Genomic DNA, 56,624 nt, shown 5'->3' on the forward strand with positions numbered 1-56,624 from the left:
TCGACGAGGACGCCGGACCAGCAGCCGTCGCGGTCGGGTCCCGTGGTGCCGGGGACGAGGGCGACGGGCTCGTCGGTCCAGGTGACGAGGTCGACGCTGGTGGCGTGGCCCCAGTGGATGCGGTGGTGGGCGGGGGCGAGCGGGTTGTACTGGTAGAAGAGGTGGTAGACGCCGTTCCAGTGGGTGAGCCCGTTGGGGTCGTTGAGCCAGCCGCCGGGCGAGGTGAAGTGGAAACGGGGCCGGTGGGGGTCGCGGAAGGCCCGCTCGGCGAGGCCGTCGGCCAAGGCGGGGGCGGAAGCGGGGGTGGCGACGGGGGCGATCAGGTCGTGTGTCATGCGGCGGGGTTCTCGGCTTCCGGGGAGGCGTCGTCGGCGGTCTTGAGCACCCGGTGGGCGATCTCCTGGGCGGGCGGGTACAGGTGGCAGCGCACCCAGTGCGGCTGTCCCCCGTCCTCGCCGACGACATGGCGTACGGGTGTGGTGGCGTCGCAGGTGCCGTCCTCGTACGGGCAGGACTCGGGCGCGAGGACGGCGGCCCGCAGCCGGGCGCGCGCGGCCTTGTCGTAGCCGGTGCGGCGCTCGGGGTCGGGCACGGCGGAGAGCAGCAGGCGGGTGTACGGGTGGGCGGGGGCGTCCATGACGGCGAGCGCGTCGCCGCCTTCGACGAGTTCGCCGGCGAACATCACGCACGTGGTGTCGGCGAGGTAGCGGGCCGAGCCGAGGTCGTGGGTGATGTAGAGCATGGACAGGCCGCGCTCGTCGCGGAGGCGCCGCATCAGGTTGAGGACGCCGACGCGGACGGACACGTCGAGCATGGAGGTCGGTTCGTCGGCGAGGAGCACGCTCGGTTCGACGGCGAGGGCGCGGGCGATGGCCACGCGCTGGCACTGGCCGCCGGAGAGTTCGTGCGGGTACGAGTCGAGCATGTCGGCGGTCAGTCCGACCTCCTCCATCAGCGCGGCGAGCCGTCCCCGGTCGGCGGGGTGGCCGTGGAGGACGAGGGCGCGGGTGAGGAAGTGCTCGATGCGGTGGACGGGGTTGAGGGAGCCGAAGGGGTCCTGGAAGACCATCTGGACCGTGCCCCGGTACGTACGGGAGGCGCGGCGCCGCTCGGTGCGCAGGACGTCCCGGCCGTCGAGGAGGATCTGCCCGGAGGTGGGCTGTTCGAGGCGGGCGAGGCAGCGGGCGATGGTGGACTTCCCGCTGCCGGACTCGCCGACGAGGGCGGTGATGCGGCCGGGGGCGAGGTCGAGGTCGACGCCGTTCACGGCGCGGACGCGGCGGCGGGAGAAGACGGTGCCGACGGGGAAGTCCTTGGTGAGGCCCCGGATCTGGAGCAGGGTCATCGGGGGGTGCCTCCTGTGCGTTCCGGGTCCCTCGTCAGCGCGGCCCAGCGGCCCGGGGTGATCTCCCGCAGGTCGGGGATGCGCGTGGAGCAGTCGGCGCGGTCGTCGGGGCAGCGGGCGTGGAACCCGCAGCTGTCCTCCGTGCGCGGGGAGTCGAAGAGCCCGGAGAGCTCCCGGCGCGGACCGGTGAGCGGCGGGAAGGCGTTCATCAGCGCCTCCGTGTACGGGTGGAGGGGCCGGGCGAACAGTTCGTCCGCCGGGGCCACCTCGACGAGCCGGCCCCCGTACATCACGCCCATGCGGTCCGACAGTTCGACCATCAGGGACATGTCGTGGGTGATGAAGAGGACGGAGAAGCCGAGCGCGCGCTGGAGTTCGCGGATCTGCGCCATGATCTCCTGCTGGACGACGACGTCGAGCGCGGTGGTCGGCTCGTCCATGATGAGCAGGCTCGGCCTGAGGGCGACGGCCATGGCGATGACGACGCGCTGGCGCATGCCGCCGGAGAGCTGGTGCGGGTAGGCCTTCAGGCGGTCGGGGCCGATGCCGACGAGGGCGAGGAGCTCGGCGGAGCGCTCGCGTGCCGCGCGTTTGCGGAGCTTCTCGTGCGTGGTGAAGATGTCGCCGATCTGCTCGCCGATGGTGAGCACGGGGTTGAGCGAGTTCATCGCGGACTGGAAGACCATCGCGATCTCCCGCCAGCGGAAGCCGCGCAGTTCGCGGGCGTCCATGGCGAGGACGTCCCGGCCCTGGAAGCCCACGCGCCCGGCGGTGATCTCGGCGGGCGGCTTGAGGAGCCGCATGACCGCGTTGGCGACGGTCGACTTCCCGCAGCCGGACTCACCCGCGAGGCCGAAGATCTCGCCCGCGCCGATGGAGAAGGAGACGTCGTCGGCGCCGACGACGCTCCGGCCGTCGCTCCGGTACTCGACCCGCAGGCCCTGGACGTCGAGGACGTTCACTTCTTCCCCTTCCGCCGGGACCGCAGGCGCGGGTTGGTGATCTCGTCGACCGCGTAGTTGACGAGGGAGAGCGCGAAGGCGACGAGCGCGATGCACAGGCCGGACGGGACGAAGGCCCACCAGGCGCCGGTCATGAGGGCGCCGTCGTTCCCGGCCCAGTAGAGGTTGGTGCCCCAGCTGACGACGGAGGCGTCGCCGAGGCCGAGGAACTCCAGGCCCGCCTGGGCGCCGATGCCGAAGATGACGCAGCCGAGGAGGGTGGTCATCACCACCGAGGCCATGTTGGGCAGGATCTCCCGGAACATGATCCGCAACGGGCGTTCGCCCGTGACGACGGCCGCGGCGACGAAGTCCTTGCCGCGGATCGAGGTGGCCTGGGCGCGCAGCACCCGTGCCGACCCGGCCCAGCCGGTGATGGTGAGGACGAGGACGACGGTCGCGGTGCCGGGCGGCAGGAAGGCGGCGAGGATGACGAGCAGCGGCAGCCCCGGCACGAGCAGGAAGACGTTCGTGACGAGGGTGAGCAGGTCGTCGACGAGCTTGCCCAGGTAGGCCGAGGAGAGTCCGACGAGCAGCGCCACCAGCGTGGCGGCGATGCCGACGGTGAAGCCGACGAGCATCGAGCTGCGGGTGCCCCAGAGCGTGAGGGCCAGGACGTCCTGGCCCTTGGCGGTGGTGCCGAGCCAGTGGCCGGCGGAGGGCGGGGTGGCGCCGAGGTCGGTGATGAGCGACGGGTCGCCGGGGGCGAGGAGCGGGGCGCCGAGGCCGAGGAGCGTGAAGACGGCGAGGATCAGGAGTCCGGTGCGGGCCTTGCGGTCGCCGAGGAGCCGGCGGGCGAGACCTCGGCGGGTTCTGCGCTCTGCGGCGGCGCGCCGCGCGGGCGGGGGCGGGCCGGGTTCCCTGGGGACGGCCCCCGTGGTGTCCGGGGTGTCGAGGACGGTCATGGCGGTGGTTCCCTCCTCAGCGGACGCGGACGCGCGGGTCGAGCCGGACGTGGACGAGGTCGACGACGAAGTTGGCGAGCAGGACGGCCGCGGTGATGGTGAGGAAGATGCCCTGCATCAGCGGGTAGTCGAGGGCCTGGACGGAGGCGAGGAGCTGGTAGCCGATGCCGGGGTAGGCGAAGACGACCTCGGTGAGGAGGGCGCCGCCGACCATGAAGCCGAGGGCCATGCCGAAGTTGGTGACCGACGGCAGCATCGCGTTCCGCGCGGCGTACCGGAACATGATCCGGGAGGGGCTGAGCCCCTTGGCCTCGGCCATCGTGACGTAGTCCTCGGCGGCGGTGGAGATCATCGTGTTGCGCATGCCGAGCATCCAGCCGCCGACGGAGACGACGACGATCGTCAGGGCCGGCAGGACGAGGTGGGTGGCGGCGTTGGCGAGGAACTCGGCGTTCCATCCGGGCACGAGCCCGACGTCGTACGCGTGCCGCAGCGGGAACCAGCCGAGGGTCACGCCGAAGAGGTAGAGCGCGCCCATCGCCAGCCAGAAGTACGGGAAGGAGCCGACGAAGATCAGCAGCGGCGGGAAGGCGGAGTCGAGGATGCCGCCTCTCCGCCAGGCGGCGAGGATGCCGAGGACGTTGCCGACGACGGCGGCGACGACCAGGGCGGTCACGCCGAGGAGCAGCGTCCAGCCGATCTGGGAGCCGATGACCTCGGAGACCGGGGTGGGGAAGCGGGACAGGGAGATGCCGAGGTCGCCGGTGGCGACGTGGTGGAGGTAGTCGACGTACTGCCGCCACAGCGGGCGGTCGTCGAGACCGAAGAGTTTCTGCAACTGGGCGATCTGGTCGGGCTGCATCGTCCCCTGGGCCTGGGCGAACATGCGGGAGACGGGGTCTCCCGGCATGAAGCGCGGCAGCAGGAAGTTGAGGGTGACGGAGGCCCAGAAGGCGATCAGGTAGAAGCCCAGGTTGCGCAGGACGAGACGCACGGGTCTGCTCCCGGTTCGGGGCACGGGGCCCCGGCGCGGTGGTGCCGGGGCCGCGGGGCGCTAGGACGTGACGGTCTTGAGGGAGGTGAGGACGAGGACGGTGGTCACGGACCTGTTGGACAGGGTCGCGTAGGGGTTGTCCTTCGTCGGCCAGCCGGTGAAGCGGCTGTCGGTGTACGCGCCCCACTCGGGCCCGGGGAAGAGCGGGACCACCGGGGCGTCGGCGGCGAACAGGGCCTGGAGCCCGTTGGCCTTGGCCCGCTGGGCGGTGGCGTCGGTGGTGGCGGCGAAGGCGTCGATGAGGGTGTCGGCCTTCGGGTCGCCGAAGCGGTGGTAGTTCTCGGTGGCCTTCTCGCCGACCGGCTTGACCTGGGCGGCGGACATGGCGCCGCGGTAGAACTCGTACGGCGTGGCGCCGTTGTTGCTCCACACGATGCCGCTGTCGAAGGTGCCCGTCTCGTACGAGGCGACGACGGCCGACCAGTCCGGGGACTTCACGGTGGCGGTGACGCCGACCTTGGCGAGGTTCTGCTTGATGATGTTGGCGACCGAGATCCAGTCGGAGGAGGCGGAGCCGACGGAGATGTCGAGGGTGAGCGGCTTGCCGTTCTTCTGGGTCCGCTTGCCGTCGGTGCCGAGCTTGTATCCGGCGCTGTCGAGGGCCTTGGCCGCGGCCTGGGTGTCGTACGTGGTCCAGTCGCAGGAGGCGACGACCTTCGGGTCGCGCCAGGTGTCGAAGGCGCCGGCGAGGCCGGTGCAGTCGGCGGGGGTGCTGTAGCCGTTCATGGCGACCTTGGTGATCTTCTCGCGGTCGACGGCGCGGCTGAGCGCCTTGCGCAGGGCGGGGTCGTCGAAGGGCGCCTTCGCCGTGTTGAGCTGCCAGTTGATCATCGCGCCGGTGGTGGGGAACCAGTAGTGGTTCTTCTCGGGGTTCTTCGCGACGAAGGACTTCTCGATGTCGGGGATGAACGACTGCGTCCAGTCGACCTCGCCGTTGGTGAAGGCGAGGTTGGCGCTGTCGTTGCCGGAGAAGGCGAGGAGGCGGATGCCGGCGATGCGCTGCTTGGCGGGCTGCCAGTACGAGGGGTTCTTGCGGAGCTCGTACGACTGGCTCTGGAATCCCTGGACCTGGGTGTACGGGCCGGTGCCGACGGGGGTGGCGTTGGTCTCCTTGGCCGGGTCGGCGATCTTCGACCAGATGTGCTTGGGCACGATGTAGTGCCCGCCTATCTCGTACAGGGACGGCGAGAAGGGCTTGGTGAAGTGGAAGGTGACCCGGTTCGGGGTGTCGGCGGTGACCTTCGCGAGGTAGTCGAAGCCGCCGAGCAGCTTCTTCTGGAGCTCGAAGGTGTAGACGACGTCCTCGGCGACGAACGGCTTGCCGTCGGACCACTTCACGCCCTCGCGGAGGGTGAAGGCGACGGACTTGCCGTCGGCGGCCTGGGTCCACGCGGTGGCGAGCCAGGGCGTGTCCTTGCCGTCGGCGGGGTTGTGGACCATGAGCGGCTCGTAGACCGCTTCCTTGGTCATGGGGGCGGCCTTGGGCGAGAAGGGGTTGAAGTTCCGGGTGAACGTGCCCATGTCCTCACGGGGGATGGTGAGGAGCTGGTCACCGGAGGTGCCGCCGGGTCCGGCCGCGCCGGCGCCGCCGGAACAGCCGGTCAGGAGCAGGGCGGCAGCGGCGGCGGTCGCCGCGAGCGCGGGGCGCAGCCGCCGCGGGGATCGGCCACGGGAAGGGGAGGGTGTCATAATGGTGGCTCTTTCCTCTCTTCAACACACCAGACGAAGACGGGACGAGAAGACTCGACGGAGCTGATTCGCGGTCAGACCGACGAGCGTTCGAGCAGCGGGCAGTCGATCGTCACCTGACGGGTGTCGAGCGGCTGCCCCGCTGCGAGGGCGGCCAGCATGTCCACGCCCTTGGCGCCCATCGCCTCGAACGGCAGGGCGAGCGTGGTCAGCTTGGGCCGCAGGTAGGCGGCGATGAGTTCCTGGTTGTCGTAGCCCACCACGGCCACGTCCTCCGGAATTCGCAGCCCACGTTCCTTGATGGCGTCGTAGGCGCCCATGGCCATCCGGTCGTTGCCGCAGAAGAGCGCGGTCGGCCGGTCGGCCCGGTCGAGCAGTTCGCAGGCGGCCGTGTAGCCGCCGTCGGCCGTCGCGTGCCCCGAGACCACGAGCGAGGGGTCCAGGGGGAGGCCGGCCTCGGTCAGGGCCCGCGCGTATCCCTCGTACCGGCCGAGAGCGGCGGGGATGTCCGGGTCGAGGTTGATGAACCCGATGCGCTCGTGGCCCGCCTCGACGAGCCGGCGGGCGGCGCGGTGGCCGCCGCCGACCTCGTCGGGGACGACGGAGGGCAGTTCGCCCTCGGCGTCGTAGCAGTTGACGAGGACCGTGGGGACCTCGCGGGCGGCCTGGGGAAGGGTGACCGCTCGGTGCCAGGTCGTGGCGTAGAGCAGTCCCTCGACCCGCTGTTCGAGGAGTTTGTCGAGGGCTGCGGCCTCCTGGGCCCGGTCCCCCTCGCTCGCGGCGATCAGCAGGAACTTCCGGTCGAGCCAGGCTCGGTCCTGGGCGCCCTTGATGACGTCGACGGCGAAGGGCGCGGTGACGATCTCGGTGATCAGGCCGTACCACTCGCTGCGCTGTGCGGCGAGGGCGCGGGCGCCCGCGTTCGGGCGGTAGCCGAGCTCGTCGATCGCGGCCAGGATCCGGCGTCTGGTCTCGTCGGGGATGGCGGCGCCCGGCCGGTCGTTCAGGACGAAGGAGACGGCCGTGCGCGAGACCCCGGCCCGTCGGGCCACGTCGCTCATGGTGACGCTGCGAGGACTCCCGGCTGCCATGGTTCCTGCTCCCCCTCGATTGCGGTGACGTCTGGGTTACGCGCTTTAGTAACGCGCGTTAGTACGACGTTGCACGCAAGTTACGGCCGAATTCCGGCCACTGTCAATACGTGGTCGTGCAGGAGGTCGGACCGGTCCCTACGCCGTGCGCCGGCGGTAGAGGACCTGGCGGGCCTCGTACTCGACGAACGACTCCGCGTGCTCCAGGCCGACGGCCTCCAGGAGGCGGCGCGAGCGGGTGTTCGCCTCCTGGGTGACGGCGACGACGCTCGGTACGTCCTCCAGGACGCGGGTCACGACGGCGGCGACCGCCTCCCGGGCGTAGCCGCTGCCCCAGTGTTCGGGCAGGAACTGGTACGAGACCTCGGTCTCGCCGTTCCGGGATTCGGGTTCGGCGGAGACGAGGCCGAGCAGGACGCCGTCGTCGGCGCGGATCACGGCGTGGAATCCGGGGGCCCCGACGATCCGGCGCCGCCTGAGAGCGATGACGGACTCGATGACCGGGCCGCCGAGGTGGCGGCGTACCTCGGGGTCGGTCCACAACCGGGTCACGGCGTCGAGGTCGGCGGTGCGGACGGGGCGCAGGAGGAGCCGCGCCGTGGTGAGGGGGGCGGGGACGGGAGGAGGGACGGCCACGCCCCCGATCATCTCAGGTGCGGGAGCGGGGGCGTGGGCGGGTCGCACGGGGTGCGCGGGGGTCAGTGGCGTCGTGGGCCGCCGCCGCGGACGACCCCGCCGAGGCTGCGCAGGGCGAGTCCCGCGGCGATCAGCGTGGTCGTGGCCACGATGAGGCAGAGGACGGTGAGGGGCGACATTCCGCCACCGGTCGAGGCGAGGGTGGCACCGGTGCCGCCGACCGCTGCGGTTCCGACGGGCTTGCCGTACATGGCGTGGTCCTTCCTGGGGTGAAGACGTGGGAGGGGGGCGGGCTCTCAGGTGGCGACCCAGCGCTCCTGGCGCCGCAGGACGAGGTCGACGAGCGACTTCACGAAGACCAGCTGCCGGAAGATGTCGTACAGGAGCTCCGGTACGAGCGGGGCGGCGAGCAGGACGGCCTTGCGGCCCGCCCTGCGGACGGTCAGCGTCCGTTCCGCGACGAAGATCAGGGTGATGACGGTCCAGAAGAGCGAGAAGCCCTGCCAGCCGAAGGAGACGAGGACGATCGTGGTGACGGTGATGAAGAGGCTCAGGGCGAGGAAGCCGATCCCGAGCATCAACTGCTGCCCGAAGTACGGGAGGGTGACGCGGGTCAGTCCGTAGTCGCGCAGGTTCTCCAGGGCTCCGCGCTGCCACCGCATGCGCTGGTGCCAGAGCTTCGGCAGGGTCGGCATGACCTCGGTGACGAGCCAGCAGCCGTCGGGCGAGACCGTGCCGTAGCCGAGGGTCTTGACGGCCTTGGTGATCTCGTCGTCCTCGGTGAGCGAGGCGAGGCTGTAGTAGCCGTCGCCGCCGCCGATCCGCCCGGCCCTGCGGGCCTCGCGGACCTCGCGGAGGACGCCGGTGCGGAACACCGTGCCGGTGCCGGTGAGGACGACGGCCTTGTTGCCCTTGCGGTGGATCTCCAGGGCGTAGCGCTCGTACTCCATGCGCTGGAGGAGGCCGAGCAGGCCGCCGCCCTCCTCGCCGAAGAAGATGCCGCCGACGGCGCCGACGGTCTCGTCCTCGTCGAGGGCGTCCACGGCGGAGCGGACGAAGCCCGGGTTGAGGACGGTGTCGGCGTCCTGGACGAGGAGGAGGGCGTCGTCGGGGAGCTCGTCGACGAGTTCGGGCAGGGCCTGGTTGAGCGCCCCGGCCTTCTTGTCCTGGTTGCCGACGGGGACGAAGACCTCCGCGCCGACGCGTTCCGCGATCTCCGCGGTGAAGTCGGTGCAGTTGTCGGCGACGACGACGATCCGGTCGGGGCGGAGGGTCTGGCGGTAGAGCCCGGCCAGGGTGGCGACGATGCTCCGTTGTTCGTTGTGCGCGGGGATGACCGCCACCAGTTCCATCGCCGTGTCCCTCCGCCGATCCCGATTGCCTCGGTTCCGACGGTCTCGCCGCGGGGTTGCGGGGCCGGTGCGGGGAAGGTGCTTTCCGGTTGCGCGACGGGGGAAGGTGCCGTTCGGCGTCCGGCGGTGTGGCGAACGGCAGGAGTCCGTGAGGACCTTCGCCCCGGAGGGCGGGGGACGGAGGTCAGTCCTCGACGGGACGGTAGCGGTAGCCGACGCCGCGGACGGTGGAGATGCCGGTACGGCCGCCGGTCGCCTCCGCGATCTTGCGGCGGAGGCGCAGCACGGTGTACTTCACCCGGCTCGGGTCGGCGTACTCGTTCTCGCCCCACACCCGGGTGAGCAGCTGCCCGTGGGTGAAGACCTGTCCGGGGCGCGAGAGCAGGGTGGCGAGGAGCTCGAACTCCAGGGGGGTGAGGTCGAGGGGCTTGCCGTCCGCGCGGGCCGTGCGCCCGGGGCGGTCGACGACGATCCGCTGCTGCCCGACGGTGCCGAACGGCCCGGCGGAGCCGTCGGACGAGGCCGGCAGGAGACGGCGGAAGCGGGCCGCGACCCGGGGCAGGCCCTGTTCGCGGGAGAGGGCGTACGTGAGGTAGTCGTCGGCCCCGTTGCGGTAGGCGCGGGCCGCGTCGACCTCGATGTAGACGGGTGCGGTGACGACGATGCGCAGCGCGCAGTCCTGGGCCCGGAGCTCCCGGAGCAGTTGCCAGGAGTCGCAGCGGGGCAGCTCCAGGCTGAGCATGACCCCCTGCGGCCGGCGTTCGCGGAGGGCGCGGCGGGTGGAGGGGCCGTCGACGGTCTGCCGTACCTCGTACCCGCGGACGCGGAGCATGCCGCCGACCTCCTCCACGACGCGGGTGTCCGTGAGGGCGAAGAGGATGAGAGGCCGGGCGTGACCGCCCGGTCCCGTAGCGGCAGGGAGTGACATATCTGGACAATATGTCCTGATCTCTCCCTGCGATGGTTACCGACAGGTTCTGTCACGTCAACGAGACACTCGATCACCTTCCGCAACCGGCCCCTGACGTCACGTGGCCGAGAGCGCGTCCCGGATCGACGCCCAGTCCGGAGCCGTCGGCTCGTACGTCTCCCGCGCCGTGCCGACGTCCTTGTAGCCGCTCGACGTCATCACGCACACCACCGGACCGTCGCTCTCGCGCGGGCCGTGGGCCCGGAGACCGGCGAGGCCTGCCGCCGAGGAGGTCTCGCACCAGAGGCCCTGGGACGCCAGCTCCTCGCGCGCCGCGCTCATCTGCGCGTCGGTGACCGTGCGGGCCGCTCCCCCGGTCGACCGGACGGCGACGACCCCCCGGTAGCTGTTCACCTCGCAGTCGATGGCGTAGGCGGTGGTCGGCCCGACGGGGACCCGGGCGGCGGGCCGGCCGCTGCGGAGGGCCTCGGTGAGCGCTCCGGCCGCGGCGGGCTCGGCCGCGTACATCCGGGGCACCGCGTCGGTCACGCCGAGCCGCGCGAGCTCCTGGAATCCCTTGGCGACCCCGAAGAGCAACTCGCCGTATCCCGTGGGCAGATGGACGGCGGCGGGCGCCCGGCCGAGCGCGAGGGCGATCTCGTACGCGAGGGTCTTGTAGCCCTCGGGGCCGAAGGGGTGCCCGGTGTGGGCGGTGTCGGTGACGCTGCTGACGGCCTGATAGCCGAGTTCCGCGACGATCCGGCGCATGAGCGGGCGGACGGTCTCCTGCGGCACGGTCAGCACGGTCGCCCCGTACGCGCGCAGGTGGGAGGCGACGGCCGGCGGGGCGAACGGGGAGGTGAAGACCGCGCAGGGCAGTCCGGCGCGGGCCGCGTAGGCGGCGGCCGCGGCTCCGTGGTTGCCGGAGGAGGAGACGACGATGCCCCGCGCGCCGGAGGCGACGGCGGCGCTGACGGCGACCCGGTTGAGCCGGTCCTTGTGGCTCCACGTGGGGTTGCGGGACTCGTCCTTGACCCAGACGCCGTCGGCGAGTTCGACGAGCGGCGTGTTCCCCTCGCCGAGACCGGGGGCCGCGAGCGGCGGGAGCAGCGGCGCCCACCGGTCGAGCCCGGGCGCGGCCGGGCGGGCGAAGAGGTCGGCGGGGACCTCGTCGTAGGCGTAGTCGATGTCGAGGGGGTAGGCGACGGTGTCGCTGGAGGTGACGGGACAGCCCTCGGTGAGCGGCGGCCAGAGAGGGTGGCGCACGGAGGGGTCGGCGAGCGAACGCTGGGCGGTGGCGAGCGAGCGCTGGGCTGCGGCGGGCGACTGCGGGGCTGCGGCGGGCGAGGTCACGCCCGAACCGTAACGCGACACGCCCTGTCCGATAATCGCCGCGCCCTAGGCATATGCCAGAAGCACCACCGGATCGAGTGTTGCCAAACCTCTTACGACCCGTCCCGGGCTGTGCGACAGTCGTACGCGGGGCCTCCTATCCCACCAGGCCGCGCCTCGCCCGTATCGGAGTACGCCATGCCGTCCCACCCCTTCGCGGACCATCCCGCCCAGCCGCCGGAGCCCGGCGCCGTGGACGCGCTGATCACGCAGACCCGCCGCCTGCGCGGCGAGGTGGACGCCGTGCGCCGGGACACCGCCGAGCACGAGGACGACCCTCAGCGGCGCTGGCAGCGCGCCCTCTGCGACCTCGCGGTGCACCAACTGGACTCCCTCGGAACCCACTTGGGACAGCTGCGAATCGGCACACCGGAGGCGGGCAGAGGCACCTCCGGCGCCACCCACGGCGCACCCGCCGCCGCCCGTACCGGCCCGCGGCCCGCCCGCGTCGGCAGCGCCGAGTGGAACCTCCTGACGGACGAGGCCAGTTGGTCCGACGAACTCTTCGACCTCTTCGGGCGCCCGCGCGAGAAGGGCCCCATGACGCTCGACGAGCTCCCGTCGATGGTCCACTCCGACGATCACCCCCTGCTCCAGGCGATGGTGACGGACTGCCTGATCGACGGGAAGCCGATCGACGGCGAGTTCCGGATCACCCGCGCGGACGGCCGGGCCCGCACGGTCCACATGACCGGCGAGCCCGTCCTCGACTCCGACGGCTGCACCGCCTCCATGTGGGCCGTCCTCCGGGACGTGAGCGAACTGCGCCGCGGCGAGCGGGCGGTCCGCGACACCCGGGACACACTGGAGCGCAGCCGGCAGCTCCGGCAGACCGAGCGCCGGGTCGCCGTCGAACTCCAGGAAGCGGTGCTGCCGCCCTGGCGGGGCTCGCTCCGCTTCGCCCACGACGGCCCCGCGCCGCTCGACGTGGCGGCCCGCTACCTGCCGGCCGTCAGCCCCGGCCTCATCGGCGGCGACTGGTACGACGCCCTCGCCCTGCCCGAGGGCGACGCCCTCCTCACCGTCGGCGACCTGACCGGCCACGGCGTCGCCGCGACCTCCTCCATGGCCATGCTCCTCGGCGCCCTGCGCGGCATGGCCGTGGCCGGAATCCGGCCCGGCGCCCTGATGGGCCACCTGAACCGGCTCCTGGAGACCTCCGTCCAGCCCGCCCTCGGCAGCGCGATGTGCTGCCGCTACGACCCGGTCGCCCAGACCCTGACCTGGGCACAGGCCGGACACCCCGCTCCCCTCCTCTTCCGTGACGGTACGGGGGCGGCCCTGCGGCGACCCGAGGGCGTGCTCCTCGGGGCGACGAGCGGCGGAGCGTACGGCGAGACCGAGACCCGGCTCCTCCCCGGCGACGTGCTCGTCCTGCACACCGACGGGCTGACGCGCGGCAGCGGCGCACTGGACGACACGGGAACCCGACGCCTGCTCGCCCTGGGACCCCGCCTCGCCGAGGCGAGGGACGCGCAGGAAGGCGTGCGCGCCGTGGTCGAGGAGTTCGGCGCGGAACCGCGCGAGGACGACGCCTGCGTGATGGTGGTCCGCGTCGGGCACTGACGCCCCCGCGACACGAGGACGCCCAGGGATACGTACGACTACCGGCCCAACGAGTACCGAGCCCTACGCCCGGGCGTGACTGTTCGAGGACCGCCGTGCGGCGGCCTCTCAGGCCTGTCCCGTCCTCGGGCGCGTGATGGGCGACTTGGTGAGGGCCTGCGCGATCAGACCGCGCAGCTCCCCCATCCTCACGTCCCCGGCGTACTGCCCGGTCAGGCCGTACATCACCTCCAGGCGGTGCCACGTCCGGTGCGACGAGGTCTCGCCCATCGCTTCGAGCGCCTTCCGCGCGTACCGCTCCGCCTGCTCCAGGTCCCCGCCGATGAAGCAGGCGGAGGCCATCGAGATGTAGTCGAAGAGCTTCGAGCGGTTGTGGCCGTCCTTGCGCAGGTCGAGGGCGATCCGCGCGTGCCGCTGCGCGGGGAGCGCGGCGGCGGCGTCATGGTCGGCGAGGGTGCGGTAGGCGAGCGCCTGCATGCCGTGCAGGTCTGCCTCGTCGAAGTGCTGCATCCAGCCGGGCGTCTCCTGGTCCTTGCGGTCGGAGACGAAGAGCTCCTCCGCCCGGCCCAGGGTCCGCCGCATCGCCTGGCCGCGCCCCATCGAGGCCTGCGCCCAGGCCTCGATGGTGGCGAGCATGGCCTGCGTGCGGGGCAGCATCCCGTCGCCCGCGCCGGACGTGGCGAGCCGCATCAGGTCGAGGGCCTCGTCGGGCTTGCCCAGGTGCACCATCTGGCGCGCGGCCCGGGAGAGGGCCTCGCCGGCGCGCGGGCGGTCGCCCTGCTCGCGGGCCGCGTGGGCGGCGATGACGAAGTACTTCTGCGCCGTGGGTTCGAGGCCGACGTCGTGGGACATCCAGCCCGCCAGGACCGCCAGGTTGGCGGCGACACCCCACAGCCGCTGCTGGAGGTGTTCGGCGTGTCGGTAGGCGAGCATGCCGCCCACCTCGTTGAGCTGTCCCACGACCGCCTTGCGCTGGAGACCGCCGCCTCGTTGGGCGTCCCAGGCGCGGAACACCTCCACCGAGTACTCCAGCGCCTCGATCTCCTCCGACCCGATGGGGGCGGCCTCGTAGCGGTCGAACCCGGCGGGGTCGGCGTGGAGGGGATCGGTGGCGCGCTGAGTGGTGGTCATGCGCGTGGGGTCGGTCTGCAGCCAGTCGGACATACTGCTGCTGAGTGCGGAGCCGGCGGCGAGCACGGCACCCGCGCCCACCAGGCCGCGTCGGTTGAGCATGAGGTCCATTCCCGTGAATTCGGTGAGGACCGCAGCCGTACGGTCGGGAGGCCACGGCAGACCGTCAGGGTTGTCTTCCTTCCTGACGTCCTGCCGCTTTCCGGCGCGCCCGTGTCGTACGAACCCGAGGTCCTCGATGGTCACGACACGGCCGAGTCGCTCGGTGAACAGCGCTGCCAACACCCGGGGGACGGGATCGCGCGGGGTCTCGCCCCGGTCGATCCACCGCCGCACCCGCGAGGTGTCCGTCGCCAGCTGGGGGTGGCCCATGGCCGCCGCCTGCCGGTTGACGAGTCTCGCGAGTTCGCCCTTGGACCAGCCGGCCAGGCCGAACAGGTCTGCCAGGCGGGTGTTGGTGTGTCCGGTCACGTCTAAGCCCCCAGGTTCTCGGCTGAGTTGACAGTAACCCCCTGTCATAGGGCTGGCGACTATTCGCCAGGGTTCGCCAGGGTGCGCCCGATGTTCCGCCACCCGCGCGCGGGTGTCAGGTAGGTATGCGCCACCCCGTCCCGCCGAACCGGCCCTCATTCCCCAGGGTGCGGACCGGGGGCGGGCGGGGCGACGCACGCGACATGTCGGACCACGAAGGGATCTGTCTCCTCCATGTACACAGCATCGTCCTCCGTGTCCGCCCCGCCCCGGCCGCAGAGCGGCTTCGTCCCGGCGGGTGCCGGGCCGTACCTCGCCCCCTCGCCGGGAGCCGTACGACCCCGGCGCTGGACGGGCGGCACCGGCACCCAGCCGGTCAGCGGAAGAATCGACCTGTCGGGTCCGCAGGGGGCGCAGCTGAAGCGGGCCATCGCCTCGGTCCACCGGATCTGCCCGGAGTTCCAGCCGGTCCAGGTGCTGCGGCGCAGTGGCCGCTCCGTCCTCATCGTCGGGACGACCGGACGGACGACGGCGGTGGCGAAGTGTTTACTGGACCACTCTCCCGCCTGGGTCGAGCGGTTCCGGCACGAAATAGCTTCCTACCGCTCCTTCGTCCGTCACCGTCCGCCGGTGCGGGCGCCGCGGCTCATCGCCGCGGACCCGGAGAACTGCACGCTGGTGATCGAGCGCATGCCCGGGCGGGCGGCGGCGCTCTCGCGCCACCCCGTCGAGGCCCCGCCGCGGGCCGACGTGCGGGCGGCGCTCGGGGCGGTGGCCCGGCTCAACGCCTGGCGCCCGCCGGCCGGGACGTTCGACGCGCCGCTCGACTACGGGCAGCGGATCGCGCGGTACCACGAGCTCGGTCTCTTCACCGACCGGGACAGGGACGACCTCCAGAAGCTCATGCACGGCCTGGCGCACGCGGGCGGGCGTCAGGGCATGGGGCAGTTCTGTCACGGTGACGCCCTGCTCTCCAACATCCTGCTCTCCCCCACGGGTCCGGTCCTCGTCGACTGGGAGCACGCCGGGTGGTACCTGCCCGGCTACGACCTGGCGACGCTGTGGGCGGTCCTCGGGGACGCGCCGATGGCACGCCGTCAGATCGCCCAGCTCGCCCAGCAGGCGGGCCCGGCCTCCCGGGACGCCTTCCTGGTGAACCTGATGATCGTGCTGACGCGGGAGATCCGTACGTACGAGACGGCCGTGCAGCGCACGATCAAGGAGGCCCCTCCGGCCGGTACGGTCCCGGTTCCCACCGGGACGCTCGCGCCCGGCGAGGAGCAGCGGCTGCTGCTCCGGCGGCTGCACGACGACTGCGCGATGGCCCGGCGGGCCGTGCGCGCGGCGGTCGGGACGCGCTGAGGGGCGTACCGGACGGGAAGACGGGGGTGGCGCGCCGCGCGCCCGGTGCCGACACACCGGGACGCGGCGCTCCGTCGTGTCGGGGCCCAGGGCGTGTTGCGAAAGCAGCGCCGGCGCCGGGCGCGCGGCCATTGGTCCACTCCATTGACGCGTCCCAGGCCCGGGGACCGTCATCGCGAAACTCGTCACGAGACCCGTTCAGACCCTTCTGACGTGCGAACTTCCGGACGGCCAGGCGTGATTGACGGATGCTCCGGGAGCCGATACCCCTGTACGGGTTCGGTCCCGCACGCCCCCGTGTCACCCCCCGCCCCTGGAGGCTGCCTTGCTCCGTTCCGCGTCCCTCAGACGTACGCCGCCGAGCCGTGTCCCGAGGGCGGTCGGCGCGGCGGCCTGCGCCGCCCTGCTGCTGCCGCTCCTGTCCTGGACGCCGTCGGCCGTCGCCGACGAGCCGGACGCCGCCACGCTCCAGGGGCAGTTCGCGCGCGCCGCCGAACGCCACGGTGTGCCCGAGAGCGTGCTGCTCGCCGTCTCCTACCTCCAGTCCCGCTGGGACGCGCACGGCGGCGCGCCGAGCGTGACCGGCGGGTACGGGCCGATGCACCTCACGGATGCCGTGACGGCGCTCGCGGGGGCGGCCCCGCACCACTCGGAGGGCGAGGAGGACGCGCGCGGCGACGACGCCCGTACCGGCAGGGCGGCCCCGGAGACCGCCGTGCCCGCGCCGGAGGCGCTGCCCGCCCGGCTGCGGACCCTGGAGCGGGCGTCCGCGCTGTCCGGGATCCCGGCGGAGGAGCTGCGGACCGGCACCGCCGCCAACATCGAGGGCGGGGCGGCGCTGCTCGCCGCCGCGCAGCGGGAGGCCGGTCTCCCGGCCAGCGCCGACCCGGCCGACTGGTACGGGGCCGTGGCCCGCTACTCGGGCGCCGAGGACACGGCGACGGCCACGACGTACGCGAACGACGTCTTCGACGTGATCAGGACCGGCGAGTCCCGGACGACCGACAGCGGCCAGCGGGTGGCGCTCCCTGCCTCCCCCGCCGTGGCGCCCGCCACCGGGCAGCTGGACGCGCTCGGTCTGCGTCCGCCCGCCGGCGGTCCCGTGGAGTGCCCGCGGTCGGTGGCGTGCGAGTGGATCCCGGCTCCGTACGAGGAGTTCGGCGACGGCGACTACGGCAACCACGACAAGGCGAACCGGCCGGAGTCGCAGTCGATCGACTACATCGTCATCCACGACACGGAGGCGACCTGGGACGTCACCCTGAAGCTGGTGCAGGACCCGACGTACGTGTCCTGGCAGTACTCGCTCCGCTCCTCGGACGGCCACATCGCGCAGCACCTGCCGCTGAAGGACGTCGGCTGGCACGCGGGCAACTGGTACGTGAACGCGAAGTCGGTGGGTCTGGAGCACGAGGGTTTCCTGACCTCGCCGGACGCCTGGTACACGGAGGCGATGTACCGGACGTCGGCGCGGCTCGTCCGCTACCTGGCGGCGCGGTACGACATCCCGCTCGACCGGCAGCACGTCCTGGGTCACGACAACGTGCCGGGGACGGTGACCTCGTCGATCCGGGGCATGCACACGGACCCGGGCCCGTACTGGGACTGGGCGCACTACTTCCGGCTGCTCGGCCGTCCGATCACGCCGAGCGCGGGTCCGCGGGCCGGTGTGGTGACGATCCGGCCGGACTTCGCCTCCCACCAGCCGGTGTACACGGGCTGCGTGAAGGCCGGCGAGGCCTGTGCGCCGCACGGGAGCGGGGCGGTGCGCCTGCACACCGCGCCGAGCGCCGACGCGCCCCTGGTGAAGGACGTCGGGCTGCGGCCGGGCGGGCAGGACTCGACGACCGGTGTCAACGACACGGGGGCGCGGGCCTCGACGGGGCAGAGCTTCGCGGTGGCGGAGCGCAGCGGCGACTGGACGGCGATCTGGTACCTCGGCCAGAAGGCGTGGTTCCACAACCCGGCGGACGGGCCGACGGCGGTGAACGCGCGCGGTCGGGTCCTGACGCCCCGGAAGGGGCTCGCGGAGGTGCCGGTGTACGGGCGGGCCTATCCGGAGGCCTCGGCCTACCCGGCGGGCGTGCCGGTGCAGGCGGTGTCCCCGTACCCGTACACGGTGAAGGCGGGCCAGCGGTACGTGGTGGGCGGCCGCACCCCGGGCGAGTACTACTTCGCCCCGGTGTTCGACAGCAGTGGCCATCGGGTCGTCCGGGGGCAGGAGGAGTACTACCAGATCCAGTTCGGCCATCGCGTGGCCTTCGTGAAGGCCGCTGACGTGGAGGTTTCCTTCTCCTGACGGAGGGGTGGCCGGAAGTCCCGGGGTGGTGCCGGAGGAACGGTCCGGCACCACCCCGTTGGCGTTCATACGACTATTCCGGAGATCGCGTGGGCGATCCGGGTGACGGGTAAGGCTGGGCCGGTCATCGCAGCAGACCACCGCGGCGGGCCAGCGCCCCAGCACGTCGGAAGGCCATCCAGGACATGCCTCAGCCCTTCGTTATGCCGGACTTCTACGTCCCGTATCCGGCACGGCTCAATCCCCACGTGGAGGCGGCACGCACGCACACGCGCGCGTGGGCCCGCGCGATGGGGATGCTGGAGGGCTCCGGCGTCTGGGAGGAGCACGACCTCGACTCCCACGACTACGCGCTCCTCTGCGCCTACACCCACCCCGACTGCGACGAGGAGGCCCTGAACCTCGTCACCGACTGGTACACGTGGGTCTTCTTCTTCGACGACCACTTCCTGGAGGTCTTCAAGCGCACCCAGGACCGCGCGGGCAGCAAGGCCTACCTCGACCGGCTGCCGCTGTTCATGCCGGCGGACCCCGCGGCCGGCATGCCGGAGCCGGTCAACCCCGTCGAGGCCGGACTCGCCGACCTCTGGCGCCGGACCGTCCCCTCGATGTCCGACGCCTGGCGCGCCCGGTTCTCCGAGGCGACCGAGCACCTCCTCTACGAGTCCCTCTGGGAGCTCGACAACATCAACGACGGCCGGGTCGCCAACCCCCTCGAATACATCGAGATGCGCCGCAAGGTGGGCGGCGCCCCCTGGTCCGCCGGACTCGTCGAGTACGCGGCGGGCGCCGAGGTCCCCGAACGGGTCGCGCACTCCCGGCCGCTCCGCGTCCTCAGGGACGCCTTCTCGGACGCCGTCCACCTGCGCAACGACCTCTTCTCGTACCAGCGCGAGGTGGAGGACGAGGGCGAGAACAGCAACGGCGTCCTCGTCCTGGAGAGGTTCCTCGGCTGCACCACGCAGGAGGCCGCGGAGGCCGTCAACGACCTGCTGACCTCACGGCTCCAGCAGTTCGAGAACACCGCCCTCACCGAGGTGCCGATGCTCGCCGTCGAGCACGGTCTGGACCCGGCCGAGATCGCGGCCGTCGCGGCGTACGCGAAGGGGCTCCAGGACTGGCAGTCGGGCGGCCACGAGTGGCACATGCGCTCCAGCCGGTACATGAACGAGGGCATGGCCGTCTCGGATGCACGGCTCGACGGCGTCATCGGCACCTCGGCGCTCGACATCAGGAACCTCTTCGGCCGACCGGCCGCCGCCCGGCAGCGCAGTCTCACCCACGTGCCGCACCAGCACGTCGGGCCCTCGCTGCTGCCCGAGTTCGAGCTGCCGTACCCGCTGACGCTCAGCCCGCACCACGCGGAGGCCCGCCGGATCTCGCTCGACTGGGCCGAGTCGTTCGGGCTGCTCGACGACCTCTGGGACCGGCCGCTCGCCGAGGGCTTCGACCTGGCGCTCTGCTCGGCCGGGCTCGACCCGGACGCCACCCTGGAGGAGCTCGTCCTCAGCGCCGAGTGGCTGACCTGGGGGACGTACGGGGACGACTACTACCCGGCGGTCTTCGGACGCGCCCGGAACCTGCCCGGCGCGAAGCAGCAGACCGACCGCTTCAAGGCGTGCATGCCGCTCGACGACCCGGCCTCCGGTGCCGCGCTCGCCGTGAACCCCATGGAGCGCTCGCTCGCCGACCTGTGGGCGCGGACCACGGCCCCGATGGCGCCGGAGGCCCGCGCCCAGCTGCGGGTGGCGCTCGACGCGATGCTCGACAGCTGGATGTGGGAGCTCCACAACCAGGCGCAGCACCGCGTACCGGACCCGGTGGACTACATCGAGATGCGGCGCAGCACCTTCGGCTCGGAGCTGACCACGCTGATGAGCCGGCTGCGGCAGACCTCGGCGCTGCCGCCGGAGATCTACCGGACGGGGACCGTGCGCGCCCTGGAGAACGCGGTCATGGACTACGGGGCGCTGATCAACGACCTCTTCTCGTACCAGAAGGAGGTCGAGGTCGAGGGCGAGGTGCACAACGGGGTGCTCGTGCTCCAGAAGTTCTTCGACTGCGACTACCCGACGGCGATGGCCATGGTCCACGACCTGATGAAGGGCCGGCTGCGCCAGTACGAGCACCTGAAGGAGCGTGAGCTCCCGCTCCTGTACGAGGAGTTCGGGCTCGACGTGACCGGAAGGGCCGCGTTCGCGGCCTACCTGCGGGAGCTGGAGGACTGGCTCGCGGGCATCCTGCACTGGCACCGGAACGTACGGCGGTACGGCGCCGAGGACGTCCGCGCGGGCAGCGGCACGCCGCTCGTCGGACGGGGTCCGGCGGGGCTCGGCGCTCCGACGGGGCTCGGCACGTCGGCGGCTCGGCTCACGGAGCTGCTCGGGTCGGCGGCCGGCTGACCCGAGCACGACGGAGGCCCCGGGAGCGGTGCTCCCGGGGCCTCTCGGCGTCTCAGTCGCGTCGGCCGCCGCGCAGTTCGTCGAGTTCGCGGCGTTCGCGCTTGGTGGGGCGGCCGGCGCCCCGGTCGCGTACGGCCGCGACGGCGACGTGCTCGCGGGGCGGCGGGGGCGGGCTGTTGTCCACGTACGCCTCGACGGCGACCGGCGGGCCGACGCGCTTGGTGTGGAGCACCTTGACCTCGACGATCCGCTCGCGACCGCCGTGGTGGACCCGGACCTCGTCACCGGGCTTCACGGGCTGGGCGGGCTTGGCCCGTTCGCCGTTGACCCTGACGTGACCGGCCCGGCAGGCCGCGGCGGCCTCCGAGCGGGTCTTGGTGAGCCGGACCGACCAGATCCAGCTGTCGACGCGCGCGGCCATCGGACCCCCGCCCCCCGTCAGCCCTGCTGGAACAGCTCGGCGGGCAGCGGCTTGAGCAGCGCGTACAGGTCGTCGGTGATCGGCCGGTCCCAACTGGCGATCGTCACGAGGACGTTGTCGCTGCGGTCGAACTGGACGCAGGAGATGCGGCTCTCGGAGAGCTTGAGGCGGCGGACGATGAGGAGGTTGTCCCCCTGCATGACCGGGACGTCCTCGGTGTCGAGGACCTCGACCGGCTCGTCGTTCTCCAGGGCGGCGAGGAGCTGGGCCACCTCGAAGGGGATCTGCCCGTCGGCGAGCTCGCGCGCCGGGGAGCCCTCGGGGAGGTTGCCGATGATCATCGCGGGGCCGCGGCCGCCGAACAGGTCGTAGCGGAGGAACACGCCCTGGCAGGAGCCGTCGGGCGCGGGCAGCAGACCGGCGCCGAGATTGCCGGGCCAGTCCCCCGGATCCATGGCCAGGACATCGAAGTCCGGGCCCGCGGGTGTGGCGGCGCTACGGCGGCGGAGGAAGGACATACGGCCCATGGTACGTGGCCGGGCGCGGGATGCGGCGCGCCGGGCGCCCTCCTCGCGTCAGGCCTGTCCGCCGGGGGCGCCGGGACCCTCGCCGACCGGTGCGCCGGTGTGCCGCAGGGCCTCGGCGAGGCCCGCGCGGTCGGTGCCCAGTTTGCGGTAGACCGCTGAGAGGAGACGGCTCACGGCGGCCGGGGCGAGGCCCAGCTCGTGCGCCACGTCCCGGTCGCGGACGGTGAGCTCGGCGGCCCGCCGCTCACGGGCGGTGAGCGTGTCCGTACCGGCGGGATGGAGGGGGCGGGGGCGGAGTCCGGCGGCGGCGAGCTCGGCGCGGGCCTCCTCGACCAGGCCGTCGGCTCCGCAGTCCTGGGCGGCCTCCAGACCTCGGTGAAGCTGCTCGGCGGCCTCCCCGGCGCGGTCGGTGCGGCGGAGGGCGGAGCCGAGGGCGACGAGGGCGCGGGCGAGCTCGTACGCGGCGGGTGACCGGTCGAGCCAGTCGACGGACTCCTCCAGGAGCTTCACGCGCTCGGCGGGCTCGGCGACCTCGGCGAGGACGCGGAGCGCCGCGCCGATCGTGGAGGGCGCGCCGTACTGGCGGGCGCGGGCGACGGCGTCCTCGGCGGTCCGGCGGGCGCGCTCGGGGGCGGTGGCCGCCTCGGCGACGGCCAGGTGGAGCTGCCAGGGGCACCAGGCGGGGTTGCGCATGCCGCGCGGGTCGAGGCGGCGGCCGACGGCCGCGAACTCGGCGGCGGCCTCGTCGTTCCGTCCCCGGGCGAGGAGCAGTTCGGCGTGGACGGTCTGCGAGTCGGGGAAGGTGACGGCGGCCGGGAAGGGCTCGCCGAAGTCGTGGGCGCGGGCGATGCGGTGGGCCTCCTCGACCCGGCCCCGGGCGAGCAGCACCTCGATGGTGACGCCGACCGCGTACCACTCGGCGGGGGTGCGGGGGCCGACCCGCTCGGCGAGGCGCAGTCCGGCGCGGACGAAGTCCTCGGCCTCGACGAGCCGGCCGCGGCGGTAGCGGATGTAGCCGAGGAGGGTGTACGCGAAGGAGAGGTGGGCGCCGCGCCAGCCCTGGCGCTCGAACTCGGCGGTTCCGGCGGCGAAGAGCTCCTCGGCGCGGCCGGGGCGGTCGGCGTAGAGGAAGGTGAGGGCGGTGAGGACCGGAACCTCGAAGCCCCGGCTCTCGTCGGCCCAGCTCAGGCCGCCGTCCAGGGCGCGTTCGGCGTGCCGTACGGCGACGGCGGAGGGTTCGGCCCTGAGGGTGGCGTCCCAGGCGCGCAGGCCGATGACGTACCGCTCGGTCAGGTCGCGGCCGGTGAGCCGGTCGGCGAGGGCGGCGAGGCGCCGCGAGCGGGCGGGCGAGTCTGGTTCGTCGGCGCGGAACGCGTCCCACATGAACTTCTCCGCGCGCATGCGGAGGCGGCCGCGGGCGTCCTCGGTCCGTTCGGCCTCCCGGCCCAGGAGCTCGGACGCCTCGACGAGCCGGTCGCTGTGGGCGAGGACCTGGGAGAGCCGGTAGACGATGCCGTGGCGCAGGGCCGGGTCGGCGACCGGCTCCTCCAGGGCGGCGCGGAGGTGGTTCACGGTGGTGGCGGGCTCGGTGAGGAGCGAGGCGCAGCCGAGCTCGAAGAGGACCCCGGCCCGCTCCTCCTCGACGGGCGGCTCGCGCAGCGCGCGGGCGAGGTAGCGGCGGGCCGCGTCGGGGGCTCCGGCGCGGAGGTTCTCGCGGGCGGCGGCGCGCAGCTGCCCGACGGCCCAGGCGTCGCCCTCGGGGTGGGTCTCCAGGAGGTGGCGCGCGGCGGCGGTGGGCCCGAGCCCGGCGTCGACGGCGCACCAGGCGGCCTGGCCGTGGAGGGCGACCCGCATCCCGGCGGGGATCGAGCGGTAGAGGGTGGTGGCGATCAGGGGGTGGACGAATTCGAGGGCGTCGGGCGGGGATTCGGCGCCGGGGCCGTGGTACGGCGCCTCGGCGAGGACGCGGGCCTCGCGCAGGCGGGCGGTGCAGTCGGCGACGGCGTCCTCGCCGAGCCCCGCGAGGGCGCCGGCGATCTGGGGGGAGATCGCGGTCCCGAGGACGGCGCAGGCCCAGGCGAGGCGGACGGTGGCCGGGCCGAGGCGTTCGAGGCGGCTGACGAGACCGCTGCCCTTCAGGGCGGCGGCGAGGTCGCGGAGTTCACCGGCCCGGTCCTCGACGGGATCGAGGCCCTGCTCGCGGACCTTGGCGACGAGTTCGACGGCCTCGAAGGGGTTCCCCGAGGTCACGGCCCAGACCTCGCGGCAGAACGCGTCGTCGGCGTGGGAGCCGACGCGGTCGTGGACGAGGCGGGCGATGGCCTCCGGGGTGAGCGGGGCGAGACCGAAGGCCTGCTGACCGGCGCGCCGCCCGGTGAACTCGGCCCCGGACTCCGGGAGTTCGTCGGGGCGATAGGCGACGACGAGGAGCATGGGGAGCTCCTCGGCGCGGGGCGCGAAGGCGGCGAGCCAGCCGAGGGACTCGGGGTCGGCCCAGTGGGCGTCGTCGAGGACGACGACGAGCGGCGCGCCGCGGACCGCGAGGTGGGTCAGGACCCAGTCGAGTCCGTCACGCAGCCCCTGCGGGTCGGGCGGGGCGCCCGCGCCCGCGGCGCGCAGTCCGAGGGCGGGGCCGACGATGTCGTACCAGGAACCGAGCCGCTCGCGGAGCTCGGCGTCGGAGGCGTGGGCCAGGCGGGGCTGGAGGAGCTGCCGGGCGACATGGAAGGCGACCCGGCGCTCCTGCTCGCCGCCGCGCGCGGAGAGCACGGCGCAGCCCCGGGCGGCGGCGCGGCGGCGGATCTCGGCGAGCAGGGTGGTCTTGCCGAGCCCGGCGGGCGCGGCGAAGGCCAGGACGCCGCCGCGGCGCGGGGCGGGCGGATGGGGGCGGGCCTCGGTGAGACCGGGGCCGCTGTCCCCGTCGCGCACGGCGACGAGACGGGCGCCGCCGGACGCGCGGGGAGCGGGTACGGGGTGATGCCGCTGGTCCGGCGCGTCGGAGGGGGCCTCGTCGGGGCCCAGGAGGAGGGCGAGCGCCTCCTCGGCCGCCGCCAGCGCGGTCTCGCGCTCGAAGAGGCCGAGGCCGCGCTGCCCGGGTCTGCGGTCCGTACGTGCCACGCTCCACCCCCACGCCGGGGGCGCGCGCCCGGCGCACAGGCTGGCAACTCCGGGCGGGAGGCCCCGCGAAGGCCTCAGCGTACGCCCGGAGGCCCGCGTGTGACCCTCAATCGGCGAAGCGGCCCCGCGTCCTCCGACGGAGACCTCCGTCGGAGGGAACCCCTTCCGGGGTCGCCACGTCACAGGTGGGTCGGACACAGCGATCGGCAGGAGACGACGGACATGACCTCGACCATCCGCGCCACCGGGAGAACGACGGCACGGCGCCGCGCCGCGGCGGGCGTTCTCGCGGCCGGACTCGCACTGGCTCTGTGGGCGTGCGGCGGCGTCGACGACGTCCGGCCGGTGGCCGACAACGCCGTCGGCGGCCCCAAGCCCTCGCCGCGCTGCGCGCCGCCGAAGACCGACAGGACGGTCGACTCGATTCCGAGCCTCATCCGCCCCTACGGCCTCCCCACCCTCGTCGAGTTCGCCCGCGACGACCACGTCGCCAACGTGATCAGCGGGACGGTCACCGCGAGCCGGGTGGAGGTCGTCGAGCCGGGCGCCCAGGTCCTGACGTACCTGACGGTCGCCGTGGAACGGCAGCGGGAGGCCGGAAGACCGACCACCGTCACCGTGCGCGAGGAAGGCGGGATCGTCGCACGTCCGGACGAGACGGTCGACTACCGCTTCTACGGGACCGAGCACGCCTGCGTGGGCCAGCGGGTCCTCGTCGTGGTGGCCGACGACTCCGGCCGGCAGAAGAAGCAGGGCGCGTACACCGCCCTCGCCCGCCTCGTACGCGAGGGGAACTCCACGACGTACACCTGGCCCGGCGACGCCCCGAATCCGAAGTGGGAGAAGACGGTCGACATCGAGTCCCTGATGTAAGGGGCGGCCGGACCCCGTGTCGTACGGGCTCCGGCCTTCCACCGTCCGACGAAGGTCAGGACGCGGGCGGGGTGTCCCCCACGAGCCACATCGCGAAGAACTGCGCCCCGCCGCCGTACGCGTGCCCGAGCGCCCGGCGCGCCCCGTCGACCTGGTGCTCGCCCGCCTGGCCCCTCACCTGGAGAGCCGCCTCCGCGAAGCGGATCATGCCGGAGGCGCCGATGGGGTTGGTGGAGAGCACGCCGCCGGACGGGTTCACGGGCAGGTCGCCGTCGAGTTCGGTGACGCCCGCCTCGGTGAGCTTCCAGCCCTCGCCCTCCTCGGCGAAGCCGAGGTTCTCCAGCCACATGGGCTCGTACCAGGAGAACGGCACGTACATCTCGACCGCGTCGATCTCCCGCCGGGGGTCGGTGATCCCGGCCTGCCGGTAGACGTCGGCGGCGCAGTCCTGACCGGCCTGCGGGGAGACGAAGTCCTTGCCCGCGAAGAGGGTGGGCTCACTGCGCATCGCGCCGCCGTGCACCCAGGCCGGCGGGCGGGGCGCGCGGGCCGCGCCCTCCCGGTCGGTGAGGATCATGGCGCAGGCGCCGTCCGAGGACGGGCAGGTCTCCGAGTACCGGATCGGGTCCCAGAGCATGGGAGATGCCTGGACCTTCTCCAGGGTCAGGTCGTGCTCGTGGAGGTGGGCGTACGGGTTCTTGAGCGCGTTGCGCCGGTCCTTGTACGCGACGAGGGAGCCGATCGAGTCGGGGGCGCCGGTACGGCGCATGTACGCGCGCACGTGCGGGGCGAAGAAGCCGCCCGCGCCCGCGAGCAGCGGCTGCTGGAAGGGGACCGGCAGCGAGAGGCCCCACATGGCGTTGGACTCGGACTGCTTCTCGAAGGCGAGGGTGAGGACGGTCCGGTGCACGCGCGAGGAGACCAGGTTGGAGGCGACGAGCGCGGTGGAGCCGCCGACCGAACCGGCGGTGTGGACGCGGAGCATGGGCTTGCCGACCGCGCCGAGGGCGTCGGCGAGGTAGAGCTCCGGCATCATCACGCCCTCGAAGAAGTCGGGGGCCTTGCCGATGACGACGGCGTCGATGTCCGCCCAGGTGAGCTCGGCGTCCTCCAGGGCGCGGACGGCGGCCTCGCGGACGAGACCGGCGAGGGACACGTCCCGGCGGGCGGCGACGTGCTTGGTCTGGCCGATGCCGACGACGGCCACCGGCTCCTTGGCCACGGACTGCTTACCGGACATGGGGCTCTCCTTCCAGGACGGCGACCAGGTTCTGCTGGAGGCAGGGCCCTGAGGTGGCGTGGGCGAGGGCGCGGTCGGACTCCCCGCGGTGGATGCGGGCGGCGGCCTCGCCGAGGCGGATGAGACCGGCGGCCATGACGGGGTTGGCGGCGAGGGCGCCGCCGGAGGGGTTGACCCTCACGGTCTCGTCGAGTCCGAGGGCCTTGGCGAGGACCACCTCCTGGGAGGTGAAGGGCGCGTGCAGCTCGGCGGTGTCGACGGGTCGCTCGAAGGCTCCGGCGCGCTCGGCGGCGAGGCGGGTCGAGGGCGAGTCGGTGAGGTCGCGGACGCCGAGGGAATGGGCCTCGATGCGGTGGTCCATGCCCCGGATCCAGGCCGGCCGCGCGCACAGCTCGCGCGCCTTGTCACCGGCGGCGAGGATCACGGCGGCGGCGCCGTCGCCGATGGGCGGGCAGTCGCCGGTACGGAGAGGCTGGACGACGTACTCGCCCTGCGGGCGGGCGCCCGGCAGCTGGGCGTGCGGATTCGCGGCGGCGTCCGCCCGGCTGCGCGCCGCGATGGCGGCGAGGGCGGGCTCGTCAGTGTGACCGGCGTCGACGAGGGCCTGCGCCTGGAGCGCGGCGAGGGCGACCGAGTCGGGCCACAGCGGGGCGACGTAGTACGGGTCGAGCTGCCGGGTCAGGACGTCGCGGACGGAGCCGGGCGAGGACTTCCCGTACGAGTAGACGAGCGCGGTGTCGGCCTCGCCGGTGAGGATCTTCACCCAGGCCTCGTACAGCGCCCAGGCGCCGTCCATCTCGACGTGCGACTCGGAGATCGGCGGCCAGGCGCCGACGCCGTCGAGGGCCATCGTGAAGGAGAAGGCGCGGCCGGCGAGGTAGTCGGAGGAGCCGGAGCAGGTGAAGCCGATGTCGGAGGTCTTCAGGCCGGTCTGCCGCAGCACGTCGTGGAGGACGGGCATGACCATCTCGACCTCGGAGAGGTCGTCGGTGCGGCGGAGGTGGTCGCTCTGGGCGAAGGCGACGATCGCCACGTCGCGGTTCATAGCAGCTCCTTGTACGTGTCGTAGTCGGCGTCGGGTTCGCCGCAGGGCCGGTAGTGGTCGGGGTAGCGCCCGCCCTCGCTCCACACGGGCTCGACGCGCAGGCCCATGCGGACCTGGTCGTACGGGATGCCGCCGATCCGGCCGTGGAGGGCGAGGCCCGCGCCGTCGAGGGCGATGTGGGCGTAGACGTACGGGACCTCGATGTCGAGGTTCTTCGCCTTGATGTTGACGATGCAGAAGGTGGTGACCGTGCCGCGCGGGCCGACCTCCACCTGGTCGGTGGTGGCGACCCCGCAGGTCGGGCAGGCGCCGCGGGGCGGGACGTACACCTTCGCGCAGGAGGGGCAGCGCTCGCCGACGGTGCGCCGCTCGGAGAGGGCGTGGAGGTAGCGGGTCTGGGCGCGGCCCGGGCTGTACGTGTAGTCGAGGCGGGCCTCGGCGATGATGCCCGTGACGGGATCGTCGCCGAACAGTCCGTCGTGCGGAGCGGGTTCGGTTTCGGCCGCCTCCGCACCGTCGTACGGCTCGAAGCAGGCGATGTCCGTGATCGCGCCGGTCCGCTCGGCGGCCCAGCGGACCCGGACCCGCTGCCCCGTGCGGACGGCGTCCGGGCCGGAGGCGTCGAGGGCGTGCAGGAGGGCGGTGTCGGCGCCGTCGAGCCGGACGAGGACCCAGGCGAACGGGGTCGCGAGGGGCTGCCCGGGGCGGGGCTCGGGGTTCCAGGCCCAGGTGGTGACGGTACCCGTCGCCCCGACCTCGACGAGCTGCCGGAGCTCGGCGGCGGTCACGGGGTCGTACTCGACGGGCGGGACGAGCACCTCCCCCGCCTCGGTACGGACACCGAGGAGGGTCCGCTCACGGAGCCCGCTCAGGAAGGCGGACTGGACGGGGCCGAGGGAACGGGTGAAGGGGAACTCGACGACGAGGGGGGCGCGGAAGGTTTCCGGGGGTGGGGTGAGGGTCATGGGCGGGCTCCTTGGTGGGTGGGCGGGGGGCGTTGGCGGGGGGGGGGTTCGGATGGCGTGGCGGTGGCCGGTCGGCGCGGGCGTGGACCGTGGTGGGTGGGGCCGCTGCGCGGAGCCTTCTCCCCACCCCGCCCCTTCCCGAACTGGGGCTCCGCCCCAGACCCCGCGCCTCAAACGCCGGCGGGGCTGACTTTTGCGCCCTGCGGGCGAAAATCCAGCCCGCCCGGCGCTTGAGGCGCAAACTCAGCCCCGCCGGCGTTTGAGGCGCCGGGGCCCGGGGGCGGAGCCCCCGACGCTTCAGCCCGTCCGGCGTTTGAGGACCGGGGTCCGGGGCAGCGCCCCGGCACCTCAGCCCCGCCGGCGTTTGAGGCGCGGGGCCCGGGGCAGCGCCCCGAACACCCCAGCCCCGCCAGCGTTTGAGGCGCGGGGCCCGGGGCAGCGCCCCGAACCCTTCAGCCCGTCCGGCGGCTGTGCACCGGGGTCCGGGGCAGCGTCCCGGTTTCGGGGAGGGGCGGGGTGGGGGCTACTCCCTTCGGTACACCGGCGGTCGCTTCTCCGCGAACGCCCGCGCCCCCTCCTTCGCGTCCGCCGTGTCGAAGATCGGCCACCCCCGCTTGAGCTCCGCCGCCAGCCCCTCCGTCTCCGTCATCTCCGCCGTCTCGTAGACGGACGCCTTCACGGCCTCGACGGCCAACGGCCCGCACGCGTTGATCCGTTCGGCGATGTCGAGGGCCGCGTCGAGGGCCGTGCCGTCGGGGACGACGCGGCCCACTAGGCCGATACTCGCCGCCTCCTCGGCGGAGTAGGGGCGGCCGGTGAGGAGCATTTCCAGGGCGTGGGTGCGCGCGATCTGCCGGGGCAGCCGGACCGTGGAGCCGCCGATGGGGAAGAGGCCGCGTTTGACCTCGAAGAGCCCGAACGTCGCGGACGCGCCCGCGACGCGGATGTCGGTGCCCTGGAGGATCTCCGTACCGCCGGCGACGCAGTATCCCTCGACCGCCGCGATGACCGGCTTGCGCGGGCGGTGGTGGCGGAGCATCGCCTTCCAGTGCAGGTCGGGGTCGGCTTTCAGCCGGTCCCGGTACCCCTCGCCTTCCATTCCCTTGCCCGCGAGCGCCTTGAGGTCCATGCCGGCGCAGAACGCCCCGCCCGCCCCGGTGAGGACGACGGACCGGATCGCGTCGTCGGCGTCGGCCTCCAGCCATCCGTCGTACAGGCCGACGAGCATCGGCAGAGAGAGGGCGTTCTTGGCCTCGGGCCGGTTCAAGGTGAGGACGAGCGTGGCGCCTTCGCGCCGTACGTCGAGGTGTTCGGTGCCACCCATGGGGTCTCCCGTCTCCAGTTCTGGAACAGGTTGCAGGAGTGGGGGGTCCAGTTCAATAGTTTTCTGACACTCAGTCAGATTCTTCTGCGCACCCCCTTCCCCCCGCCGCCCGTCGGCGCTCTAATGACCGCCACGCCAGTGAACCGGGGTCAGGAGGAACGGTGGAGTACAACCTTGCCGACCTGTTCGAATCGGTGGTCGACGTGGTCCCGGACCGCGAGGCCCTGGTCTACGTGGACCACCCGGGCACGGGTGAGGAACGCCGGCTGACCTACGCCGAGCTCGACGCCGCCGCCAACGCCCTCGCCCACCACCTGATCGAGGCGGGCATCGGGCCGGGCGAGCACCTCGGCATCCACCTGTACAACGGGATCGAGTACGTCCAGACCGTCCTGGCCTGCCTCAAGGCCAGGATCGTGCCGGTGAACGTGAACTACCGTTACGTCGAGGAGGAGTTGGTCTACCTCTACCGGGACGCCGACCTGACCGCGCTCGTCTTCGACGCCGAGTTCACGGAGCGGGTCGCGGCCGCCCTCCCGCGCACCGAGAAACTGCGGCACCTCGTGCGGGTGGGGACCCCGCCGGAGGACGCCCCCGCTCTCGGCTGCGTGCCGTTCACCGAGGCCGAGACCTCCGGCTCGCGCGCGCGGGGCTTCGGTCCGCGCTCCGCCGACGACCTCTTCATCATCTACACCGGCGGCACCACCGGCATGCCGAAGGGTGTCCTGTGGCGCCAGGAGGACCTGTTCTTCGCCGGCCTCTTCGGCGGGGACCCCTCGGGCGAGCCGGTGAAGCGCCCGGAGGAGCTGGCCGAGCGGGTCGCCGCCGGCGGCGCCGGCATCACCTTCTTCCCCGCGCCGCCGCTGATGCACGGCACCTCCCTGCTGATGGCGTTCATCGCCTTCGACTACGGCCAGCGGGTCGTCCTGCACCGCAAGTACGTGCCGGGGGAGGTCCTGCGCACCCTGGAGAAGGAGAAGGTCTCCAGCCTCTCCCTGGTCGGCGACGCGATGCTCCGCCCGCTCGTGGACGCCCTGGCGGGCCCCCAGAAGGACACCGACCTCTCGAACCTCTTCAGCCTCTCGTCCTCCGGGGCGATCATGTCGGAGACCGTACGGGCCCAGCTCCAGGGGCTCATGCCGAACGTCCTGCTCCTCAACAACTTCGGCTCCACCGAGTCCGGTTCCAACGGCCGCGCCACCGACGACTCCGGCCCGGCGAAGGGTTTCCGGCTGCACGTCAACGAGCGCACCCAGGTCGTCGACCCGGTCACGTACGAGCCGGTCGCGACGGGCGAGATCGGCCGGCTCGCGCAGCGCGGCCACGTGCCGCTCGGCTACTACAACGACGCGGCGAAGACGGCCGAGACGTTCTTCCAGAAGGACGGCGTGCGGTGGGTGCTCCTCGGTGACATGGCGACCGTCGACGAGGAGGGGATCGTCACGGTCCTCGGCCGCGGCTCGCAGTGCATCAACACGGGCGGCGAGAAGGTCTACCCGGAGGAGGTGGAGCAGGCGCTCAAGTCCCACCCCGACGTGTACGACGCCCTCGTCGCCGGAGTCCCGGACACCCGCTGGGGCAACCACGTCGCCGCCGTCGTCCAACTCCGCCCCGACGCGCCGGCGATGGACCTGGAGGCCCTCCAGACCCACTGCCGTTCGCACCTCGCCGGGTACAAGATCCCCCGCCAGCTGGTCCTGACCGACAGCATCCAGCGCTCCCCCAGCGGCAAGGCGGACTACCGGTGGGCCCGGACCGTGGCCGTGGAGGCGGACGCGGGGGCGGAGGGCTCCGCCCCGTGACCGACTAGAGACCGAACTCCCTCACCGCGGCGAGGAATTCGGCCGGGCGCACCTCGTGCATCATGTGGCTCGCGTCGATCGTGACCAGCCGGGCGCCGGGGATCCGCTCGGCCAGACCCGCCAGATGGTCCTGGGGTACGTGGCTGCTCGGGCCTCCCGCCAGGACGAGGGTCGGGACCGTGATCCGGCCGGCGTCCGCGCGCCAGGCCGGGTCCGGGGCGTTCAGTTCGGCGTCGGTGGTGGTGACGACCGCCCAGTCGCAGGGGAGCGGGCCCTCGGGGCGCGCGGCCGGCGGGCGGGGCGGGTCGAGGGGGACGAAGCCCGGGGGCTCCTCCAGGACGAGCCGGCCGATCAGCTCCGGTTCCCGCTGGGCGAGGAGGTAGGCGGCTCCGCCGCCCATGGAGTGGGCGACGACGGTGGCGCCGGTGAGGCCGAGGGCGCGCAGGAAGCCGCCGAGCTCGTCGCGGAACGCGGCGAAGCCGTAGCCCCCGGGGCGGTCGCTCAGGCCGTGGCCGCGCAGGTCGGGGACGTACACCCGGTGGTCCCCGGCGAGCGCCTCGGCGATCTCGCGCCAGCCCGTGCCGTTCTCGCCGCGGCCGTGGACGAGGACGACGGGCGGGGCGGTCGGAGCGGCGTCCTCCGAGCCGTACACACGGTAGGCGAGGCGTACGCCGTCTACGGTGAGTGTGCGGATCTCGGGGTCGAGGAAGGCGGTGACCTCGCGGACGAAGGTCTCGGGGTCGTCGATCCACGGGAAGTGGGAGGACCCGGGGAGGGTGCGCACGCCGGCGTACGGGAAGCAGGCCGCGCCCTGCTCCGCCTTGGCGGGGGTGGGAGCGGCGTCGTACTCCCCCGCGAGGATGAGGACGGGCGCGGTGAGCACGGCGAGCGCGCGGCGGGTCTCCTCCGGGGTGTAGGCGCCCTCGCCGTGGAAGGCGGGGGCGGCCGTCGCGTGCGTCTCGCGGGTTCCGCGCCCCGCGTGCTGCCGCGCCGCCTCGTCCCAGCGGCCGTACGCGAACGGGGCCGTGATCTCCCGGACGCGCGCCTCCGGGGTGTCGTCGTCGATCGCGTCGATCTCGGCGCGGGCCTTCGCGTACCAGGGCGCGTCGGCGAAGATCTCGGCGGCCGCGTCCCATTCCTCGTCGGTGGTGGTGACCCCGAGCGCGCGGGCGAGGGAGGTGACGAGGACGAGGGAGCGGACCCGGTCGGGGTGGGCGGCGGCGTAGAGCGTCGCGAGGTTGCCTCCGGCGGAGTGGCCGAGGAGGTCGATCCTGTCCAGGCCGAGATGGGCGCGGAGGGCCTCGACGTCCTCCACCTGGCGGTCGCAGCGGTACGTAGCGGGGTCGGCGGGCTCCGCGCTCGCCCCGGTCCCCCGGAGGTCGAGCAGGACGAGGGTGCGGTGGGCGTCGAGCCCGCCGAGGTCGCCGAGGTACGCGGAGTCGCGCATCGGACCGCCGGGCAGGCAGATCAGCGGCTCCCCCGCGCCCTCGCCCAGGGTCCGGTAGGCGAGCTGGGTCCCGTCGTACGTCGTGAAGTGCGGCATGCGGGCGATCCTCCCCGGCCCCGATGATCTTCACAACCGGTTGTGCGGAGAGCGCGATACGGTGGGCGGATCGTCCCCCGACGCCACCCCGACGTCGGCCCGTCACCGCCCCCGACATGCGAAGGAACCGTTCGACCGTGCCCGAGACCAGGGAGATCGCCCTCGTCGGCGACTGCGCCAACTGCTTCGGCCTGTGCTGTGTGGCGCTGCCCTTTGCGAAGTCGGCCGACTTCGCCGTGAACAAGTCCTCGGGCGAGCCCTGCCGGAACCTCCAGGAGGACTTCCGCTGCGGCATCCACACCCGGCTGCGGCCGAGCGGGTTCCAGGGCTGCACGGTGTACGACTGCTTCGGCGCCGGCCAGCGGGTCTCGCAGGTGACGTTCGGCGGGGTGTCCTGGCGGGAGGCGCCGGAGACGGCCCGGCAGATGTACGAGGTCTTCCCGATCGTCCGCCAGCTCCACGAGCTGCTCCGCTACCTCACCGAGGCTCTCGCCCGCCCGGCGGCCCGGCCGCTCCACGCCGAGCTCCGCGCGGCGCTCGCCCGGGTCGAGGCGCTGACCGGCGGCACGCCCGACGCGCTGGAGCGGCTCGACGTGGCGCCCGTACGGGCCGAGGTGAACCCCCTCCTGCTGCGGACCAGCGAGCTGGTCCGGGCGACGGCCGGCGGGAAGCCGAAGAGCCGTCGCGGGGCCGACCTGATCGGCAAGCGGATGCGCGGCGCGAAGCTGCGGGGCGCGGACCTGCGCGGGGCGCTCCTCATCGCCGCCGACCTGGCGGGCGCCGATCTGACGCTGACCGACCTGATCGGCGCGGACCTGCGGGACGCGGACCTGTCGGGCGCGGACCTGACGGGCGCGCTCTTCCTCACGCAGCCGCAGCTGAACTCGGCGCGCGGCGACGCGACGACCCGCCTCCCGGAGGGCTTCGCGCGCCCCGCGCACTGGGCTGCGTAGGGGGCGTCCGCCGAACGGGCCGTAAGGCGTTCACACCTTGGCGGCGACCGCGCGGTGGTGGCTGGGCCGCGTGCCGTACACGCGCTTGAACGCCACGCTCAGTCCGAAGGCGCTGCGGTACCCGACCCGGTGGGCCACCGTCTCCACGGTCGCGTCGCTGCGGGCGAGCAGGTCGGCGGCGAGGGCGAGGCGCCAGCCGGTCAGGTACGTCATCGGCGGTTCGCCGACGAGGTCCGTGAACCGGCGGGCGAGGGTGGCGCGGGAGACGCCGGTCGCCCCGGCCAGTTCGCTCACGGTCCACGGGTGCCCGGGCCGGTCGTGGAGCAGACGCAGGGCCCGGCCGACGACGGCGTCCCCGAGCGCCCGGTACCAGGACGGCGGATCGGTCTCGGGGTGGGCGAACCACTCCCGCAGCGTGGAGAGCAGCAGCAGGTCGAGGAGCCTGTCGAGCACGGCCTGCTGTCCGGGGTCCTCGCGGCCGATCTCCAGGTCGGTGAGACCGAGGATCGGGCCGAGCCCGCCGTGGCCGTCGTCGTTTCGGCGGACGACGAGGACGCGGGGCAGGCCGCCGAGCAGGCGCTCGGACACCCGGCCGTCGACCTGGTAGCTGCCGGTGAGCAGGACGTTCGGGCCGTCGATGCCGTCCGGGCCGTTCCCGCAGGTGCGGGGGCCGAGGTACACGCCGTCGTCGAGGGGCTCCCCGTCGGCGGTGGCGCACCCGTCACGGTGGGCCACGTAGAACGGCGGTGCCGTGGCGCGGGCGTCGTCGGCGACCGTGAACGGTTCGGGGCCGGACACCACCGCGACGTCGCCGCGGCCGAGCTCGACCGGATCGGCGTCACCGGGGACGAGCCAGCCCGAGCCGCGCAGCATCGTGACGGCGGAGACCGGCGTGCCCGCGGCGAACCGGACCGACCAGGGCGCGGTCACGATGTTCCGGCTGAACAGGGCACCGTCGGAACGCACTTCGTGGAGGAGGCTCGCGAGGGGATCCATCCTCCCGAGCCTAAGGGGTGTCCTGATGCTCCGGCGCGAGACGCTCGGACATGGATCTGAGCGGATACGCCATTCCGCCGCTCATCCGGCGCCCGTTGGATGGAGTACATGACGGTGAAGAAACATACACAGCAGAATCCGGTCCTGGTCCTCGGCGGCTCGGGCAAGACGGGCCGCCGGGTGACGTCCCTTCTCCGGCAGCGAGGGCACGAGGTGCGGGCGGCGTCCCGGCGCGCTTCGGGCTCCGCCCGCTTCGACTGGAACGACGAGAACACGTGGGAGCCGGTGCTCGACGGCGTCGGCGCGGCCTATCTGGTCGACTCGATGCGCGCGGACGCGGCCGTGTCGATGGCCGCGTTCGCGAAGCTCGCGGCGGAGCGCGGGGTCGAGCGCCTGGTGCTGCTGTCCCACCGCGACTGGGTGCCGGCCGAGGGCGAGGAGAAGCTTCCCTGCGAGCGCGCGGTGCGGGAGTCGGGCGCGGAGTGGACGCTCCTCAAGCCGGCGTGGTTCACGCAGAACTTCAGCGAGGAGGGCTACTTCCGGGGCCAGCTGGTGGACGGCGAGCTCGTCCTTCCGGCCGGGGACGGCCTCGAACCCTATGTCGACGTCGACGACATCGCCGAGGTGGCCGTGGCCGCCCTCACCGGCTCCGGGCACGCGGGCGAGGCCTACGAGCTGTCGGGACCCGAGCTGCTGAGCCTGGGCGACGTGAGCCGGGAGATCGCCCGTGCCACCGGCCGGGACATCGCCTACCGCCCCGTCTCCCCGGCCGACTTCACCGCCTGGGGCGAGGCCCGCGGCCTGCCCGGGGACTTCCTGGAGCTCCTGAACCTGCTCTTCGGCTGGATCAGGGAGAACCGTTTCGCCGAGCTCGCCGACGGCGTGCAGCGCGCGCTCGGCCGTGAGCCCCGCGCCTTTGCCGACTACGTCCGGCGGACCGCCGTCACCGGCGTCTGGCACGCCTGATCAGGAGGCCCCGGGCTCGAGGGCCGTGTGCGGCGGGTACACGTACGGAGTCGTCGTGGACAGCGTCACGAAGCCGAGGCGCTGGAGGATCGGGCGGCTGGTCTCGGCCGCGTCGACCTGGACGTACCGGTGACCGCGTTCCGCCGCGATGCGGGCGCGGTGGGCGACGAGGGCGCGGTAGAGGCCTCGGCCGCGCCAGGCCTCGACGGTGCCGCCGCCCCACAGGCCGGCGAAGTCGGTGCCGGGGACGAGTTCGAGGCGGGCCGCGCTGACGGGTTCGCCGTCGGCGAGGGCGACGACGGCGGTGACCGTGTCGGGGTCGGCGGCGAGCCGGTCGAGGAGCTGGCGGCCGATGTGCGAGCTGTCCTTGCCGAAGGCCCGGTCGTGGACCTCCACCACCTGCCGCACGCCCGCCTCGTCGGTGACCGCGCGCAGCTCGACGCCCTCGGGGAGCGGTACGTGCTCCGCGACGGCGGCGGCCTCGTGGGCGAGGAGGGTCTCGGAGTCCTCGGCGACGAACCCGGCGGCGAGCAGTCGGCCGGCGAGGTCGGCGGGGCCGTCGTGGCCGTACAGCTTCCACTCGAAGGGGAGGCCAGCGGCCTCGTAGTGGGCGATCTGCTCGGCGATGGCCGCGTCGGCGCCGTCGGCGTCGAGGCCGGACCAGAGCACGCCGTTCCAGGCGTGCGCGGGTCCGGTCTGCCGGACGACGGCTCCGGCGCGTTCGACCCGGCAGCCGGGCCCGTCGGGGCGTGCCTCACGGCGCAGCTGACGGTCGTAAAGGTCGCGAAGATGTGTGGTGTCCATTGGCCCCACTCCAGCACCCCGCCCGCCGCCCGCCAACTGGTTTTCACCAGGTCACGGGCAGCGAGACCGGTCCGCGGTTGACGGTTCCCCGCCGCCAGGCGACCCGTTCGGGGTCGGTGGCGAGGGCGAGGCAGGGGAAGCGGGTGAGCAGCGTCGAGAGCATCACCTCGGCTTCCATGCGGGCGAGTTGGGCTCCGGCGCAGTAGTGGGCGCCGGCGCCGAAGGCGAGGTGCGGGGCCTCGTCGCGGCCGAGGTCGAGCCGGTCGGGGTCGGTGTAGACGGCGGGGTCGCGGTTGGCCGCCGGGTAGAAGACGTAGACGGCCTCGCCCTCCCGGACGGTCACGCCGCCGACCTCGATGTCGGCGGTGGCGACGCGGGGCATGCCGACGCCGTTGCGCTGCGGGATGTAGCGGAGGAGTTCGTCGACGGCCCGGGGCAGGCGGTCGGGTTCGGCGCGGAGCTTCGCCGTCTGCTCGGGGTGGACGAGGAGTACGTACACCATGGTGGCGACGATGTTCCGCACGGCGTCGAGCCCGTTGAGGGTGAGCATGACGGACATCGAGACGAGCTCAGGGGTGCTGATGCCGCCGGTGGCGCGGGCGGCGGCGAGTTCGCTGACGAGGTCGTCGCCGGGGTGCTCGGCGCGGTGCCGGGCGAGGTCGGCGAAGTACCCGGCGATCTCCTTCTTGACGGACTCGCCCTCGGCGAGGGTGGTGTCGTGGGAGAGGAGTCCGGCGCGCCAGCGTTCGACGCGGTCGAGGTCGGCGGCGGGGACGCCGAGGAGTCCGGCGATGACGGTGGTGGCGAGCGGGCCGACGAAGGTCTCGGCGAGGTCGGCCGGCGGACCGGCTTCGAGGGTGCGTACGGCGAGGGCGTCGGCCTCGCGCAGGGTCTGTTCGCGCAGGGCGGCCATGCGGCGGCGGCCGAAGGCGGGGGCGGCGAGTCGGCGGAGCCGGGTGTGGTCGGGCGGGTCGGCGCGGCCGACGCCCCCGGCGGGGGCGAGGGTGTGCGGGGTCATGCTGGTGATCGGCCGGCCGACGGTGAGGGCGCGGCTGAGGCGCGGGTCGGAGGCGATCCGTTTGACGTCCTCGTAGCGGGTCACGAGCCAGGCGTGCCCCTCGCCGTGGCCGAGACGGACGCGGGCGACGGGCTCCTCACGGAGGAGGCGGTGGGGCAGCGGATCGAAGTCGGTGCCGGGGAGCCGGGGCACGGCCCAGTCGTGGACGACCGGGCCGTGGTTCTCGGGGGTGCTCATGGGGTGGGGGTCGTCTCCTGGCGGACGCCGGCGTCGTGCCGGAGGGGGGTGATCTGGTCGATGTCGTACCGGATCCGGAGGCGTCCGATGGCCTCGTGGTCGACCGGGCCGTCCGGGCCCGCCGCGGCGAGGATCTCCATGAGTTCCTCGAAGTACCGCTCGTGGTCGGGCGGCGGGGAGGCCTGGAAGAGCATGCGGACGGGGTCGCCGGTCGGGTTGGCGAAGGCGTGCGGGCAGCCGGGCGGGACGAGGATCAGGGTGCCGGGGGTGGCGCGGACCGCGCGCTGTCCGGAGGCCGACTCCCAGTCGCGCCAGCTGTCCTTGGTGCGGACGAGTGGTTCGAAGGCGAGGACGTCGAGTTCGCCGTCGAGGACGTAGAAGAGCTCCTCGCTGTGTCCGTGGGCGTGGGCGCCGACGTCGAAGCCGGGCGGGACGAGGACCTCGAAGGTGGAGGCGGTACGGGAGTGCTCGCCGGTCACCTTGAAGGTGACGTGCTGGGCGGCCGAGGCGACGACCTTCCCGTGGCCGGGCGGGACGACGAGGCCGCCGCGGGGACCGATGGCGGTGACGGTCATGGCGTACGGGCTCCTCTCACCAGGTCACGGGCAGGGTCTCGGGGCCCCGGATGAGGGCGCCGCGCTGCCAGCGGAGGTCCTCCTCGGGGACGGCGAGGCGGAGGTCGGGGAAGCGGGTCCAGAGGGATTCGACGAGGATCTCGGACTCGATGCGGGCGAGGGCGGAGCCGGGGCAGTAGTGGGGTCCGTGGCCGAAGGCGACGTGGGGGTTGTACTCCCGGTCGAAGTCGAGCCGTTCGGGCGCGGGGAAGACCTCGGGGTCGCGGTTGGCGGTCAGGTAGGAGACGTAGACGGGGTCTCCGGCGGGGATGGTGATGCCGCCGACCTCGACGTCCTCGGTCGCGATCCGGGAGAGGCCGACGGCGTTGCGGTGCGGGATGTAGCGGAGGAGTTCGTCGACGGCCTGCGGGACGAGCGCGGGTTCGGCGCGCAGCCGGGCGAGGTGCTCGGGGTGGGTGAGGAGCGCGTACACCATGTTGGCGCTGTTGTTGCGGACGGCGTGGGCGCCGCCGATCTGGATGAGGACGGCGAGTCCGACGGCCTCGTGCTCGGTGAGGGTCTCCTCGTCGACGGCGTCGGCGAGGACGGCGACGAGGGTCTCCCTGCCGGTGTCGTGGCTGCGGCCGATGAGCTCGGTGAAGTACGCGCCCATCTCGGCCTTGGCCCGCTCGCTCGCCTCGCGTCCGGCGGCGGCCGAGATGATGGTGTCGGACCAGCGGGCCATGAGCGGCTGGTCCTCTTCGGGTACGCCCATGAGTTCGCTGACCATGGCGAGCGGGAACGGGCGGTTGACGAGTTCCATGAGGTCGGCGGGGGCGCCGTGTTCCTCGACGCGGTCGAGGAGCCGGTCCATGACGTCCTGGGCGTGGTCGCGCAGGGCGTTCAGGGCGCGGGCGCTGAAGGCGCGGGCGACGACGCGCCGCATGCGGGTGTGGTCGGGCGGGTCGGCGAAGCCGACGGCGCCTTCCATGGGGATGAAGTGGGGGGCGACGCGGGTGATGGAGCGGCCCCAGACGGCCTGGCGGCTGAAGCGGGGGTCGACGGAGACGAACTTGACGTCCTCGTAGCGGGTGACGAGCCAGGCGTACCCCTCGCCGTTGGGCATGCGGACCCGGCTGACGGGGTCCTCGTGGAGCAGTCTGGCGAGCAGCGGGTCGAAGTCGAGGCCGGTGAGGTCGGGGACGGCCCAGAAGTGGACCTGGGGGGAGCCGTCGGTGTCGGCGGTGTCGGTGGCGGTGGCAGGCATGTCGAGACTTCTGTCCTTTTTTGGGGCGTGCCGCACGTCGTCACGGCCCGTTCGCCCGAATGCGCGGGGAAAGGTCCTCCGCGCCTCTTGCCAAACCCCCGGTTCGAGCGGTTTTACTGGGCCGAAGCGGATCAACCGAATGATCGGTTGGTGTAGAGGCCAGGGACGAGGGAGCGGCACATGCCGGAACGGAGCGACCTGCTCGACAGCGGCGAACGGCTCGGGCGCGAGGAGCTCACGGCGCTCCAGCTGGAGCGTCTGCGCGCGACGCTCCGGCGCGCGTACGAGAACGTGCTGTTCTACCGCCGGTCCCTCGACGCCGCCGGCCTCTCCCCCGACGACTGCCGCACCCTCGCCGACCTGGCCCGTTTCCCCTTCACCGCCAAGTCCGACCTGCGCGACCACTATCCCTTCGGCATGTTCGCCGTGGACCGGTCCCAGATCCGGCGCATCCACGCCTCCAGCGGCACCACGGGCCGCCCGACGGTCGTCGGCTACACCGAGAACGACCTCTCCATGTGGGCCGACGTGGTGGCCCGCTCGCTGCGCGCCGCCGGGGCACGCCCGGGCCACAAGGTCCATGTGGCGTACGGCTACGGCCTGTTCACGGGCGGCCTCGGCGCGCACTACGGCGCCGAACGTCTCGGCTGTACGGTGATCCCCGCCTCCGGCGGCATGACGGCCCGCCAAGTACAGCTGATCCAGGACTTCGAGCCCGAGATCATCATGGTCACCCCCTCGTACATGCTCACGCTGCTCGACGAGTTCGAGCGGCAGGGCGTGGACCCGCGCTCGACCTCCCTCAAGGTGGGCGTCTTCGGGGCCGAGCCGTGGACGGAGGCGATGCGGGGGGAGATCGAGGAGCGGTTCGCGATCGACGCGGTCGACATATACGGCCTGTCGGAGGTGATCGGTCCCGGAGTGGCGCAGGAGTGCGTGGAGACGAAGGACGGTCTGCACATCTGGGAGGACCACTTCTACCCGGAGATCGTGGACCCCTTCACCGGCGAGGTCCTGCCCGACGGCGAGGAGGGCGAGCTCGTCTTCACCTCCCTCACCAAGGAGGCGATGCCGGTCATCCGCTACCGGACCCGCGACCTGACGCGGCTGCTCCCCGGGACCGCGCGCGTCTTCCGCCGCATGGAGAAGGTCACCGGCCGCAGCGACGACATGATCATCCTGCGCGGGGTGAACCTCTTCCCCACCCAGGTGGAGGAGATCGTCCTCCGTACCCCCGCCGTCGCCCCGCACTTCCAGCTCCGGCTGACCCGCGAGGGCCGGCTCGACGCCCTGACCGTACGGGCCGAGGCGCGCGCCGACGCGACGGCCGCGGAGCGCGAGGAGGCGGCCCGGGCCATCGCGGCGGCCGTCAAGGACGGCATCGGCGTCTCGGTCGGGGTCGAGGTGGTCGACCCCGAGACCCTGGAGCGGTCGGTGGGCAAGATCAAGCGGATCGTCGACCTCCGCGGTGCGCGGCCCGGCGCGTAGCCTGGAGGGAGGAGGTGGTTGCGATGCTGTCTGACTCCCCCATCGCCGCGATCATCCCGGTCAACGACATGACCAGGGCCAAGCGCTTCTACTCCGACACCCTCGGTCTCCCTCTCACCAGGGAATCCGACGAGGACACCCGGTACGAGTGCGGGGGCACCACGATCGGACTGTACGAGACCCCTTACGGCGGCCAGGCCGGGCACACCCTGGCGAGCTGGAAGGTCGCCGACCTCGACGCCGAGATGAAGGAGCTGCGCTCCAAGGGCGTCACGTTCGAGGACTACGACCTGCCGGGCATCAAGACGGTAGACGGTGTGGTCGAATCGGACACCATGCGCGGTGCCTGGTTCAAGGACAGTGAGGGCAACATCCTCTGCGTCGTACAGGAGCTCTGAGCCCGGCTGTCAGGAGTTCCCGAGGCGGTCCCGCAGCTCACGCTTGAGGATCTTGCCGCTGGCGTTCCGCGGCAGCGCCTCGACGAAGTGGACCCGCTTCGGGGCCTTGAAGTGGGCGAGCTTCTCGCGCGCGTGCGCGAGGAGTTCGGCCTCCGTGACGTCCCCGCGCGGGACGACGACGGCCGTGACCGCCTCGATCCACCGCTCGTCGGGGAGCCCGACGACGGCCACCTCTGCGACCCCGTCGTGGGTGTAGAGGGCGTCCTCGACCTGCCGTGAGGCGACGAGGACGCCGCCCGAATTGATGACGTCCTTCACCCGGTCGACGATGGTGAGGTAGCCCTCGGCGTCGCGGACGGCGAGGTCGCCGGAGTGGAACCAGCCGCCCCGGAAGGCCTCCTCGCTCTCCTCCGGCTTGCCCCAGTACCCGTCGCACAGCTGCGGCGAGCGGTAGACGATCTCGCCGGGGGTGCCGTCGGGCACGTCCTCGCCCTTCTCGTCGACGACGCGCGCCTCGACGTGCCGGACGGGACGGCCGCAGGAGTCCATCCGGCCCTCGTGCTCGTCGGGGCCGAGGACGGTGGCGAGCGGGCCGATCTCGGACTGGCCGAAGCAGTTGAAGAAGCGGAGCCCGGGGAGCCGGGCGCGCAGGCGCTCCAGTACGGGTACGGGCATGATCGAGGCCCCGTAGAAGGCCTTGCGCAGCGCGGACAGGTCCCGCGTGGCGAACTCGGGGTGGTTGGCCAGGGCGATCCAGACCGTCGGCGGGGCGAAGAAGCTGTCCGCGCGGCCCGCCTCGACCAGGTCGAACAGCCCGGCCGGGTCGGGGGACTCGACGATCGTGTTCTCGGCACCGACGGCGAGGTAGGGCAGCAGGAAGACGTGCGTCTGGGCCGAGTGGTAGAGCGGCAGCGCGTGCACCGGCCGGTCGTCCTCGCCGAGGCCGAGGGCCTCGACGGCGCTCGCGTACTCGTGGACGAGGGCCCGGTGGGACATCATGGCGCCCTTCGGGAGGGCGGTCGTGCCCGAGGTGTAGAGCAGCTGGACGCAGTCGCGGGGGTCGGTGTCGTACGCCTCCCCGTGCCCGTGCCCGTCCCCGTCCCCGTGCCCGTCCCCGTCGACGTCGGCGAGCGCGCCGAGCAGGGACCCGGGCGCGTCCCGCAGCGGTGTGACCGCGAAGCCGTCGGGGACGCGGTCGGCGAGGGCGGGGTCCGCGAGGACGAGCGAGGCGCCGGACTGCTCCAGGAGGTACGTGAGGTCCTCGCCGGTCAGGTGGTGGTTGACCGGTACGTGGACGAGGCCGGCGCGCGAGCAGGCGAGGAACGCGATGAGGTAGGCGTCCGAGTTGTGGCCGTAGGTGGCGACGCGGGCCCCCGGCGGCAGGCCGTGGCCGTGGCGCGGCTCCCGCAGGACGGCGGCGGCTGCGGAGACGGCCGCGTCGAGCTCGGCGTACGTCCAGGTGCGGTCCGCGTACCGGACGGCGGTCCGGTCGGGCACGCGCTCGGCGCTCGCGCGAAGGACGCCGTCGACGGTGCTGCTGAGGAGTCGTTCCATGCGGGTGATCCTCAGGGGCGACGGGCCGGGGGTCAAGCATCTGGAGTCACGTACCGTGCGGCAGCGCGTACACACTCCGACCTCGGATACCGAACGGGATGTTGACAAGGGGGGTGCACGGCTGCGTGCATGGTCCGACTCGCAGTGCTCCACCGTCCGTTGGGAGTCACCTTGCACCTCCGTACCCGTCTCAAACACACGGCACTCACCGGCGTCGCCCTCGCCGCGGTCCTCGCCACCCTGCCCGGCGCGGCGGCGGCCGACACGGGCGACCGGCACCAACACCCCTCGGACCGGGGCCTGTCGGCGGTCATCCGGTACACCGAGTACGGCATCCCGCACATCGTGGCCCGGGACTACGCCGACCTCGGGTTCGGCACGGGCTGGGCGCAGGCGGCCGACCAGGTGTGCGTGCTCGCCGACGGATTCCTGACCGTGAACGGCGAACGCTCCCGCCACTTCGGACCCACGGCGGCTCCCGACGGCTCGCTCTCCTCGGCCGCCACGAACCTGTCCAGCGACCTGTTCTTCCGGGGCGTCAAGGACGCCGGGACGGTCGAGAAGCTGCTGGCGACCCCCGCTCCGGCGGGTCCGAGCCGGGACCTCAAGGAGCTGATGCGCGGCTGGGCCGCCGGCTACAACGCCTGGCTGCGGAAGAACCGCGTGACGGACCCCACCTGCGCGGGCGCCGCCTGGGTCCGGCCGGTGACCGCGCTCGACGTGGCCCGGCGCGGTTTCGCCGTGTCGGTCCTGGGCGGACAGGGCCGGGCCGTCGACGGCATCACGACGGCGAAACCCCCGACGGCGGCCGCCACCACGACGGAGGCCCCCGACCCCGCCCGCGCGGGAGAGGCGGCACGGGAACTGTTCGCCGCCGAGAACGCCACCATGGGCTCCAACGCCGTCGCCTTCTCCGGCACCACCACGGCGAACGGCCGCGGTCTCCTTCTCGGCAACCCCCACTACCCGTGGCAGGGCGGCCGTCGGTTCTGGCAGTCGCAGCAGACGATCCCGGGCGAGCTGAACGTCTCCGGCGCCTCGCTCCTCGGCACCGCCGTCGTCAACATCGGCTTCAACGACAAGGTGGCCTGGAGCCACACCGTCGCCACCGGAGTCCCGCTCAGCCTGCACCAGTTGACGCTCGTGCCCGAGGACCCGACCGCGTACCTCGTGGACGGCCGGGCCGAGCGGATGACCCCGCGCACGGTGACCGTGCCGGTCAAGGACGGCGAGCCCGTCACCCGTACCCAGTGGTGGACGCGGTACGGCCCGGTCGTCGGCGGCCTCGGCGCGCAGCTTCCGCTGCCGTGGACGACGGCCACGGCGTACGCGCTGAACGATCCCAACGCGGCCAACCTGCGCGGCTCCGACACCGCGCTCGGCTTCGCGCGGTCGCGATCGACGGACGACATCGCGGAGACGCTGCGGCGGACGCAGGGCCTGCCCTGGGTCAACACGATCGCGGCCGACGCCGCCGGGCACTCGTACTTCAGCCAGTCGCAGGTGCTCCCCCGGATCACCGACGATCTCGCGCAGCGCTGCTCGACCCCGCTCGGCCGGGCCACCTACCCGTCCTCGGGCGTCGCCGTCCTCGACGGCTCGCGCGCGGACTGCGCGCTCGGCTCCGACCCGGACGCGGTCCAGCCCGGCATCTTCGGACCCGCGCGGATGCCGGAGCTGCGGGACACGCCGTACGTCGAGAACTCCAACGACAGCGCCTGGCTGACCAACGCCGACCGGCCGCTGACCGGGTACGAGCGGGTCTTCGGGACGATCGGGAGCCAGCGGTCGCTGCGCACCCGGGGCGGTGTCGAGGACGTGACGGCGATGGCGGTACGCGGCGGGCTGACGGTGCCGGACCTCCAGCGGCAGCAGTTCGCGAACCGGGCGCCCGCCGGTGACCTGGCGGCGGCCGACGTGGCGGCGGCCTGCCCGGCCGCGCTGCCCGACGACCCGGAGGCCTGCCGGGTGCTGGCCGGCTGGGACCGGACGGTGAACGCGGACAGCCGGGGCGCGCTGCTCTTCGACCGGTTCTGGCGCAAGTTCAGCGGCACGGTGAAGCCGGCCGACCAGTGGAAGGTGCCGTTCTCGGCGGCCGACCCGGTCCGTACCCCGCACACCGTGAACACGGCGGCGCCGGGCTTCGCGAAGGCCCTCGCGGACGCGGTGGCGGAGCTCCGGGCGGCGGGCATCGCGCTCGACGCGCCGCTGGGCGCGCACCAGTTCGTCGTGCGGAACGGGGAGCGCATCCCGGTGAGCGGCGGGACCGAGTCGCTGGGCGTCTGGAACAAGACGGAGCCCGTGTGGAACGCGGCGGGCGGCGGCTACGTGGAGGTCGCGCACGGGACGAGCCACGTGCAGGCGGTGGGCTGGGACGGCAGCCGGTGCCCGGTGGCCCGCACCCTGCTCTCGTACTCCCAGTCCTCGAACCCGGCGTCGGCGCACTACAGCGACCAGACGCGGTTGTACGCCGACGAGAAGTGGGTGACCTCGCGGTTCTGCGAGAAGGACATCCTGCGCTCGCCCGCGCTGAGGGTGGTGGTCGTCAGGGGGTGAGGCCGGGCGCGATCCGGTAGAACGCCGTGGCGTTGTCGTGGAGCACTGCTTCCAGGTGATTCCCCGCCGCGTCCGCCAGGAGGTCGAGGTCGGCGTCGGAGAAGGGGCGTCGAGCCCTCGTGGACGGCAGGTCCGACCCCGCCATCAGCGCGGTGGGGTCGGTCCCGAGGATCGCCCGGACCGTCGAGGGGACGTCGAGGTCCACGCGGCCGAAGCCGGTCGCCTTCACCCGTACGCCCTTCTCGACCAGGGCGAGCAGGTGGGGCAGGCCGTCCGCGTGCAGGCCGAGGTGGTCGACGCTCACCGAGGGCAGCGCGGCCAGGACGCCGGCGAGGTCGGGCAGGTCGCGGGCGTCGACGTACAGCTCGGTGTGCAGCCCGGCGAGGCCGTGGACGCGGCGGGCCAGGGAGTCCAGGTGCGCGAGGCCCGCCGATCCGCCCCGGCGGAGGTTGAACCGGATCCCCCTCACCCCGGCCGCCGCGAGCCGGAGGACGTCCGCGTCGGGGAGGTCGTGCGGGATCTGGGTGACCCCGACGAAGCCCGGCCCGAGCCGGGCGAACGCGTCGAGCAGGTACTCCTGGTCGAAGCGCTGGAACGAGCCGGAAACGACCGCACCGCCGACGACGTGCAGCGCGGCGGTGCGCTGCCGGTAGTCGTCGACGGTGAACTCCCCCGGCAGGAAGCCGTCGTTCTCGTACAGCGGGAAGTGGCGGTCGATCACGTGGAAGTGGGCGTCGAAGAAGGGGAGGCGGTGGTCCGTCATTCCGCCAGTCTGTCTTCCGGGGACGGCTCAGGGGCTGAACGACAGGAAGACGAAGGCGGCGAAGATCGCGAGGTGGACGCCGCCCTGGAGCAGGGTGGCCCGGCCGGGCACCACGGTCAGGGCGCTCACCACGCCGGTGAGGGCGAGGAGCACCATGTGGAGCGGGCCGAGGCCCAGCACCAGGGGGCCGGACAGCCAGATCGACGCGAGCGCGATCGCCGGGATCGTCAGGCCGATGCTGGCGATGGCGGAGCCGTACGCCAGGTTGAGGCTGGTCTGTACGCGGTCCCGGCGGGCGGCGCGGACGGCGGCGAGGGTCTCGGGGAGCAGGACCATCAGGGCGATGACGACGCCGACGACCGCCTTGGGCAGGCCGGCGGACTGGACGCCGTCCTCGATGGTCGGCGAGATCAGCTTGGCGTTGCCGACGACGGCGACGAGGGCGACGAGGAGGAGGCCGAGGCTGATCCAGGCCTCGCGGTTGCCCGGCGGGTCGGCGTGGTCGTCCTCCGACTCCTGGCCCGGCCGTTCGACGGGGAGGAAGTAGTCGCGGTGCCGGACGGTCTGGACGGCGACGAAGACCCCGTACAGGCAGATCGAGGCGACGGCCGCGAAGGCGAGCTGGGCGGGGGAGAACTCCGGGCCCTGGTGGCTCGTGGTGAAGGTCGGCAGGACGAGGGTCATCGTCGCGAGGGTGCAGACGGTGGCGAGGGCGCCGCCGGAGCCCTCGGCGTTGAAGACGGCGGTCCGGTTGCGGAGCGCGGCGACTAGGAGGGAGAGGCCGACGATGCCGTTGCAGGTGATCATGACGGCGGCGAAGACGGTGTCGCGGGCGTAGGTCGAGGTCTTCTCGCCGCCGCCGGCCATGAGGCTGACGATCAGTCCGACCTCGATGACGGTGACGGCGACGGCGAGGACGAGCGAGCCGTAGGGCTCGCCGACGCGGTGGGCGATGACCTCGGCGTGGTGGACGGCGGCGAGCACGGCGGCGATGAGACAGACCGCGATGAGGACGACGGCGAAGCCCGGGAGATCACGCCCCCAGGCCGCGCCGAGCGCAAGCGCGGCCACCACCGGCCCCCAGGTGGTCCACTGTCGTGTCAATGTCGCCGTGCTCGCACTCATGGTCCAGATACTGCCACAGAGGGGACTTTGGACCGTTTCGCCACCGGGCGTGGGTGGCGGGCCGGTGGCGAAACGGTGGCCGCGTCAGAGCGGCCGCTCGTGGCCCTCCCAGTACGGGTCGCGCAAACGGCGCTTGTAGAGCTTGCCGTTGGGGTCGCGGGGCATGGTCGCGATGAAGTCGACCGACTTCGGGCGCTTGAAACCGGCGAGGCGGTCGGCGCTGTGGGCGAGGATCTCGGCGGCGAGCTCGGGCCCGGGCGTGTACCCCTCGGCGGCCTCGACGACCGCCTTGACCTCCTCGCCCCAGTCGGCGTGCGGGATGCCGAAGGCGGCGGCGTCGGCGACGGCCGGGTGGGCGAGGAGCTCGGCCTCGATCTCGGCCGGGTAGATGTTGACCCCGCCGGAGATGATCATGTCGATCTTGCGGTCGCGGAGGAAGAGGTAGCCGTCCTCGTCGAGGACGCCGAGGTCACCGACGGTGAAGAAGTCGCCGATGCGGTTCTTCGCGGTCTTCGCCTCGTCCTTGTGGTAGCGGAAGCCGCCGGTGTTCATCTTGAGGTAGACGGTGCCGAGTTCGCCGGGCGGCAGCCGCTTGCCGTCGTCGTCGAAGATCGCGAGCTCGCTGATGGGCCAGGCGCGGCCGACCGTGCCGGGCTTCTTCAGCCACTCCTCGGCGGTGGCGAAGGCGCCGCCGCCCTCGCTGGCCGCGTAGTACTCCTCGACGCAGCGGCCCCACCACTCGATCATCGCCCTCTTGACGTGCTCGGGGCAGGGAGCGGCGCCGTGGATGGCATGGCGCATGGAGCTCACGTCGTACCGCTCGCGGACCTCCTCGGGTAGGGCGAGCAGCCGGTGGAACTGGGTGGGGACCATGTGCGTGTGGGTGCAGGCGTACCGGTCGATGAGCCGGAGCATCTCCTCCGGCGCCCAGCGGTCCATGAGGACGAGCGGGTGCCCGATGTGGAGCGCGGCGGCGGCGAACTGGAGGACGGCCGTGTGGTACAGCGGCGAGCAGACGAGGTGGACGTTCCCGTCGCCCGGCCGGATGCCGAAGATGCCGAGGAAGCCGCCGAGCGGGGTCTCCTCGGGAAGCCTGCCGGGCAGCGGGCGGCGGATGCCCCGGGGGCGGCCCGTGGTGCCCGAGGTGTAGTTCATGACCCAGCCGAGCGTGCGGTCGGCGGGGGCGGAACCGTCCTGGCCGTCGAGGAGCTCCTCGTACGGGCGGAAGCCGGGGACCGTGCCGACGGCGTAGCGGCCGGACGGGTCGAGCCCCGCCTCGTCGGCGGCGAGCCCGGCGGCCTCGGCGAAGCGCTCGTGGGCGATGAGGACCTTGGCGCCGGAGTCGGCGACGATCCAGGCGATCTCGGGGCCGACGAAGTGGTGGTTGACGGGGACGAGGTAGAACCCGGCCTGGGTGGCGGCGAGATGGGCGGTGAAGAACTCGGGCCCGTTGGGCAGGACGACGGCGAAGGCGTCGCCGCGCTCCAGGCCCGCCGCGCGCAGGCCGTGGACGAGGCGGTTGGCGGCGGTGTGCAGGCGCCCGGCCGTCCACTCCTCGCCGTCGGGGGCGACGAGGACCGTACGGTCCGGGTCGGCGGCGGCCTGGGCCCAGAATCCGGCGGGGGCCGACTGGCTCACTGGCGCTGAGGTCACTGCTCGCTCCGTCCGGCGATGCGGTTGATGCGGTCGACGGCCTTCTCGAAGCCGCGCGTGAGCTCGTCGACGACCTCCTGGACGCTCCGCTCGGAGTTCATCCGCCCGACGATCTGGCCCACGGGCGTGCCGAGGAGGGGCTCGACCTCGTACTTCTGGATACGGGAGACGGCCTCGGCGACCAGCAGGCCCTGGAGCGGCATCGGGAGCGGGCCGGGGCCCGTCGGGTCGTCCCAGGCGTCGGTCCACTCGGTGCGGAGCTGGCGGGCGGGCTTTCCGGTCAGCGCCCGGGAGCGGACGGTGTCGCCGGAACCGGCGGCGAGGAGCTTGGCGGTGAGGGCGCGGGAGTGGAGCTCGGCCTCGGTGGTGGTGAGCCAGAGCGAGCCGAGCCAGACGCCCTGGGCGCCGAGGGCGAGCCCGGCGGCGATCTGCTCGCCGCTGCCGATGCCGCCGGCGGCGAGGACGGGGAGCGGGGAGACGGCCTCCACGACCTCGGGCGTGAGGACCATGGAGGCGATCTCGCCGGTGTGGCCGCCGGCCTCGTACCCCTGGGCGACGACGACGTCGATGCCGGCCTCGGCGTGGTGGCGGGCGTGGCGGGCGCTGCCCGCGAGGGCCGCGACGAGGACGCCGTGGTCGTGGGCGCGGGCGACGACGTCCGGCGGCGGGGAGCCGAGGGCGTTGGCGAGCAGCTTGATCGGGTAGTCGAAGGCCACGTCGAGCTGGCTCCTGGCGACCTGCTCCATCCAGCCGGTGATCCGCCAGCCGGAGGCCTCGCCCTCGGCGAGCTCGGGCACGCCGTGCTTGGCGAGGGTCGCGCGGACGTACGCGCGGTGCTCCTCGGGGATCATGGCCTCGATCTCGGCCTCGGTGACCCCTTCGACCGCCTTCTTCGCGGGCATCACGACGTCGAGGCCGTAGGGCAGCCCGTCGGTGTGCTCCTGCATCCAGTCGAGGTCCCGGGCAAGGTCGTCGGGCGCGGTGTAGCGGACCGCGCCGAGTACTCCGAATCCGCCGGCTCTGGTGAGGGCGGCGGCCACCGCGGGGAAGGGCGTGAAGCCGAAGATGGCGTGCTCGATCCCCAGTTTGCGACTCAGCTCCGTCTTCATGGGCGGCAGGATGCCGCAGCGGCGCGGTGGAGGGAAGAGATTTTCTGATGCTGCGTCAGATTCTTCGATTTTCCCCGCGCCCCGGGATGGGGAAGGGTGGGCGGGGGACACGGAGGCGGAACCGGCGGGAGGTACGGGTGTGACGCGGCGGACGAGGACGTTGCGGTACGGGTCGGCCGAGCGCGCCGGTCTGCTCCCCGCCCACCTGGACCGGCTCGTCACGGAGGCGGAACGCTTCCTCGGCCCCTCCCCCACGCACCCCTGGTACGCGGGGGCCGTGCTGCTCGCGGGGCGCGGGGACACGGTGGCCCTTCACCGGGCGATCGGCTGGGCGGTGCGGTACGCGGCGTACGACGAGGCGACGGGCACGGGCGTCGAGCTGCCGCCGGAGCGGTGGGTCCCGATGACCGAGGACACCGTCTTCGACCTGGCGTCGGTGTCGAAGCTGTTCACGGCGATCCTGGCGGTGCAACAGATCGAGCGCGGGACCCTGGACCTGGACGCGCGGGTCACCGCGTATCTGCCGGAGTTCGGGGGCGGCGGGAAGCGGGAGGTCACGGTCCGTCAGCTGCTCACGCACACCTCGGGGTTCCGGGCGTGGATTCCGCTGTACGAGGCGCCGACGCGGGAGGGGAAGCTGAGGCTGTTGTGGGAGGAGGTGCCGGCGCACACGCCGGGGACGGCGTACCTCTACTCCGACCTGAACCTCTTCGCGCTCCAGCTGATCCTGGAGGAGATCACCGCTCGCGGTCTGGACACCCTGCTCCACGACGAGATCACCGCTCCGCTCGGGATGCACCGCACTCGTTTCCGACCGCCGCTCTCGTGGCGGCCGGAGACCGCCGCCACCGAGGACGCCCGTCCGCCCTGGTCGGGCCTCGACCGGGGCATGGTGCGGGGCGAGGTGCACGACGAGAACGCCCACGGTCTCGGCGGGGTCGCCGGCCACGCCGGGGTCTTCTCCCGCGCCTGGGACCTCGCGATCCTCGCCCGTACCCTCCTCGACGGCGGCGCCCACGGCACGGCCCGCATCCTCTCCCCCGCCTCCGTCGACCTGATGTTCACCGACTTCAACACGGCCTTCCCCGGCGACGCCCACGGCCTCGGCTTCGAGCTCGACCAGCGCTGGTACATGGGCGCCCTCGCCACCCCCCGCTCGGCCGGCCACACCGGGTTCACCGGCACCAGCCTCGTCGTCGACCCGACGACCGACACCTTCCTGATCGTCCTCGGCAACTCCGTCCACCCGGTGCGCTCCTGGCGCTCCGGCTCCGCGCCCCGCGTCGCCGCCGCCGACGCCCTGGCCAGAGCCGTACCTGTGCGGTCGGGGCGAGGCCGGCCCTCCTGGTTCGCCGGAATGGAGCGCGACACGACCGCGCGCCTCACCCTCCCGGAGACACCCGGGGCCACCCGGCTGACCTGCGCACTGTGGTGGGACACCGCGCCCGGGGACACGGTGGCGCTCGAAGCCTCGGCGGACGGCGGGGAGTCCTGGCGGCCGGTGCCCTTCACGACCGCACGGCCGGGGGCGGAGCCCGTACCGCATCCCTCGGGCACGGTGAGCGGCTGGTCGGGGCGGGTCTGGCACGAGGTGGACGCACCGATTCCGGGGCCGGCACGGCTCCGCTGGCGGTACACCACCGGCGGGCGGTACGTCGGCCGCGGGGTGTACGTCGACGGGGCCCGGCTCCTGGACGCGACCGGGCGGCCGGTGTTCGCGGACGACCGGCCGGAGGACGGCGGACGCGTCGAGGCGGCGGGCTGGACCCGCTCGGAGGACTAGCCAGGGGGGTCTCTCGGTACTGGGTGCGGCGTGGTCGCCTCAGAAGTCGGCTCAGAGGTCGCCTCAGAAGTCGACGGCGTCGCGGATCAGGGGGCAGGTCATGCAGTGGCCGCCGCCTCGGCCGCGGCCGAGTTCGGCGCCGACGATGGTGATGACCTCCACCCCCGCCTTCCGCAGCAGGGTGTTGGTCTGGGTGTTGCGGTCGTACGTGAAGACGACACCGGGTTCGAGCGCGACGGCGTTGTTCCCGCTGTCCCACTGCTGGCGCTCGGAGGCGTAGACGTCTCCGCCGGTCTCGATCACCCGGAGCCTCGGCAGACCGAGGCCCTTGGCGACGACGTCGACGAACGGGGTGGTTCCCTCGTCGGTGATGTCGACGCCCGGCGCCTTGTCGCTCGGTCGCAGCGAGAAGGTGTGCACGGCGTCCATGATCCTCGGATAGAGCGTGACGATGTCGCGGTCCGCGAAGGTGAAGACGGTGTCGAGGTGCATCGCCGCGCGCAGCTTCGGCATGCCCGCCACGATCACGTGCTCGGCGGCGCCGTTCCTGAACAGCGCGGCGGCGACCTGGGTGATGGCCTGGCGCGAGGTGCGCTCGCTCATGCCCATGAGGACGACGCCGTTGCCCACCGGCATGATGTCGCCGCCCTCGAAGGTGGCCTGGCCCCAGTCCTGTTCGGGGTCGCCCCACCACACGGTCGAGCCCTTGAAGTCGGGGTGGAAGGTGTAGACGGCCTTCATGAGGAGGGTCTCGCCGTGGCGGGCGGGCCAGTACAGCGGGTTGAGGGTGAGTCCGCCGTACAGCCAGCAGGTGGTGTCGCGGGTGTAGAGCGTGTTCGGCAGCGGCGGCATGAGGTACTCGCGTGCGCCGACGCCTTCCCTGGCGAGGGACACGTACCCGGAGCGGAACTCCTCGGGCAGATCGGCTGTGGACAGTCCGCCGACGAGGAACTCGGCCAGCTCGCGCGGGGCGAGGGAGTCGAGGAACGCGCGGGTGTCGTCGACCAGTCCCAGGCCCACCTCGTTGGGCACGATCTTCCGGTCGAGGAGCCATGCCTTCGCCTCGGGGATCGCCATGGTCTCGGCGAGCAGCTGGTGCAGTTCGACGACGTCGACTCCGCGCTCGGTGAGCTTGTTGACGAAGTCCGCGTGGTCACGCTGGGCGTTCTCCACCCACATCACGTCGTCGAAGAGCAGGTCGTCGGAGTTGGTCGGGGTCAGACGGCGGTGCGCGAGTCCGGGGGCGCAGACCAGGACCTTGCGCAGCCGTCCGACCTCGGAATGGACGCCGAGCGCGGAGGCGGCGGAGCTGGTCTCGGTGCTTGTCATGGTCAACCTTTCCGAGGGGAGCCGGACATGTGTCCCGGCGGGTTCAGAGCTCGATCCAGCCGGCGGCGAGGGCGACGACACCGGCGACGGCCCCGACGACGGAGACCGCGCAGATGACGGCCTCGGCCGGGGAGAACAGGCGCCGGTTCTGCTCGCGCCTGGCCTTGATGAACAGGAAGGTGGCCGGGGCGTAGAGGATGAAGGAGACGAGGACGAACTTGAGTCCGGCCGCGTAGAGGAGGAACGCGGTGTAGAGGGTGGCGAGGAGGGCGACGACGAGTTCGCGGCGCGTGCCGTTCCCGGCGGCCCGCTCCTCCCGCGGCCGCAGCGCGATCTTCACGGCGAAGGCGGCGGCCAGGAGGAAGGGGATGAGGCTCAGGGAGCTCGTCAGGTCGAGGGCGAAGTTGAAGGCGTCGTCGGAGAAGGCCGTCACGACCAGGACGACCTGGCTGAGTGCCGTCGTCATCAGGAGGGCCGGAACCGGAACGTCGTCGCCGGTGGACCGCCCGAGGAAGCGGGGCATGTCCTTGTCCTTGGCCGCGACGAAGAGCACTTCGGCGGCCATCAGCGTCCAGGCGAGATAGGCGCCGAGTACGGACACGATGAGACCGACGCTGACGAAGACCTTGCCCCAGGTGCCGACGGCGGCCTCGAGGACGCCCGCCATGGAGGGCTGCCGGAGCTCGGCGATCTCGCTCATGGGCAGGATGCCGTACGACACGATGGTCACCGAGGCGAAGATCGCGAAGACGCTGACGAAGCCCAGGATCGTGGCCCTTCCCACGTCCTCCCGGCGCTTGGCGTGCCGCGAGTAGACGCTCGCGCCTTCGACGCCGAGGAAGACGAAGACGGTGGCGAGCATCGTGCCGCGGACCTGGTTGAACAGCGAGCCGGCGTAGTCGGCGCCGCCGAAGTTGTCCGCGAAGACGGACGGCTTGAAGCAGAAGAGAGCCAGGATGACGAAGACGACGATGGGGACGATCTTGGCGACGGTGACGATCCGGTTGATCGCGGCCGCCTCCTTCACCCCGCGGCGGACGAGCAGGAAGAAGCACCAGAGTCCGGCGGAGGACAGGATGATCGCGAGCGCGGTGTCACCGTCGCCGAGTGCCGGGGCGACGGCGCCGATCGTCGACATGATCAGGACCCAGTAGGTCACGTTGCCGACGCAGGCGCTGGCCCAGTAGCCGAAGGCGGAGAAGAAGCCCAGGTACTCGCCGAACCCGGCCTTGGCGTACGCGTAGACACCGGCGTCCAGGTCGGGGCGCCGGACCGCGAGGGTCTGGAAGACGAAGGCGAGCATCAGCATGCCGAACCCGGCGACCGCCCAGGCGATCAGCGCACCGGCGACACCGGTCTCCTGCGCGAACCGCCGCGGCAGGGAGAAGACACCGGCTCCGACCATGGAGCCCACGACCATGGCGGTCAGGGTCAGCAGGGTCAGTTTGGCCGCGGGCGGGGAATCGCCGGGTGAGGCCTCGGTCTGACTTTCCGCACGGGTCATGGTGTACCTCGTCGACGGGAGCTGTCGGTTGGGGACGACGACGCCGGCGGTCTGTCAGGCCGGCAGGAGCTCCGCAGGCGCTGCCCCGCTCGTGCCGGATCGTTCCACTGGAAAGGGACTCTAGTACCGAAAGTGGCAGTTGTCCCGATTTGCGCGCCCGCTCGCTCGACGAGGGCCGACGGCCTCGGCCAGGTCGGATCCGTACGCCCAGGTTCCCTCAGGCGAGGACCGTGGGCTCCGCCGCGCTGCGCAGGGCGGCCAGGACCGGGCTGATCAGCGGGTGCTCCTCGGCCCCCCGGCGTACCGCCGCGAAGACCCGGCGCGTCGGGGCGACCCCGTCCACCGGCCGGATCTCGACCCCGGAGAGATCCGTGCCCAGCAGCGCCGAGCGGGGGACGAGGGCGACCCCGGCACCGGCCGTCGCGAGGGCGACGACGGCCCTGAAGTCGTCGGAGACGTGCGCGAAGGCCGGGGCGAACCCGGCGTACTCGCAGGCCAGGACGGTCACGTCGTGGCAGGGATTGCCGGTGGACTGGCCGATCCAGGTGTCCTTGGCGAGGTCTCCCAGCGCGATGCGCTCGCCCCCGGCGAGGGGGTGGCCCTGGGGCAGGACCGCGTCGAACGGCTCCGCGTAGAGCGGGAGCCGGGTGAGGCGGGCGTCGTCCTCGCCGGGCGCGCCCCGGTACTCGACGGCCACCGCCACGTCCACCTGCCGGTCCAGGACCATGAGCAGGCTCTCGTCGCCCTCCGCGTCCCTGACCCGCACCCGGATGCCGGGCGCGGAGTCCGCGAGCGCGCGGATGGCGGGGGCGACCACGAGGCCGATGCCGGTGGCGAAGGCGGCGACCGTGACCGTACCGGCGTCACCGGAGTCGTACGCGGCGAGTTCGGACTCGGCGCGCTCCAGCTGGGCGAGGACGGCGTTGGCGTGGCTGAGGAGGATCTCGCCGGCCGGGGTGAGGCGGGCGCCGCGCGCGCTGCGGTCGACGAGCCGGTGGCCGGTCTCCTGCTCCAGGGCGGCGAGCTGCTGGGAGACGGCGGAGGGGGTGAGATACAGCGCGGCGGCCGCCGCCGTGACCGTGCGGTGGTCGGCCACCGCACGGA

The 56,624-nt window shown here is 72.9% G+C and carries 46 protein-coding genes (2 of these 46 running past the window's edge); 12 read left to right on the forward strand and 34 right to left on the reverse strand.

The genetic code is table 11. The annotated features are described in order from the left end of the window. From ACFC0Z_RS09085 to ACFC0Z_RS09140, 12 genes are all read right to left on the reverse strand, one after another. Positions 1–335, reverse strand: the 5' end (the start) of a protein-coding gene (locus ACFC0Z_RS09085; RefSeq protein ID WP_376434375.1) for a glycoside hydrolase family 32 protein. Its footprint begins 1,165 nt before the window's first position; only the first 335 of its 1,500 coding nucleotides appear in the window; it begins with the start codon at positions 333–335; the stop codon falls past the left edge of the window. Further along, positions 332–1,345 carry an ABC transporter ATP-binding protein gene (locus ACFC0Z_RS09090; protein ID WP_376434377.1) on the reverse strand — a complete coding sequence of 338 codons (1,014 nt, stop codon included), beginning with the start codon at positions 1,343–1,345 and terminating at the stop codon, positions 332–334. Before ACFC0Z_RS09090 ends, ACFC0Z_RS09085 begins: the two co-directional genes overlap by 4 nt. After that, positions 1,342–2,307, reverse strand: a complete 966-nt coding sequence (locus ACFC0Z_RS09095; RefSeq protein ID WP_376434379.1) for an ABC transporter ATP-binding protein — start codon at positions 2,305–2,307, stop codon at positions 1,342–1,344. Before ACFC0Z_RS09095 ends, ACFC0Z_RS09090 begins: the two co-directional genes overlap by 4 nt. Then, positions 2,304–3,251: an ABC transporter permease gene (locus ACFC0Z_RS09100; RefSeq protein ID WP_376434381.1), complete on the reverse strand. Its 948-nt coding sequence runs from the start codon at positions 3,249–3,251 to the stop codon at positions 2,304–2,306. Before ACFC0Z_RS09100 ends, ACFC0Z_RS09095 begins: the two co-directional genes overlap by 4 nt. Positions 3,252–3,267: 16 nt before the next feature. Continuing rightward, on the reverse strand, positions 3,268–4,245 hold the full coding sequence (locus tag ACFC0Z_RS09105; protein ID WP_376434382.1) for an ABC transporter permease: 978 nt from the start codon (positions 4,243–4,245) through the stop codon (positions 3,268–3,270). A gap of 60 nt (positions 4,246–4,305) precedes the next feature. Beyond that, positions 4,306–5,994 (reverse strand): ABC transporter substrate-binding protein, encoded by a 1,689-nt coding sequence (locus ACFC0Z_RS09110; protein WP_376434384.1) that lies wholly within the window; start codon positions 5,992–5,994, stop codon positions 4,306–4,308. 74 nt (positions 5,995–6,068) lie between these two features. Beyond that, on the reverse strand, positions 6,069–7,085 hold the full coding sequence (locus tag ACFC0Z_RS09115; protein WP_376434386.1) for a LacI family DNA-binding transcriptional regulator: 1,017 nt from the start codon (positions 7,083–7,085) through the stop codon (positions 6,069–6,071). Positions 7,086–7,223: 138 nt separating this feature from the next. Further along, entirely contained in the window at positions 7,224–7,721 is a 498-nt protein-coding gene (locus tag ACFC0Z_RS09120) for a GNAT family N-acetyltransferase (RefSeq protein WP_376434388.1), read from the reverse strand. Between the two features lie 62 nt (positions 7,722–7,783). Further along, positions 7,784–7,972 carry a hypothetical protein gene (locus ACFC0Z_RS09125; RefSeq protein ID WP_376434390.1) on the reverse strand — a complete coding sequence of 63 codons (189 nt, stop codon included), beginning with the start codon at positions 7,970–7,972 and terminating at the stop codon, positions 7,784–7,786. Between the two features lie 45 nt (positions 7,973–8,017). Continuing rightward, positions 8,018–9,073 carry a glycosyltransferase gene (locus tag ACFC0Z_RS09130; protein ID WP_376434392.1) on the reverse strand — a complete coding sequence of 352 codons (1,056 nt, stop codon included), beginning with the start codon at positions 9,071–9,073 and terminating at the stop codon, positions 8,018–8,020. A gap of 184 nt (positions 9,074–9,257) precedes the next feature. Beyond that, positions 9,258–10,001, reverse strand: coding sequence for a response regulator transcription factor (locus ACFC0Z_RS09135; protein ID WP_376434393.1), 744 nt, complete (start codon positions 9,999–10,001; stop codon positions 9,258–9,260). A 99-nt stretch (positions 10,002–10,100) separates the two neighbouring features. Then, entirely contained in the window at positions 10,101–11,336 is a 1,236-nt protein-coding gene (locus ACFC0Z_RS09140) for a pyridoxal-phosphate dependent enzyme (RefSeq protein WP_376434395.1), read from the reverse strand. 177 nt (positions 11,337–11,513) lie between these two features. Here ACFC0Z_RS09140 and ACFC0Z_RS09145 point away from each other — a divergent pair, with 177 nt between their 5' ends. Then, positions 11,514–12,941: a PP2C family protein-serine/threonine phosphatase gene (locus ACFC0Z_RS09145; RefSeq protein ID WP_376434397.1), complete on the forward strand. Its 1,428-nt coding sequence runs from the start codon at positions 11,514–11,516 to the stop codon at positions 12,939–12,941. 108 nt (positions 12,942–13,049) lie between these two features. On the opposite strand, the gene ACFC0Z_RS09150 is transcribed toward ACFC0Z_RS09145, so the two are convergent. Further along, positions 13,050–14,543, reverse strand: coding sequence for a hypothetical protein (locus ACFC0Z_RS09150; protein WP_376434399.1), 1,494 nt, complete (start codon positions 14,541–14,543; stop codon positions 13,050–13,052). A 234-nt stretch (positions 14,544–14,777) separates the two neighbouring features. Between ACFC0Z_RS09150 and ACFC0Z_RS09155 the strand changes: the two genes are divergently transcribed. The 3 genes from ACFC0Z_RS09155 to ACFC0Z_RS09165 all read left to right on the forward strand — a co-directional run bounded on the left by ACFC0Z_RS09155 (position 14,778) and on the right by ACFC0Z_RS09165 (position 20,606). Then, entirely contained in the window at positions 14,778–15,905 is a 1,128-nt protein-coding gene (locus ACFC0Z_RS09155) for an aminoglycoside phosphotransferase family protein (protein WP_376434401.1), read from the forward strand. A gap of 325 nt (positions 15,906–16,230) precedes the next feature. Then, the gene (locus ACFC0Z_RS09160) at positions 16,231–18,204 is read left to right on the forward strand and encodes an N-acetylmuramoyl-L-alanine amidase (RefSeq protein WP_376434403.1); all 1,974 of its coding nucleotides are present in this window, start codon (positions 16,231–16,233) and stop codon (positions 18,202–18,204) included. Positions 18,205–18,389: 185 nt separating this feature from the next. Beyond that, positions 18,390–20,606 (forward strand): germacradienol/geosmin synthase, encoded by a 2,217-nt coding sequence (locus ACFC0Z_RS09165; RefSeq protein ID WP_376434405.1) that lies wholly within the window; start codon positions 18,390–18,392, stop codon positions 20,604–20,606. A gap of 52 nt (positions 20,607–20,658) precedes the next feature. On the opposite strand, the gene ACFC0Z_RS09170 is transcribed toward ACFC0Z_RS09165, so the two are convergent. The 3 genes from ACFC0Z_RS09170 to ACFC0Z_RS09180 are packed head-to-tail and all read right to left on the reverse strand — an operon-like array spanning position 20,659 to position 24,482. Continuing rightward, on the reverse strand, positions 20,659–21,027 hold the full coding sequence (locus ACFC0Z_RS09170) for an RNA-binding S4 domain-containing protein (RefSeq protein ID WP_376434407.1): 369 nt from the start codon (positions 21,025–21,027) through the stop codon (positions 20,659–20,661). A gap of 17 nt (positions 21,028–21,044) precedes the next feature. After that, entirely contained in the window at positions 21,045–21,545 is a 501-nt protein-coding gene (locus tag ACFC0Z_RS09175) for a hypothetical protein (protein ID WP_024757478.1), read from the reverse strand. Between the two features lie 57 nt (positions 21,546–21,602). Further along, the gene (locus tag ACFC0Z_RS09180) at positions 21,603–24,482 is read right to left on the reverse strand and encodes an AAA family ATPase (RefSeq protein WP_376435055.1); all 2,880 of its coding nucleotides are present in this window, start codon (positions 24,480–24,482) and stop codon (positions 21,603–21,605) included. 411 nt (positions 24,483–24,893) lie between these two features. Between ACFC0Z_RS09180 and ACFC0Z_RS09185 the strand changes: the two genes are divergently transcribed. Further along, on the forward strand, positions 24,894–25,544 hold the full coding sequence (locus ACFC0Z_RS09185; protein ID WP_376434409.1) for a hypothetical protein: 651 nt from the start codon (positions 24,894–24,896) through the stop codon (positions 25,542–25,544). A gap of 55 nt (positions 25,545–25,599) precedes the next feature. Here the strand turns inward: ACFC0Z_RS09185 and ACFC0Z_RS09190 are convergent, their stop codons facing one another. The 4 genes from ACFC0Z_RS09190 to ACFC0Z_RS09205 form a co-directional block, all read right to left on the reverse strand. Further along, positions 25,600–26,766, reverse strand: a complete 1,167-nt coding sequence (locus tag ACFC0Z_RS09190) for a thiolase domain-containing protein (RefSeq protein WP_376435058.1) — start codon at positions 26,764–26,766, stop codon at positions 25,600–25,602. 7 nt (positions 26,767–26,773) lie between these two features. Beyond that, complete coding sequence (locus ACFC0Z_RS09195; protein ID WP_376434410.1) at positions 26,774–27,829, reverse strand: thiolase domain-containing protein; 1,056 nt, start codon at positions 27,827–27,829, stop codon at positions 26,774–26,776. After that, positions 27,826–28,794 (reverse strand): Zn-ribbon domain-containing OB-fold protein, encoded by a 969-nt coding sequence (locus ACFC0Z_RS09200; protein WP_376434412.1) that lies wholly within the window; start codon positions 28,792–28,794, stop codon positions 27,826–27,828. The genes ACFC0Z_RS09195 and ACFC0Z_RS09200 overlap by 4 nt, the downstream gene beginning before the upstream one ends. Before the next feature lie 523 nt (positions 28,795–29,317). After that, positions 29,318–30,118 carry a crotonase/enoyl-CoA hydratase family protein gene (locus tag ACFC0Z_RS09205; protein ID WP_376434413.1) on the reverse strand — a complete coding sequence of 267 codons (801 nt, stop codon included), beginning with the start codon at positions 30,116–30,118 and terminating at the stop codon, positions 29,318–29,320. A gap of 161 nt (positions 30,119–30,279) precedes the next feature. Here ACFC0Z_RS09205 and ACFC0Z_RS09210 point away from each other — a divergent pair, with 161 nt between their 5' ends. Next, the gene (locus ACFC0Z_RS09210) at positions 30,280–31,920 is read left to right on the forward strand and encodes an acyl-CoA synthetase (RefSeq protein ID WP_376434415.1); all 1,641 of its coding nucleotides are present in this window, start codon (positions 30,280–30,282) and stop codon (positions 31,918–31,920) included. 4 nt (positions 31,921–31,924) lie between these two features. On the opposite strand, the gene ACFC0Z_RS09215 is transcribed toward ACFC0Z_RS09210, so the two are convergent. After that, a complete protein-coding gene (locus ACFC0Z_RS09215; RefSeq protein WP_376434416.1) occupies positions 31,925–33,463 on the reverse strand; it encodes an alpha/beta fold hydrolase in 1,539 nt (512 codons plus the stop codon). 116 nt (positions 33,464–33,579) lie between these two features. Between ACFC0Z_RS09215 and ACFC0Z_RS09220 the strand changes: the two genes are divergently transcribed. Then, positions 33,580–34,416, forward strand: a complete 837-nt coding sequence (locus tag ACFC0Z_RS09220) for a pentapeptide repeat-containing protein (protein ID WP_376434418.1) — start codon at positions 33,580–33,582, stop codon at positions 34,414–34,416. 30 nt (positions 34,417–34,446) lie between these two features. Here the strand turns inward: ACFC0Z_RS09220 and ACFC0Z_RS09225 are convergent, their stop codons facing one another. Beyond that, positions 34,447–35,412, reverse strand: a complete 966-nt coding sequence (locus ACFC0Z_RS09225) for an AraC family transcriptional regulator (protein WP_376434420.1) — start codon at positions 35,410–35,412, stop codon at positions 34,447–34,449. A gap of 108 nt (positions 35,413–35,520) precedes the next feature. Between ACFC0Z_RS09225 and ACFC0Z_RS09230 the strand changes: the two genes are divergently transcribed. Continuing rightward, positions 35,521–36,378 (forward strand): NAD(P)H-binding protein, encoded by an 858-nt coding sequence (locus tag ACFC0Z_RS09230; protein ID WP_376434422.1) that lies wholly within the window; start codon positions 35,521–35,523, stop codon positions 36,376–36,378. On the opposite strand, the gene ACFC0Z_RS09235 is transcribed toward ACFC0Z_RS09230, so the two are convergent. From ACFC0Z_RS09235 to ACFC0Z_RS09250, 4 genes are read right to left on the reverse strand one after another with little or no spacing between them, the layout of a single operon-like run. Further along, positions 36,379–37,182: a GNAT family N-acetyltransferase gene (locus tag ACFC0Z_RS09235; RefSeq protein ID WP_376434424.1), complete on the reverse strand. Its 804-nt coding sequence runs from the start codon at positions 37,180–37,182 to the stop codon at positions 36,379–36,381. Between the two features lie 43 nt (positions 37,183–37,225). After that, complete coding sequence (locus ACFC0Z_RS09240; protein WP_376434426.1) at positions 37,226–38,437, reverse strand: cytochrome P450; 1,212 nt, start codon at positions 38,435–38,437, stop codon at positions 37,226–37,228. Then, positions 38,434–39,012 carry a cupin domain-containing protein gene (locus tag ACFC0Z_RS09245; protein WP_376434428.1) on the reverse strand — a complete coding sequence of 193 codons (579 nt, stop codon included), beginning with the start codon at positions 39,010–39,012 and terminating at the stop codon, positions 38,434–38,436. Before ACFC0Z_RS09245 ends, ACFC0Z_RS09240 begins: the two co-directional genes overlap by 4 nt. 16 nt (positions 39,013–39,028) lie before the next feature. Next, positions 39,029–40,258, reverse strand: coding sequence for a cytochrome P450 (locus ACFC0Z_RS09250; protein ID WP_376434430.1), 1,230 nt, complete (start codon positions 40,256–40,258; stop codon positions 39,029–39,031). A 180-nt stretch (positions 40,259–40,438) separates the two neighbouring features. Between ACFC0Z_RS09250 and paaK the strand changes: the two genes are divergently transcribed. Together paaK and ACFC0Z_RS09260 are read left to right on the forward strand one after the other, a co-directional pair. Beyond that, positions 40,439–41,746, forward strand: coding sequence for a phenylacetate--CoA ligase PaaK (gene paaK / locus ACFC0Z_RS09255; protein WP_376434432.1), 1,308 nt, complete (start codon positions 40,439–40,441; stop codon positions 41,744–41,746). Positions 41,747–41,769: 23 nt separating this feature from the next. Beyond that, positions 41,770–42,144, forward strand: coding sequence for a VOC family protein (locus tag ACFC0Z_RS09260; RefSeq protein ID WP_376434434.1), 375 nt, complete (start codon positions 41,770–41,772; stop codon positions 42,142–42,144). A 9-nt stretch (positions 42,145–42,153) separates the two neighbouring features. On the opposite strand, the gene ACFC0Z_RS09265 is transcribed toward ACFC0Z_RS09260, so the two are convergent. After that, the gene (locus ACFC0Z_RS09265) at positions 42,154–43,698 is read right to left on the reverse strand and encodes a fatty acyl-CoA synthetase (protein ID WP_376434436.1); all 1,545 of its coding nucleotides are present in this window, start codon (positions 43,696–43,698) and stop codon (positions 42,154–42,156) included. Positions 43,699–43,869: 171 nt separating this feature from the next. Between ACFC0Z_RS09265 and ACFC0Z_RS09270 the strand changes: the two genes are divergently transcribed. Further along, positions 43,870–46,254 carry a penicillin acylase family protein gene (locus ACFC0Z_RS09270; RefSeq protein WP_376434437.1) on the forward strand — a complete coding sequence of 795 codons (2,385 nt, stop codon included), beginning with the start codon at positions 43,870–43,872 and terminating at the stop codon, positions 46,252–46,254. On the opposite strand, the gene ACFC0Z_RS09275 is transcribed toward ACFC0Z_RS09270, so the two are convergent. The 4 genes from ACFC0Z_RS09275 to ACFC0Z_RS09290 all read right to left on the reverse strand — a co-directional run bounded on the left by ACFC0Z_RS09275 (position 46,244) and on the right by ACFC0Z_RS09290 (position 50,904). Further along, positions 46,244–47,017 (reverse strand): amidohydrolase family protein, encoded by a 774-nt coding sequence (locus ACFC0Z_RS09275; protein ID WP_376434438.1) that lies wholly within the window; start codon positions 47,015–47,017, stop codon positions 46,244–46,246. The two genes, ACFC0Z_RS09270 and ACFC0Z_RS09275, sit on opposite strands and share 11 nt — an antisense overlap. 27 nt (positions 47,018–47,044) lie before the next feature. Further along, positions 47,045–48,142 carry a calcium:proton antiporter gene (locus tag ACFC0Z_RS09280; RefSeq protein ID WP_376434440.1) on the reverse strand — a complete coding sequence of 366 codons (1,098 nt, stop codon included), beginning with the start codon at positions 48,140–48,142 and terminating at the stop codon, positions 47,045–47,047. 84 nt (positions 48,143–48,226) lie between these two features. Next, the gene (locus ACFC0Z_RS09285) at positions 48,227–49,795 is read right to left on the reverse strand and encodes an acyl-CoA synthetase (RefSeq protein WP_376434442.1); all 1,569 of its coding nucleotides are present in this window, start codon (positions 49,793–49,795) and stop codon (positions 48,227–48,229) included. After that, positions 49,792–50,904, reverse strand: coding sequence for an NAD(P)H-dependent flavin oxidoreductase (locus ACFC0Z_RS09290; RefSeq protein ID WP_376434444.1), 1,113 nt, complete (start codon positions 50,902–50,904; stop codon positions 49,792–49,794). The genes ACFC0Z_RS09285 and ACFC0Z_RS09290 overlap by 4 nt, the downstream gene beginning before the upstream one ends. Positions 50,905–50,914: 10 nt before the next feature. On the opposite strand from ACFC0Z_RS09290, the gene ACFC0Z_RS09295 reads away from it, so the two are divergent. Then, the gene (locus ACFC0Z_RS09295) at positions 50,915–52,687 is read left to right on the forward strand and encodes a serine hydrolase (RefSeq protein WP_376435061.1); all 1,773 of its coding nucleotides are present in this window, start codon (positions 50,915–50,917) and stop codon (positions 52,685–52,687) included. Positions 52,688–52,750: 63 nt separating this feature from the next. On the opposite strand, the gene ACFC0Z_RS09300 is transcribed toward ACFC0Z_RS09295, so the two are convergent. The 3 genes from ACFC0Z_RS09300 to ACFC0Z_RS09310 all read right to left on the reverse strand — a co-directional run. Then, on the reverse strand, positions 52,751–54,016 hold the full coding sequence (locus ACFC0Z_RS09300) for an arginine deiminase (protein WP_376434446.1): 1,266 nt from the start codon (positions 54,014–54,016) through the stop codon (positions 52,751–52,753). A gap of 43 nt (positions 54,017–54,059) precedes the next feature. Then, a complete protein-coding gene (locus tag ACFC0Z_RS09305) occupies positions 54,060–55,520 on the reverse strand; it encodes a basic amino acid/polyamine antiporter (protein WP_376434448.1) in 1,461 nt (486 codons plus the stop codon). Between the two features lie 217 nt (positions 55,521–55,737). Continuing rightward, positions 55,738–56,624: the 3' portion of a LysR family transcriptional regulator gene (locus ACFC0Z_RS09310; RefSeq protein ID WP_376434449.1), read on the reverse strand. The gene runs 28 nt beyond the window's last position; the window shows 887 of its 915 coding nt (coding positions 29–915); its start codon lies beyond the right edge, outside the window; it ends in the stop codon at positions 55,738–55,740.

Source organism: Streptomyces sp. NPDC056144 (assembly GCF_042264145.1).
Lineage (GTDB): Bacteria > Actinomycetota > Actinomycetes > Streptomycetales > Streptomycetaceae > Streptomyces.

Excerpts from the sequence above, each read along its gene's own strand:
- ACFC0Z_RS09200 (WP_376434412.1), bottom strand. The coding sequence starts at position 28,794 with ATGACCCTCACCCCACCCCCGGAAACCTTCCGCGCCCCCCTCGTCGTC.
- ACFC0Z_RS09110 (WP_376434384.1), bottom strand. The coding sequence starts at position 5,994 with ATGACACCCTCCCCTTCCCGTGGCCGATCCCCGCGGCGGCTGCGCCCC.
- ACFC0Z_RS09265 (WP_376434436.1), bottom strand. The coding sequence starts at position 43,698 with ATGGAACGACTCCTCAGCAGCACCGTCGACGGCGTCCTTCGCGCGAGC.
- ACFC0Z_RS09170 (WP_376434407.1), bottom strand. The coding sequence starts at position 21,027 with ATGGCCGCGCGCGTCGACAGCTGGATCTGGTCGGTCCGGCTCACCAAG.
- ACFC0Z_RS09245 (WP_376434428.1), bottom strand. The coding sequence starts at position 39,012 with ATGACCGTCACCGCCATCGGTCCCCGCGGCGGCCTCGTCGTCCCGCCC.
- ACFC0Z_RS09205 (WP_376434413.1), bottom strand. The coding sequence starts at position 30,118 with ATGGGTGGCACCGAACACCTCGACGTACGGCGCGAAGGCGCCACGCTC.
- ACFC0Z_RS09115 (WP_376434386.1), bottom strand. The coding sequence starts at position 7,085 with ATGGCAGCCGGGAGTCCTCGCAGCGTCACCATGAGCGACGTGGCCCGA.
- ACFC0Z_RS09220 (WP_376434418.1), top strand. The coding sequence starts at position 33,580 with ATGCGAAGGAACCGTTCGACCGTGCCCGAGACCAGGGAGATCGCCCTC.
- ACFC0Z_RS09215 (WP_376434416.1), bottom strand. The coding sequence starts at position 33,463 with ATGCCGCACTTCACGACGTACGACGGGACCCAGCTCGCCTACCGGACC.
- ACFC0Z_RS09295 (WP_376435061.1), top strand. The coding sequence starts at position 50,915 with ATGCCGCAGCGGCGCGGTGGAGGGAAGAGATTTTCTGATGCTGCGTCA.
- ACFC0Z_RS09235 (WP_376434424.1), bottom strand. The coding sequence starts at position 37,182 with ATGGACACCACACATCTTCGCGACCTTTACGACCGTCAGCTGCGCCGT.
- ACFC0Z_RS09135 (WP_376434393.1), bottom strand. The coding sequence starts at position 10,001 with ATGTCACTCCCTGCCGCTACGGGACCGGGCGGTCACGCCCGGCCTCTC.
- ACFC0Z_RS09280 (WP_376434440.1), bottom strand. The coding sequence starts at position 48,142 with ATGAGTGCGAGCACGGCGACATTGACACGACAGTGGACCACCTGGGGG.
- ACFC0Z_RS09125 (WP_376434390.1), bottom strand. The coding sequence starts at position 7,972 with ATGTACGGCAAGCCCGTCGGAACCGCAGCGGTCGGCGGCACCGGTGCC.
- ACFC0Z_RS09090 (WP_376434377.1), bottom strand. The coding sequence starts at position 1,345 with ATGACCCTGCTCCAGATCCGGGGCCTCACCAAGGACTTCCCCGTCGGC.
- ACFC0Z_RS09145 (WP_376434397.1), top strand. The coding sequence starts at position 11,514 with ATGCCGTCCCACCCCTTCGCGGACCATCCCGCCCAGCCGCCGGAGCCC.
- paaK (WP_376434432.1), top strand. The coding sequence starts at position 40,439 with ATGCCGGAACGGAGCGACCTGCTCGACAGCGGCGAACGGCTCGGGCGC.
- ACFC0Z_RS09165 (WP_376434405.1), top strand. The coding sequence starts at position 18,390 with ATGCCTCAGCCCTTCGTTATGCCGGACTTCTACGTCCCGTATCCGGCA.
- ACFC0Z_RS09240 (WP_376434426.1), bottom strand. The coding sequence starts at position 38,437 with ATGAGCACCCCCGAGAACCACGGCCCGGTCGTCCACGACTGGGCCGTG.
- ACFC0Z_RS09195 (WP_376434410.1), bottom strand. The coding sequence starts at position 27,829 with ATGAACCGCGACGTGGCGATCGTCGCCTTCGCCCAGAGCGACCACCTC.
- ACFC0Z_RS09290 (WP_376434444.1), bottom strand. The coding sequence starts at position 50,904 with ATGAAGACGGAGCTGAGTCGCAAACTGGGGATCGAGCACGCCATCTTC.
- ACFC0Z_RS09230 (WP_376434422.1), top strand. The coding sequence starts at position 35,521 with ATGACGGTGAAGAAACATACACAGCAGAATCCGGTCCTGGTCCTCGGC.
- ACFC0Z_RS09130 (WP_376434392.1), bottom strand. The coding sequence starts at position 9,073 with ATGGAACTGGTGGCGGTCATCCCCGCGCACAACGAACAACGGAGCATC.
- ACFC0Z_RS09305 (WP_376434448.1), bottom strand. The coding sequence starts at position 55,520 with ATGACCCGTGCGGAAAGTCAGACCGAGGCCTCACCCGGCGATTCCCCG.
- ACFC0Z_RS09100 (WP_376434381.1), bottom strand. The coding sequence starts at position 3,251 with ATGACCGTCCTCGACACCCCGGACACCACGGGGGCCGTCCCCAGGGAA.
- ACFC0Z_RS09300 (WP_376434446.1), bottom strand. The coding sequence starts at position 54,016 with ATGACAAGCACCGAGACCAGCTCCGCCGCCTCCGCGCTCGGCGTCCAT.
- ACFC0Z_RS09250 (WP_376434430.1), bottom strand. The coding sequence starts at position 40,258 with ATGCCTGCCACCGCCACCGACACCGCCGACACCGACGGCTCCCCCCAG.
- ACFC0Z_RS09185 (WP_376434409.1), top strand. The coding sequence starts at position 24,894 with ATGACCTCGACCATCCGCGCCACCGGGAGAACGACGGCACGGCGCCGC.
- ACFC0Z_RS09260 (WP_376434434.1), top strand. The coding sequence starts at position 41,770 with ATGCTGTCTGACTCCCCCATCGCCGCGATCATCCCGGTCAACGACATG.
- ACFC0Z_RS09275 (WP_376434438.1), bottom strand. The coding sequence starts at position 47,017 with ATGACGGACCACCGCCTCCCCTTCTTCGACGCCCACTTCCACGTGATC.
- ACFC0Z_RS09225 (WP_376434420.1), bottom strand. The coding sequence starts at position 35,412 with ATGGATCCCCTCGCGAGCCTCCTCCACGAAGTGCGTTCCGACGGTGCC.
- ACFC0Z_RS09175 (WP_024757478.1), bottom strand. The coding sequence starts at position 21,545 with ATGTCCTTCCTCCGCCGCCGTAGCGCCGCCACACCCGCGGGCCCGGAC.
- ACFC0Z_RS09155 (WP_376434401.1), top strand. The coding sequence starts at position 14,778 with ATGTACACAGCATCGTCCTCCGTGTCCGCCCCGCCCCGGCCGCAGAGC.